The sequence below is a fragment of the Ignicoccus hospitalis KIN4/I genome (assembly GCF_000017945.1).
Lineage (GTDB): Archaea > Thermoproteota > Thermoprotei_A > Sulfolobales > Ignicoccaceae > Ignicoccus > Ignicoccus hospitalis.
In genome coordinates this window covers 1,176,003-1,232,509 of the sequence record NC_009776.1, presented here as the reverse complement: position 1 = coordinate 1,232,509, position 56,507 = coordinate 1,176,003, and the positions used below count along the sequence as shown (strand labels likewise).

The following is a 56,507-nucleotide window of genomic DNA, read 5'->3' as shown; positions in this document are numbered from 1 at the left end:
AATCCTTTTTATGTGACTCCCCATCCAGTAGGGCTGACCGCAAACCTTGCACCTCCAGAGCTCTCTGTCCCCGACTTTGCCCACGTACTCCAAGGGGCCGTTGCAGACGGAACACCTCAACGGCCTCTCCGGGAGCCTTAGGGGCAACCCTATCTCGAGCCTCAGCTGGGCGAGCTGCTCCTTTAGGTCTCCCGACGAGATGTAAACGCAGTTGGGCCCGGCCTTGGAGCAGAGGCCCTTATCTCTGGTGAGCAGTATACAGTCCCCGAGCCCTTCGAGTATCTTCTCGTCTTCCTCTACGCTATATTTTGTGGAATAGCCCATAATCCTGAGGTACCTAGCGAGCCTGCCCAACATCGCGTCGCACACAAAACACTTAGGGGTGGATGACCTTCGCCGCGAGCTTCGGCAAGGGGACGACGCCGTAGCCCTCCCCGCGCTCCACGAGCACGTAATCGACTTTAAGGGGGTCGAGGCTATCTAAGACTTCCTTGATAGTCACGTTCTCTTTAAATACTTCGTAGGGCTCCGTCAATAAGTCCTCGAACCTCACCCTTCCTATTTCTTCCGTCCTCTCCTCCCATATGCGCCTCGCTACGTCCCTCGCGTCCAAAACCCTGTCACCCACCATTACGACCGGTAAGTCCTTGTTCTCCATCTCCATTAACGCCTCCCCTACGCTGCCCACAGAAGGCAGGGGCTCCGCTAAGGAGCCTACGGGAACGTCAACGCTTCCCCTAAGCAAAACCTCTCTAACTCTGAGCACCCCCACTACCTTCTCTTCCTTGACTACTGGCACTTCGTCCACGGACGGGGGGAGGGAGCTCAAAACCTCTGCGACCTCCTTATCTCCCATCCCGTCCGCCACGGGGGCTACCTTCTCTTCTATTCTCTTAATGCCCTCTAGCAAGATCTTGTATATCGGCGCCTCCCTCTCCCTCCAGAGCGCTACCGTAGCCGCCAAGCGGGGAAGAGTTGCTACGCCCACGTACTTGTCGCCGTCTACTACTATGATGTTCAGCCTGTGAGTCGCCAAGAACTCCAGCAGCGCGGCGCGGAGCGTGCTGTTGGGGGAGTGCAACGCCTCGGGAGGGTGAGCGAAGTCCAACCACTTAGCCTCCTTATGTATCCTCGTAGCCTTGTCCGGCGTCCCGTCCGACCTCAGAAACCTAGGTCCCTCGGGAGTCCTGGGCCTCAAGGTCCTCTTCCGCTTCCCTCCTCTGAGCCAGAGGATAATAATACAGCGCCGAGCGTCTAAGTATCGGAGCGAGCGCCTTGAAGCAGTTGAAGATGGTGTTAATCGTAGGGGACGGCATGGGCGACCGTTTGGTGCCGTCCTTGGGTAACAAGACCCCGCTGGAGGTCGCCAGCACCCCCAACCTGGACGAAGCGGCGAGGAGGGGCCAAGCGGGCCTGATGGACGTGATAGCCCCCGGCGTCCCTCCCGGGAGCGACACCGCCCACTTGGCGCTCTTCGGGCTGGACCCCTTCGAGTGGTACGAGGGGAGGGGGCCCTTCGAGGCCTTGGGCGTGGGAGCAGAGGTCGGCCCGGGGGACGTGGCCCTCAGAGGAAACTTCGCCACGGTTGAGGAGAGGGGAGGCCGTCTCGTCGTAGTGGACCGGAGGGCCGGAAGGTACTTGCCGGAGGCGGAGGAACTCGTGAAAGCTTTGAACGAGGAGCTCAGCGAAGTAGAGGGCGTTAAGGTAAGGTTCTACCACGCCACGGAGCACCGAGTGGCCGTGGTCTTGAAAGGGGAGGGCCTCAGCGACGAGGTCAGCGACACGGACCCTCACGAGGTGGGCAAGCCCGTCCAGGAGGCGAGGCCCTTGAGGGACACCCCCGAGGCCAAGAAGACTGCAAGAGTGATTAATGAAATTACCTTTAGGAGCTACCAAATACTCAAGGACCACCCGGCCAACAAGAGGAGGGTCGAAAAGGGCCTTCCTCCGGCTAACATAGTGTTGCTCAGAGGGGCCGGAATGATGAGAAAGAAATTGCCCACCTTGCAAGAGAGGTACGGCATCAAAGCTGCAGCTGTAGGAGCGACCGCCCTCGTCCTAGGAGTAGCCCGGGCGGTGGGCATGGACGTGATAGTGCCTCCGGGAGCCACCGGCGGCGTTAACACGGACTACAAGAGCAAGGCTAGGACGGCCGTCGAGCTCCTCAAGGACTACGACATGGTCTTCGTCCACATAAAGGGCACGGACGCCGCCTCCCACGACGGGGATGTGGAGAACAAAATTAAAATGATAGAGGCGTTGGACTACGTCTTGGGCTACTTGTTGGATTACTACGACGGGGAGGCGGTGTTCGCCGTCACCCCCGACCACGCGACGCCCGTGACTGTGAAGGAACACACCGGAGACCCGGTGCCCGTACTGCTATACGCCCCCACTCTCATACCCGACGAGGCCGTTGAATATAACGAGCGTGCCGTTAGGAAGGGGATCTTGAGGATCCGCGGCCGCGACTTAATAAATTTGATGTTGAACTACTCCAACAGAGCCAAGAAGTTCGGTGCGTGAGTTGGAGGACGTCGTAAAAGCCCTCTCTATTTTGAAGAAGTACGTTGATCAGATAGAGAGTAAGGATCCCCAGTTGAAGGCAATAAAGAAGGTAGTACAAAGGCACGGGCTCGCGTCCTTAGGGGTCGTGGTGGGCAACGCGCTCGTCAGCTACAGGCTCAAGGGGACTGGGGAGGAGTACTGGACGGAGTTCGGGGAGTTCTTCAGCTCCCACGAACCAACCGTAGAGAACCTCATAAAGTTCATCAAAAAGAGTAGGTACAACGTCGCGTTGAAGGAGCAGAAGGTGAGGAGGGTAGAGAGGGTCAAGGAGTTCTTGGAGAGGGTTTCTGCAAACCCCTTGAGGTACAAGGACTTGGACGCGTTAAGGCAAGAGCTCGCGAGGGTCCTAGGAGCTAAGGGTACGGAGAAGACCGTGGTGTTCGCCTCTAAAATGGCCTACTACGCGTTCAAGGCCGCCGGCGTCGAGGCCGAGGGGGACGTGCCCGTACCCGTGGACAGTAGGGTGGCGACGGTGACTTGCGCCTCCGGACTCGTAGAGGGCACGGTCGAAGAGATAATGGGAGCAAAGCGGGACGAGGCGGTGAGGACGTGGGCCCGCGCAGCGAGGGAGGCCGGAATGAAGACCTTGAACCTGGACGCCGTGATATGGCTCCCCGCCCGAGGGCTGAGGAGGGCCTTGTGCAGAGGCGTGGAGGCCGGTAGGGAGCTGTTCGCCTCCAACTTGAAGGGGCTAGGGGTGGAGGAGGCGGAAGAAGTGAGCGCTCTCCTCATAAAGAAGGCGTGCTGTTAAGCATTTTAAACCCCGGTCATACGTACAACACGGATGAAATCTGGTGGGCCCGTAGCTCAGCCAGGCAGAGCGGCGGGCTCCAGACGAAATCTACGGGTCTGGAAGAGCCGCGAGGCGATGATCGCGGTCTGGAGCGGTGACCCGTGTAGGAGAGACCCGTAGGTCGGGGGTTCAAATCCCCCCGGGCCCACCACACCCGCGAGGGGTCTGCGGGGCTCCTACCCCCTCCTATCCTTCGCTTAGAGATAGTACACCTCATGCGTAAAATTTATAAATATCTAGGGTCGTGTAATCAACGAAACGAGTAAAAGGGGTGTGGGCTAGGTTGCCCGAACAGGAGGCTTTTAGGCTCCGTTGCCCCGTGTGCGGGAGCACCGACATAGTCTTCAACGAGGAGACCGGGGAGTACGTGTGCGCCCGTTGCGGTACCATAGTGCTGGACCGGTACGTGGACCAAGGCCCCGAGTGGAGGGCCTTCACCCCCGAGGAGAGGGAAAGGAGGGGTAGGACCGGCGCCCCCCTCTCTCCCACCCTCCACGACCACGGCTTGTCCACGGTTATAGATCATAGGGATCGGGACGCGTTAGGGAAGCGCCTAAGCCCTAGGAAGAGGCAAGAAGTCCAGAGGCTTAGGAAGTGGCAGCTCAGGGCGCGCATCCAGACGGGTATGGATAGGAACCTAACTATAGCTATGAACGAGCTCGACAGGATGGCAAACCTCTTGAACCTCCCGAAACAGATCAAGGAAGAGGCGGCGGTAATCTATAGGAAGGCCGTGGAGAAGGGCCTCGTTAGGGGGAGGAGCATAGAGTCCGTAGTAGCGGCTGTAATATATGCCGCTTGTAGGATCCACCACCAACCGCGCACCTTGGACGAGATAGCTAAGAAGTTGGAGGTGAATAGGAAAGAAGTGGCCAGGTGTTACAGGCTTATAACTAAAGAGCTCAAACTAAAGGTGCCCATCGCCGACGCAATGGACCACATACCCAGAATAGGCGAGGCCCTCAAGCTCAGGGGCGATATAATAGAATACGCCATGAAGATCATGGAAAAGATAAAGGGGCACCCGATAACCGCCGGAAAGGACCCCGCGGGCATAGCGGCGGCAGTGATATACATAGCTGTCATGCAGAAGGGCGAAAGGAGGACGCAGAAGGAGATAGCGAACGTTGCCGGAGTAACCGAGGTCACTGTGAGAAACAGGTACAAGGAGATAATGAAGGTCCTCAACGAGATGGACTTAGAGGAGATCGAGAAAGAGGTCTCAAAGAAGTAGCTAACTCTATGAGGGCCCTCGCGGCGTAGACCGCGCTGACCCCGGAGGGGTCGTAGGGCGGGGAGAGCTCCACCACGTCCGCGCCGGCTAAGGGCAAGTGTTGCAACTCTTTTACGTGCTCTAAGAAGTCCGAGAACGTCGCTCCCCCCGGCTCCGGGTTGGAGACTCCGGGGACCACCGAGGGGTCGAAGTAGTCCATGTCCAAGCTTACGTATATCGACTTGCACCCCCTCAAGTACCTTTTTAAAAATCCTCTCAAGTCTTTCCCGAACAACACTCCTCTCTTCCCTAGGAACCGGGCCTCCTCCTCGACGTACGCCCTGGCCCCGGCTACCGCCACCCTCGAGAGCTCGAGCTCCTCCAGCGCCCTCCTGAGCCAGCTCGCGTGGCTCCAAGGGTCTCCCGCGTACTCGTCCCTCGCGTCCAAGTGGGCGTCGAAGACCACTAGGCAGTCGGGCCTCAAGGCCTTTAGCGCGGCGTAAGTGAGGGTATGTTCGCCCCCTATTATCAAAGGAACTTTCTTAGTCGAGCTTACTTCAGCCTCGACGAGCTTTAAGGACTCCTTCACGTCGTTGACCACGGGGACGTCGCCCAAGTCGTAAAACCCGAGGAGGTCCGCGTCCGAGCCGCTGAGCTCACACCTAAACTCGATGTAGTTGGAGGCCTTGCGAACTTCTAACGGGGCCCACCGGGTGCCTTCCCTAAACGTGGGCCCGTGCTCCAGAGGTACCCCTAACACCGCGTAGGGCGAGCCCTCCTCTAGCCGCCCGCCGAAGACCAAGGGGGGTTGAGCCATTATACTCTCCCACGACGAAGGGGACGAAGGGACGGGAACTTTGAAGGTACTGCTCCGGAGGGTGGGCGACGTCTCCACGGAAGCGCTCGTGAGGGCGAAAGAGGCAATAATTAGGGAGACCGGCTTGCCCGTCCTAATAGACTACCACAAGCTTCAACCCAACCTCGAGGCTTACAATTGGAAGAGGAGGCAGTACTTGGCCTCGGAGCTGTTAAAGACCTTGGGGAGGGTTGACGGGTTCTTAACCTTATACCTCATAGACGCGGACGGCTACGAGGAGGGCCTCAACTTCGTCTTTGGGGTAGCGCTCCCGGCCCTCGGGGTGGGAGGGGTCTTCCTAGCGAGGTTGAGGAACGAGTTCTACGGCTGGCTCCCGGACGAGGAGAAGTTCTTGAAAAGAGTAGAAAAGGAAGTCCTACACGAGCTGGGCCACCTGCTGGGCCTCCCCCACTGCCCCAACCCTAGGTGCGTTATGAGCTTCTCTAACTCAATACTAGAGGTGGACGAGAAGGAGGCGGCGTTTTGTGAGGTGTGCAAAAAGAGGTTAATGAGCAGGCTTGCTGGGAGCGGGGGCTATTAGCTTGTCCACCAAGTACTCGGATATGTGCTTCACTTGCACGTCTTCTATGCCGTAGTCCTTGCCGTGCCAATTTATCCCTCTCTGTATGGTCTCTATGCACGCCGGACAAGCGGTTAGCACCAGCTTGGCGCCGCTCTTCGCTATGTCGTCCACCTTCCTACGGGTTGCTAGCTTCAAGCGCTCCTCGATCCTCCTCTCGAACTCCTCCTCGTCCGGCGGCAGCCTTATCTCTTGGCCCACTAGCTGGCCCATCATAACCCTCACTTCTCTAAGTATACAGCCTATGCCTCCCCCTCCTCCGCAGCAGTAGTTCATCTCCCTGTTGTGGGGCAGGTCCCTGTAACCCTTGCTCGCCGCCTTGAGCAGCTCCCTGGGCGGCTCGAACACCCTGGAGTGTCTGCCCATCTGGCAGGGGTCGTGCCACGTTATGGGCTCGTTAACTTGTTTGAATGCTATCTTCCCTTCTCTGAGCAGCATGGCCAAGAGCTCCGTGATGTGTATGACTTTCCACTCCGGCTTCTTCCCCAGTATCTTGACTATAGTGGGGTACATGGTGAACCTGAAGGTTGGGTAGGTGAAGCCGCCGTCCATCATTACTACATACTTGGGCTTTATCTTCTCTATGTATTCTACTATCCTCCTCATTACGGCGGCCGCGTTCTCGCTCCTACCGATGACCACCGAGATCGGGGACCTTATGCCCAGCGGCTCCCTCCACGTGGTCCAAGTGATGAGCCCGGCTTCCTTTAGCTTGTTCAATATTCCGATGGTGGCTATGAAGCCTTCCCTCATCATCATAGCGTCCGTCAACCAACTCAAGAAGAATACGTCGACGTTAGGCTTGTCGAACTCTATTTCCCCGTACTTCTCTTGCGCCTCCTTGAGGGCGTCTTCCCAGACCTTCTTTAGGCCCGGTATCTTCATGTGCATGTTCTGAACTTCTATGGCTTCGAACAAGTTCAGCAGGGTGGGGACGTAGCCGGCTTCTGTGAGTATGCTCTTCAGCAGTCCTATCATAGTTCCGCTGTGTATGCCTACGGTGCAAGTGTAGTAGCAGTGGCCGCAGTTGGTACAAGCGTATACGAGGTCCATTAGCCTCTTCATGTCTTCCTCAGTCTTAGGCTTGTCCGCGCCCACCAGCGGGCCTAACAGTCTCCCCAGTATGGTCATCTCTCTGCGGTAGATCTTCCTCAGCTCCTCTGCCTTGTTGACCGGGCTGTACTGCGGCCCCGCCACGAAGTAGGGACAAGCGGGCGAACACGTGCCGCAGTTCAAGCAGTCCTCGATGTAATGTATCATCACTGCGTCTACCTTTTTCATGGCCTTCTTTATCGCTTCGTCTATGCTCGTCTTTTGAGACATTAACATTTGCATCATGCGGGAGAAGTCCATACTCTCGCTCATATCGCCTCACCCCTCTTCACGTCTAAGTCATACCACTCGTGGAGCTTGCCGTACCAGTACCCAAAAACGAAGTGCCAGTACTTACTAAACGGTATGTACATCAAGAGCAGTTCCGCGAACAGCACGTGAAGGCCCAGCACGTTACGGTAGGTAACGACGTCGCTGGACGGCCAGTGCCTCGCGGCAGCGTAGCCGAAGAACACTATGAGGAACAGCAGCGCGTAGGCTACGAAGTCCCCTATCCTAGCCGGGGTGTGGTTGTGTTTGAGCACTATTTCGGTCAGCCTCAAGGCGCACTTGTAGCCTATCGCTATTAACACTAGCAGTGCCATCAAGTCTCCGTTGAGCACTACCGTCAGCGGGCCCCATATGGTGTTGACGAACGCGAAGGCCATGTTGCTGGACGGGGTGATGGGTGAAGTCACCGTTAGTACTGCAGTGGTCATGCTCAGCGGTACGTTGAAGGGCCATAGGTTGATGTACCCCGGCACGTAATACACCCAGAACGCTATGTGTTCGCCCATTAGGAACAGCAGCGGTATGACGCCGATTATGTGAAGGAACACCAGCCCGGTCACGAAGTCGTCCGGCCTGGTCTTCGCGCTGAAGAGTATCGGTCTTATGAAAGTCATGATTAGGCCCTTCACCAGCTCTGGGAAGCTGTTGTGGCCCTTCTGGGCCGGCCCTATCCTCGCGTTCAGTATCATTTTCACTATCCTGTAAGTGAACCCGGCGCTGAACACGAACACCGAGGGTATTAGTAGGTAGTACACGGCGAAGTTGAAGAGGTCGCTGGGCGATCCCCAGCCTCCGACCGTCATGGCTCCTCACCTTCCGGTCAAACTTGACCTTAAAACGGTCTACTTTCCACTAGGTAAACAAAAAGCTTATTGTATGGAACACGCGTTGGTGAGTAGCTTCTTAACGCTCTTTAGCACCTTCTTGTTCTTCACGAACTCTATGTGAGCGGCACAAGCTATGCACGGGTCGAAGCTCCTTATCGCCCTCACGTAGTCCAAGCCGGTCCACTTCTCCGGCTCCACCTCCTCACTCACTACGGTGTGGAGCGCCGCGGCCTCGAACGGGCTTAGGCAGTAGCCCTCTGGGCTCTTGGTGACCCAAGGCTCGTTGGCACAGTACCTAGCTAGCTCTCCCTTGGGGGCCCTCGGACCTACGTTCTGGGTAGTGGGCGCGTGGATCTGGTAGTTCGCTATTCTCCCGTTCTTCACCACTATCCAGTGCTCCACGTTCCCTCTGGGCACCTCTAGCTGGCCGAAGCCCAGCGAGAAGGCCGGCTCCTTCCAAGGCCTGGAGGCTTGGGTCATTCCCTTGCTGTTGATGTAGTACAGCCCCCTCAGTACGAACGCCCACGCGTCGGCTACGTCGACCGCCATGTCGAAGGCCCTCGCCCTGACCCTCTCTATGGTAGTGCTCTTGGGGGGTGCGTAGTAGGTGAAGGTCACCTCTTCCCAAGTGCCCTTAGGCAGGTCGGTCACGTTGCGGGAGGCCGGCAAGGTCACCTCTATCTTGCCGCCGCCGTGCTTGACGGGCGCCCCTTCCTCCTCGACCCAACCCTTCAAGTTGCTGTGGGCCATTACGTACATCTTGGCTATCGGGCCGACTTCGAACGGGTATAGCTTCCCTTTCCAGTACAGCCTTACGGTGGCCGCCCAGCTGTACTTGCCGCTCCAACTGCTGTCCGTGGGCCTCGGGATGGTGGTCTTGTTCCACGGGTGGTACCACACTAGGGTCTCGTCGCCTCCCACCAGCGGGTTGCCCGCCGGGTCGGTCTTAGTGAAGAGGGTGGTCTTGTCTTTCCATTCCTCGTAGAAGGAGCTGTCCACGAGCTCTACTACGTTCCTCTGGTGCTCCGTGATGTTCTCGGTTACCAACTCCCCTCCTATGTAGAGCCCTGGCGGCGCTGCCCTCTTCTTGGCCACTTCGTCTATCTTCTCATATATGGTCTTGTAATCGTCGCCGAGCTGGCTGTAAGCCTCGGGGTCGTCGAAGACGCCGGAGGAGTAGAGTATAGGCTTCGAGTACGTGTAACCCTCGTCCTCGTAGTTGCAGTTCTTGTTATAGAAGTCTGCCAAATCCATCCACACAGCTACCACGAACTTGGTCCAAGCGGTCAGTTGGGTCAGGCGGAAGGCGTAGCCCTCGAAGAGGTACTGAGCGGTGCTCAAGTCGGTGCTTATGCCGCCGGGTATCAAAGTGGCGGGGTGGGAGTGCCTTCCGTAAATGAGCACGCCGGCCTCTCTCGCTATCCTCTGATACTTCACGGTGAGCTGCCATATCCTCCCGGTTATCGGGTTCATATCCTTCATTATGTCGGCTATCGTCCTGTAGCCGTGGACCGCGGAGTACTCGGCCGGCGTGGTCTTGGCGGCCTCCCAGCAGCTGGGGGTGAGCTTGCTGACCGCGACCTCGCTGTAGTCCGGCCCTCCGAGCAAGTTAAGTATTATAGCGTGATCATATAGCAAGTCGGTCATCACGAAAGCCATGTTCCTGAGGACCACTCCTAAGGGAGTGGGCACGGCGCCCAGCGCCATGTCGGTCGCCATAGTGGCCGCGTTGGCGTGGCTGGCGCCGCAAACGCCGCAGACCCTAGAGGATATCGCGATGGCGTCCTCAGGCGGCCTCCCCCTCATGAACACTTCGAAGCCTCTGAACATGGTGGCGAACACCCAAGTGTTGGTGGTCTTCCTGCTGGTTACGTCAACCTCTGCCTTGAGGCCTAGGTGGCCTTCGATCCTCGTTATGGGGTCAATGAATATCTCGGCAGTGTTGCCCTTTATCCTCTTGACGTTAGGGGCTAGGAGGACCATCTTGGGGTCCTTCTTCTCCTCCTTCCTTACCGGACGGTTAACCTTCTCGGACATGCTCCCTCACCCCCTTACCCCTTTGCCTTTTTAGTAAGCGCGTATCCTACCACCGCACCTATCGCGGCCGCTCCGACCGCGGTGGCCAAGGCCTCGGGCGCGCTGGGAGCGGCCGGGGCCGGGAGTGGCTTGTAGAAGGGCTCGAAGGCGTCGCTGAAGCCCGGCATGGTACAGCCTATACACACGCCTCCGGTTCTCGTGGGGCCGCCCACGCCGTTAACCCAGCCGACCTTGTTCCAAGGACAGTTCGCTGCCGGGCCCTTGCACCCTACCGCGAACAGACACTTCGCGTCGTTGTCGCCCGGCAACCTCCTCAAGTCCCCGGCAGCGTAGTAGCCAGCCCTAGGACACTGCTCGTGCACCGTGCGACCGAACAAGTACTTCGGCCTCGCGTACTGGTCTAGCCACTCGGAAGCCCTAGGCAAGGGTACCACGTCCGGGTAGAGCGCGGCCAACACTAGGTGTACTAGCACCCTTAGTATGCCGTTGCCGTTGGTCGGACAACCGGGCACTGCTACGGCGGGCTTACAAGTGCTCCCGGGGCTTAGCTCGGGCTCACAATCTCTGAAGATGTAGTTGAAGTACGGGGTGAGGTTCGGCAGCTCCGCGTGGCGGCTTATCAAGCCCTTGTAGCCCTTGACCGGGTCGTCGAAGAAGCCTACAGCGCCGGTGGGGGCTAAGCTCCATTCGGGGTAGCTCCAGCCCGGAGGGGGCTCGAGGACCTTGTTGGAGGGTATGCCTCCGTAGGACGCGCACGTGCCAGCGGCGACTACGGCGACTGCCCTCTTAGCTAACCTATGTATCCACTCGGTACAAGTCACCACTCGCCCGTTCTCCTCGCCCACGAAGCAGTAGTAGCCGCAGCGGTTGGGGTCCTTGCAGAACTTCCTCGCGTGGTTCTCGTCGGGTATGGAACCCTCTATGACCAACACGAAGGGGTCGTAGGCGCCGCTCTCGGCGAGCTTGAGTATCTCTATAGCTCCCTCTCCCCACTCGGGCATTACGGTGTCGTGGAAGGCGAGCCCCACCGTGCCGGGTCCGGCTAGGTGGATAGCTCCGGTTAAGACCTCTACCAAGTCCGGGTCGGTGGCTTGGATCAAGGAGGTGGTGTCGCCCGTGCAGCTCTGGGCCTCGAACCAGACTATGTTAACCTTGCCCTTCCTAACGGCTTCCTTAAACATCTCCATAGCGTTTGCCCAGTCTATGTTGCTCAGTGCCCCCAACAGTAAGGTGCTGGCTCCCAACTTCTTGAGGAACTCCCTACGAGGTTTGGTGACGCTCATGCTCTCACCACACTCTTGAGGCTCTGCCCCACATTCTCGGCTGGTAAATAACCTATATACCCTTTCTTTTACCGGTCGGTAAATTACTTAGCCGAAACTACCTTTATTACCATTCCATCCTCGACTTCAGCGTCGGCCCCCAGCCTCCTCCCGGTCCTAGCGTCTATCGCGTAGAGGAAGCCCTTGGCCAAGTCGCTGTGTATCTGTGCTGCGAACTCCTTCACCTTCGTCCCCTTAGGGACTAGCCTCGCTTCTGGCAACACTCTGCCCTCGCTGTCGGTGAACTTGTTAGCGTCGTGAACGGGGTAGACCACGACCATCTCGAGCTGTCCGAAGACCGCTTCGTTGAGGGATTGTACTACTCCGGTGTTGCCCCACCTCTCAAGCACCTTCTTTTCTATCATCTTTAGCACTTTCTTCTGCTTCTCGGTCAGCTTCTTTTCATCTATTATTTGAAAGCTCGAGTCGCCCGGAACGTACTCTATCGCGCCGGCCTTGGCGGCCTTTCTGAGTATCAACTCCGCCGCGGCCGAGGTAGGGATCACTGGGGTCCTCGGGTACGCCTCCCTCAACATTTCAATGCCTCTCTCCGCGAAGTCGGAGTCTGACTTGTTAGCGACTATAACCTTCGGCCTGAGCTCTATCACCTTCCTCACGAAATTCTTTAAGTCCTCTTCGCTCCATTTAGCCAAGTTCTCATCGAGAGAGAGCTCGTTTATTGCCTTAATGATTTCTCTCTCCTTAACGCTAAACCCGCTCAGCCTCTCCTTCATTGCTTCTGCCGCTCTGATGCCCATAGTTGATACCTTCGTCACGAAGCTCTTCCAGTCCTTCTTCATTTGAGAGAACACCCAACCCGAGAACTCGTTTAAGAGAATTTGCACGTCCTCTGCCGGGTTGTGGGTACCCGGGGGCACGGGGTTGCCTTCTGCGTCCGTGCTGCCCGACGCGTCCACCACGATCAATAAGGCGTCGGCCTTCCTGACCTCGTCTAGGAACTTGGTCCCCAAGCCCCTCCCCTCCGCTGCCCCCGGCACCAGGCCGGCCACGTCGACCAGCTTCACCGGTATGAACCTCCACCCCTTCAAGCAGAAGCCGTCGACCGGGTCGCACTTCGGCAACCCGAGTTCTACGTGAGCACACCTCTTCCTAACGTGCGTCACGCCCACGTTCGGGTCTATGGTTACAAACGGCCTATTTTCTGTCTCTACCTCGACCAGCGTGGCCGCGCTGAAGAAGGTCGACTTCCCGACGTTGGTTTTACCTACCACTCCCAAAAGCGGCATCAAGATTTCTTATGCCCTCTCGCAGAATCCGGGAGGACAATTTATGATGAAGACCTTAGGGTCCGAACGGTGAGGAACCCACCCTTGGCTGAATAAACTTTTAAGGGTAAGCCGGGAGTGGGGGACGGAGCCTCGCGGGGGTGCCCGAGCCTGGCCAAAGGGGTCGGGCTGAGGACCCGATGGCGTAGGCCTGCGTGGGTTCAAATCCCACCCCCCGCACCAGCCTTTCCTCCAATCCCTTCATTTACTCTCCGGAAATCCCCCCTAGGGGAAACCCCTTGAGCGAGAGCCCGGACACCCGCGCCAAGATCCTCCAAGCCGCCAGAGAGGTGTTCGCCGAGCAAGGCTTCCAGAAGGGCTCCATTGAAAGCATCGCGAGAAGGGTGGGAGTTTCTAAGACCTTAGTTTTTTGGTACTTCAAAAACAAGGAGAATCTAGTGAGCGAAGTAATAAAGACCGTATCGCCCTCGAGAATAGTCGAAGAGTGTTTGAAGAGGAAGTTGAAAGGACACGAGATGATAGATTGCCTCGTTGACAAGTACTACGACTTCTTGAGGAATGATATAAACGTTAAGCTCACCTTCCACCTGCTCGACTTAGCCACGCTAGACCCCAAGTATAGGGAGATGTACGAGACCTTCTGTGAGGTAGACTTGAAAAGTATTGTAAAACTCATAACGTGTAACGAGGGGCTGGGCCCCCTCCTAGATGCCTTCGCGAGGGCCCTCCACGGGAGCTTGCTGTGCAACGTCTCCTCTGGGACGCCGAAGGAGTACACAAAGGAGGTTATAAAATCCTTGTTCTCCAAATACATGAAGTGCTAGCTCCCCCTCTTATAAAGTTTCGGCGCGCCCCATTCTCGGGAAACACGATGGTTTGGAGGAGGAGGGGCATCTTCGACCTCTTCGACTACTTGTTGAGAGACATCGAAAGGGAGCTGAGCATGTTCGAAGAAGAGTTGGAGAGGGTCATGGAAGAAGCTATGAGGAGCGGCAACGTTAGGGTAGAGCGCTTCGGACCTTATGTCTACGGGTTCTCGATAAGCATAGGCCCCGACGGCAGGCCCGTCATTAGGGAGTTCGGTAACGTGCGCAGGGGCCTCGCCGGAGCCGAGGTCAAGGAGGAGGAGTTCGAGCCCCTCGTGGACGTGATGGAAGAGGACGACAAGGTGACCGTGGTGGCCGAGCTGCCCGGGGCGGAGAAGGACAAGATAAAGGTGAAGGTGGGGGAGGACTACGTGGAGATAAGGGCTAGGAACGGTAAGAAGTACTACAAGAGGGTCGCCCTACCTACCAAGGTGAAGCCGGAAACCGCCAAAGCTAGGTTCAACAACGGCGTACTCGAGATAGTCATAGAGAAGAAGGAAAAGAAGAAGAAAGAGGGCGAAGTGGAGCTCTCCCCCGAGTGACGCGTTACTTATGGGGGCTCGAGCGGCGCCCCCTCGAGCTTAAACCCCTGAGGCTACCCTTACGCACTTTCTTGCTGTCATTTATTATACTGCTAAGCTTCGAGCTCTTCTTCGCCAGCTCGTACTTCTGGAGGAGCTCTCTCAAAGCCGGGACGACCTTCAATATCTTTTTACCCTTAGGGGTGCTCTCGAGCTTCTTCCTCTCCTCGGGCGTCAGCTTCCCCTCTACTATTTTCTTTACTAGTCCCGGGCTCCAAACTAGCGCCTCCACGTCGACGAAGTCCAGGTCCGGGATGAGCGTGGCGTGGCAATGTGGGCACTCGTAGTATTGGAGCACGCTCTCGAGGGTGGGAACTCCGCTGGATCCGTGTCGGACGTAAACGTTTATCGCGTGGCCGCAGTTAGAACACACGAAAACCACCGGCAAGCCGCTTCCCTAAAGGCTTTCTCGACGAAACCCCAAAGTTTCTGAAAGGCCTACTTGAACACATACCTCAACTTCTTTATTAACCACTGGGGCCTCTCTACTCCTAAAGCTCCCGCCCCGTAGAGGGGGCTCAGCTCGCCGTAGAGGGCTTCTTCGACTTTCGGGGCTTCCCACAACAAGTAGTCCTCCAGTTCCTCCAGCGCAGAGAAGAAAACCTTCTTATTCTTTGAAAACACGCCCCCTCCTAGGACCACTACCTCCGGATCGTAGAAAGCTATCACCGAGCTGACGAACGAGTTCAAAGCCCTCTTGAAAAGTTCGAAGGCCTTTGGGTTAGATCTGATAAGGTTGAACAGCTCGGCCGCGTTCCGGGCCTCGAAGCCTTCCCTCTTGAAATAGTTTACTATGTTACTTCCGCCCAACACCGCCTCGGCGTGGTCCGTCTTACCGCACCCACACCTCAACCCGAGGCCTAAGGACATGACGAAGTGCCCGACCTCGTGGGCGTTGCCCTCCCTCCCTAGTAAGAGCCTCCCGTCTACGACGGCGCCGGCCCCCACTCCGGTGCCAAAGGCTAAGTAGACTAAGTTCTCCACGTTCCTCGCCTTGAACTCCGCGTAAGCCCCCGCGACGCAGTCGTTGATCACCAAGACCGGAATCTTCAAGCGTTCCATTAAGGGCCTCCCGACCTCTTGATCTTTAATTTGAGAATGGGGATTAGAGACCACCTTTCCCTCGCTCATCTTTAGGGGTCCCATGGTAGCTATCACGATATTTTGGACTTCTTTATCCTTGAAGTAGCTCCAAAGAGGCTTCCAGAGGGGCTCCTCTTTAGGGGTCGGGAACTCCTCCAGCTCCTTTAAGGAGTCGTTTTCATACAAGGCTACCCTGGTCTTGGTGCCCCCGACGTCTGCAACGCCAACCGGCCTTTCGTCGAACGCCTCACTATTAAGGTAGTCCACAACGCCTCCCGCCCGCGCGGGTGCCGCCCGACTTGAAAAGGAAGTGGGAGAGGGAGCTCCAAGTATACTGGTGTCCGGAGCTCAACGTGCCGGTGTTCCGGAGACGGGACTGCGAGGGGAGCGTTAGGCTCAAGCTCTTCGACCCCAAGGACCTTCGCCCCGCGTGGGAAGGGGACAAGGAACACCTCTCGAAGGCCTTCGATGAGGAGGTCGGCAAGGGCGCTTTCGAAGCCCTAACGCAAGGCAGGATGGTCTTCTTGAATAAGACGTCCGCCCTTGACCACGCGTACGAAGTGGTGGTGGATGGCGACATACTGGCGAGGGTAATCTACGACCCCTTCGTCGAGAAGTGGAGGGTTAGGTTAGGCTACTTGGGAGCGTTGAGGGCACTCGAGAAGGGTTTTATAGACAAGGTGGTGGTAGAAGGGCCGAAGCCCGGCGAAGTGGTCGGAAGGGGCCACAAACAAGTCGCGCTGGTGGACGAGGAGGGAAGGGTCGTCGGCGTCGCCATACCCAAGCGCGGCAAGCTTCGGGTGGACAAGGTTTGGAAACACCCCCGTAAGGGCGCCTTGAGCGAGAGGCCCCAGACGCTTAGGGACGTCATAAAGGCCAACGAGGCCTACCTCCAAGAGCTCTTGGAGTGGAGCCGCCAAGTGGTATCTAAAGCGCCGGAAGGGGTTAGGATAGTCTCCCTCTCCGGAGGGAAGGACTCGGCCCTAGTTACTCAAATATTGAAGGAATTGGGGGTCGAGGCCAAGCTGCTGTTCAACGACACCGGCATAGAGTTGCCGGAAACCGTTAAGACGGCCGAAGAGGAAGCGAAACACTTTGGAATGGAGCTGATTGTGGCGTCTGCTGGGGACCTCTTCTGGAGGGCAGTCGAGTTGTTCTCACCCCCGGCGAGGGACTTTAGGTGGTGTTGTAAGGTATTAAAGCTGGGACCCATAGCAAGGACCTTAATCAAGTTTGGAAACGTCGTCAACTTTGTGGGCAACCGGTGGTGGGAGAGCTTAGAGAGGGCCAAGGCCACTCCAATTATGAAGATGAAGTACTTCCCTACCATAACCACAGTAAACCCCATCCTCCCGTGGCCCCAACTCTTGGAGTTCGCCTACTTGATAGACAAGGGGGTGCCTCTGAACCCCCTATACTTCAAGGGCTTTGACAGAGTCGGCTGTTTCATGTGCCCGGGAGCGACTGCGTGGGAGTTCAAGCTGGTCAAGGAAATTCATCCGGAACTGTGGGAGAAGTGGGAGAAAGTCCTCCGGAGGTGGGCGGAGAAGTTAGGTTACGGCGAGTGGTGGCTCAAGGGCGGCTGGAGGTGGTTGGCCCCCGAGGCCCCTAAGGTAGCCTTGGCCTCGAAAGCGGGGGAGAGGGTCGACTGGAGGGAGGAGTACTCTAGGAGGCAAACGAGGGTCAAGTACAGCTCTCACGAAGTCCGCAAAAACAAGGTCGTTGTCAACGTTAGTTACAACATCGAGAAGGCTCTAGAGCTGGCGAAGCTCTTGGGCGTAAAGAAGGAGGGCAACGTAGTTAGCGGACCCAGGGGGACGTACAAGTTCATGGAAAATAGGATAGAAGTGGTCAGCAAGGGCCCGAAGCCCTTGGAAGAGGCCTTCGAGGCCCTCCGAGTGGTGCACGCCTCAAACTCTTGCGCGGGGTGCAAGATCTGCGAGACGTGGTGCCCCACTGGGGCGATAAAGGTAATCGAAGAAAACGGGGAGTTCAGACCAGTCCTATGGAGGTCCGAGGCTTGCGACGGGTGTAGATTATGTATGTACCTCTGTCCTTCTGCCGACATAGTTGCTGACCACCTAATAGCTTCTCTTATGTATAACAACCCTAAGGCGTGGAAGAGGCCTCAGAGGCCCCACAAGGAGGTAGTCCAGAGGCTGGCGGAGGGCGCGTGGAGGGCTAAGGCCGGAAGGAGTCATAAGGACGAATCTGGAGGCTGTAATAGCAAGGACTATTAATATAGAAACAAAAAATCATTTGGTTAATTTTGTGAAGCGGGCATTGGGCCTCACTTCGCTAGCGCTTGCTGTACTTGGTTGAGCTGCTGCTGCAAGCTCTTTATCGCTAGCGCGTTCTCGTAGTAGCTTATCATCTTGTTGAGCGCCTCCATGACGGTGTCAACTATACCGTACCAGTGTGCGTAGTCGGGACCCATCATGTAAGCGCCGTTCCTCCACCTCCTGCCCTGGTGGTGCCAGATGTAGTACCACATGACCTCCATGAACTCGTCCAGCTTGTTCTTGGGGTCGTGTATGCCTTGCGCCCACGCCTTCTTCAGCAGCTGGAAGGCGAACTGCGCTACGGCGTTGTAGTCCCAGAGGTTCTGGTCGGCCGTCCTGAAGAAGTTCTCGGCCCAAGAGCTGCTGTGGCAGAGCTCACAGACCTTCATCATCTCCTCTCTGTGCTCCTTGAGCTCGCCGGTGTACTCTATGGTCATCAGCCTTGGGAACTTCAGCTCGCCGGGGGCCGGGCCGAGGTCCACCACCTTGTAGCCGGTCATAGCTACGTTCTCATAGCCTGCGCCGTTCAGTATGTTGCCGCCCTTGACTATCTTGTTCTGGGTGTTGTCAGGCCACTTGGGCTTCGGCTGGGCGAAGAAGTGCATCTGGTCCCACACTAGCCTCTTGGTGAGGTCGTGAGTGCCCTTCACCAATATCATGCTGCCGTCGGGGCTGGCTATGGTGCTCATGTGGCACGTGGCACAAGTGGGCACGTCAAAGTCCACGCCGACCCTCCAAGGCACGCGCTCCATGTTGAACTTCTCCTTGTGGAGCTCGTAGATGTTGCCGTGCTTGCTCTCCTCGTATATCTCTATGTGCGGGTGGTCGTAACCTATGTGGCACTGGCCACAAGTCCAAGGCTCCCTAGCTTGGGCCACGCTGAACTCGTGCCTCGGGTGGCAAGCGGTACAAGTGCCCAGGCTGCCGTCGGGATCAATCCTGCCAGCGCCGTTGCTGGGCCAGCCCCAGTACCTCATCCTCTCCACACCGGCGAAGCCCTTGACGTTCACGTTCTCCTTCTTGTAGGGTATTACTAAGCTGCCGTGGCACTCGTAGCACGCGTGGTACACGTAGGCGTTCTTGTAGCCTATGTAGTTCATTACGTTGCTAACCTTCTGGAAGTACTTGCTCTTGCCGACGGCGCACTGAATGCTCAGCTCGGCCTCAAAGCCCACTCTCTCGGTCACAGTGGTGTTGAGTCCGCCGCTGGCGGGGTAGAGGGGACTGACTATCCTCTTGAAGTCGTAGTCATAGGGGGTGCCGAACATCTCGATGAACTTGGCCCACTCCTCGGGTACCTTCTCGCCGTTCAAGTACATGTAGAGGTACTTGACGTACTCCTTCCACCACTCCCAGGTTAGCATGTCCTTGTCCCTAGTGGCAGTGTAGACCGGAGGAGTCATCTTGCCTATGAGACCATGCTCTTTGGCATACTTGACTATCTTGGAGTACCACGGGGAGAGGTTGGTGTTGAGAGCGCCGAAGCCGTGCCAAGTCCAGCTTATCTCCCTAGCCTCCTTGGGGTGGCACTGGCTACAGTCCTTAGCAGTTACGATGCTCACTATCTTGAATCCGAAGTGGTTGACCACGTCAACTCTGTCTTGCTCCTTGAACATGCCGTGACACTCGTAGCAGCCCACGTTGTAGGGGTAGTTCTGGAACTTCTCGGCTATTTGCTCGCCGGGGGAGCCGATGGCTTCGTAGAGCTTGAGCACGTTCTTGGGCACGTTCTCGGCGTGCTCGCTAGCCGCCCACTGCATGACTATGTCGGGAGTCGCTTGCATGTGGCACCCCACACAAGTCTTGGTCTGAGGGCTGGCCTTGGCCAACGCCTCCTGTAGCTTGGCCATGCTGCTGACATCGGCGAGGACGGGAGACGCTAGGACTACTAGTGTCAGCAGGGCGAGGACCGCTTTCCCTCTCATTGTACTCTCCTCCCTATGTCACGGCTCTCCTTGCGAGAATAAAAACTTGGGAAACTCCATAAGGGGGGTGAAAGTAAATCTTCACGCCTTACAGCCGGAGTATAGCCGCAACAAGTACTCCCGGGGTGAGGGGTTGCGCGTCACCGTGCGACCTATTATCTCGGCGTCCGCTCCGAGCTTAACCGCGCTGCAAGGCCTTGCCCCTTGAACCCCCACTCCGGGGCTGAGGACTTTTCGGGGCCACACCTTACGGATCTTAACTAACAATTCGGGCCTCGTCGCCGGGGCTACGATTCCGTCAGCGAGTTCGTAAGCTATTAGGACGTTCTCCCTCCACATCCTGTTCAGCAGCTCGTCGGCGCCCTTGTGGCTCATCGCCACTACTAAGTAAAGTTCTTTATCTTGCTTATTTAGCTCTTCCCTTAGCTCCCGAAGAGCTTTCTCCCTCCCTACAAAGGCGTGTGCTATAACTGCGTCGAACTCGAGCCTCCTTATTATATTTATCATAGTGAAACTTATGTCCGCGAGCTTTAGGTCGAGGACGACTGGGGCCATCTCTCTGAGCGTGCCGAGCTTTTCCTTACCTTCTAACAACAAGGGCCAGCCTACCTTAAACGCCACGACTAAGTCCTTCATTTCTTCTGCAATGCCCAGCGCCCAGTCCCACCCCTTATCCTTAGGGGGGTCCAAGGATATCACGACGGGCAAACGCGCCAATACTTTTCCCCCGAGCCTCGGAGAGGGGGACTTTTGAGGGTGAATGGAAGGAGACTAAAGAGCTTAAAGAAGTTAGAGGCCTTGGGTCTGAACGTCCCCCTCTACGCTATCGTTACTCGAGACGGCACGGAAAGGGTCAAACATTTCAAAAAACAGTGCGCGGTGAGGTTTGACTACTTGGAATGCTCACTCCCCCGCTTGCCTGGCGAAGTAATAGTAGTCGAGGGCCCGCCTCCGCTGATAGCTCACTCCTCGCCTTGCGTGGCCCCCTTGCTGCCGGAGCTCTTGAAGTGTAACTTCACGGCTCACGTAACCGACGTAACTATAAAGGATTCGGTAGGTGCCGGCGTTACGCTGAAGACCAAGGATAATAAAATAATAATAGAGGCCACGACCAAGGGTAGCGTGAGGGATATTACTAGGAAGGGGATTTTCGACGTAACTGCGAACTTCGTCGGAAACGTCCTAGTAGCGAAGGGGCCCGTAGAGGGCCTCTTAAGCTATTGTATGTTCGAGAGCGCCAAGGCGGCTAGGAGGTTGCCGCCCGGGGCGTTGGAGTGGAGCTGCCACAAGGGCCGCTACGGAATCAAGGGGGACCACGTAGTATTCTGGGAACATATTGAATTGCGATCCTCAGGTCAGCTTCACCCTAACCGCTACCCCCGGAGCGAAGACTGAGCCGACCCACCTGCCGTTCTTGTCTATGCCCTCCAGCAGCTTCCCGAACAAGTCATATACGTTAACGTTCATGACGGCCTCTATGTGCTCCCCGTCCTTCCACGCCGGAGACAGCACCACGCTCATGTCCCCGGTTTCCGGGGTCGCGGTGTGTAGCCCGGTGAGGCCCGCTACTACAACTTCGCCCTCCGCCCCGTCGCGCGCGTGGAGGGTCAAGTTCGTGTAGCTCGGGGAAGGCGGCTGGACGGGGCTCTGTCTATACCCTCTTCCGACGAAGCCCAGCTTGCTTCCCCAGTACAAGTCGCCCAGGAACGCCTTCACAACCCCTCCGTCCACGAGGACTTGGGGCTCGGACTTGACTGCCTCTTCGTCGCAGCCGTGGCTCTCCGGGCCGCCCGGCAAGGTGGGGTTGTCGCTCAGCGTGAATGCCTCGTTAAACGCTTGCTCCCCGAGCCTCCCGCTCAAGGGGCTCTTCCCGCGCACCACGTTGTGCGCGTAAAAGGCCTCCGCGAGGAAGTCCAAGAGCTCCGCCACAGCTCGGGGGTCGAAGTAAACTAGGTACTCGCCGGTCACCCTCTCCGGCCGCAACTTCAACGTCTTTGCTTCCTCGAAGACTTTCCCGGCGAAGTTTTCTATCTCGGGAGGCGCGCTCCTGGACACGTAAACGTCGCTGACGGCCTTAGTCAGATAGCCGTTGACCCTCTTGGACGCGGCTACGAACGCCTCGACGCGGGTCTCCCTCTCCTCGTACTCTCCGCCCTCAGTGTTTGCTATGACCCACTCGCCCACCTCAAGCCCCACCGACCCCATGACGTTCAAGCTTTCGTCGGCTATATCGAGCATCCTTTTAGACATATCAATAACAAAGTCTAAATCCTTAGACGCTAAGCTTTTACTAAAGGTTCCGGGAAGGGGAGAACACCTCGACGAGGGGAAGCCCGGCCACCACTCGACCCTCTTAGAGACCCTCGCAACCTTCTCGGCCCTCTCATAAGCTTCCTCGATTACCTTACGTAGGCCTTTGGTCTCGTCCAGCGTCGTCGAGTAGAACCCCACCTTTCCGTCCCTAACAACCCTAACCGCCACGTAGCTCTCCGTGCCCGCGCTGAGCCACTTCAGCTTGCTGTCGTCAATTTCGCTCCTCAAAACTTTGTACTTAGACACGTACACCTCGGCGTCCTTTAGGCCGCTTAGGTTCACTTCTTCCAGCAAGGGAGCTCCCCGATGCAGTCAAGAGGGGGTTTTACGGTAAGTTGTCAAAGAAACTGAAGGGCTTGGTAGACCTCTTGAAGAGCCTCGTGTACTCGCCGTCCTTCTCGATGTGATAACCCTTGCTCTCCGCCGCTTCTTCGTCCACCTCTCCAACGACCCTTATGCTCACTTCGTAGGCGTTTTCGGAGACACTCCACCTTACCACAGTTTCTTCCTTAGTTGCTACCACGTTATACTTCACTACAGTGTCTCCCATCAAGTTCTTTATAACTGCCCTCCTCACGGAGGTGTTATAACCCTTAGCCTTCAACTTCTCAGCAACCCTTTCCGCCTCGACCCTCATCCTCTCCTCGTCCAAAGACCTCCCTCCCCCTACTTCGCGAGGGAGCTCAAGAGCTTGAAGTGACGACGCAAGGCCTCTAGGTCCAACTTGTCCGGCGTGTCGAAGGGGGAACCGAAGTTCTCAGTGATCCCCCCTACGGTTAAGTACAGATCCTCGCTTCCCAAGCCTTTAGGTGAGACCCCTATCCCGTCAATCACGACCGCCGTATCGCACAAGGTTAGCAAGTCTTCCCACCGAGAGTATCTGGGGACCAGAATCAAGGTGTTAGTGGTGTCGAGCACGCTCAAGGTAGCTAGGGCTGTGGCGGAGTGAGCGAAGCCGTACCAAAGGGCGTCGTAGAAGGTTATTACGCACGTGGGGCGACCCCTCCTCACGTACGCCACCGCCCCCTCGGCCTCGCCCCAAGAGCAGGCTTCGAAGTCGCCCTCCCTCATGGATTTTATCACTAGCTCTTTGAAGTCCGTAGGGATCGCGAGGGCCGGCGAGGTCAAGACCCTTCTTACGCGGGGGAGCGTCTTGCCGTCAAACACGAGGGTCCCGGCGTTCTCGAACTCGACGTAGCCGGCCACCACGAAGTTTTCTGAAGAGCCCAAGCCGGCGGGCAGACAAGGGACTCTCCTCCCAAAGGCCCTTACCCTGCAGCCCCACTCCTTTACGATGAAGCCGGGCACCTCGACCTCTCTGAATGAGTAGTACTGGCTGAGGAAGTTCACCCTCTCCTCGGCCAGTTTTAGAGGGCTCGAGTGGTAGTGGGAGATCTCGGAAGCCCTTCGGACGACTTCTTCAAGCTTTCCAAGCACTCTCTCAAGTCCTCCAAGGCTTTGGGGTGGGCTACCGGGGGCTTGAAAGACTTAACCTCCTCGTCGTATCGCTTTAAGCAAGGCACGCAATTTATCCCGAGTTCGGCACAAGCTTCCATAACCGCCTTGAAGCTTTCGCTGTCTGGCTTCAAATAGACTAAGACCTTTTCGTAGTGGTCCTTGTGCTTCTCTAGGTACCTCTTCACCCTCTCTTTAGTCACCTTGGTGTAGAGTTCCTTTATCTCCTCTGTCTCTTCCCACTCGGGCCAGTCGTAGGCGTTGAAGGGGTACTCGTCCGCGAACTCCTCCGGGACCACGCCAGGCGAGCTCACCGCCACCATGTGTACTTTCCTTAGCACACCTACCTCTCTCAACACCCTCCTTATGCTCTTCCACGTCTTGCTCTTGTAGTAAGGCTTCTTGTAAGAACACGGAACGAATAAGAGGAACTTCTTCTTCTGAGGGGGCTTGTAGAAGTTCGTCAAGAACTGCTGCCAGACCTCGTAGTAGGGGTGTAATAAGGCCTCCTTCGTAGCCCCCACTATCCTTTTCCTCATCCACTTCGGGAACTTAGGCTTGAACGCGAAGTTGCTGCTGTCCACTTGCACTCGCGGGTCGTGGATCCATTCCTCAACCGCTTCGTAGAACTCCTCCGGCGGCAGGGGCTTCCACTTGCCTTCCACCCACATCTTGAAGAGGGGGCTGTCGCTGTGCGGGTAGGTGTTTATAATCACGACTTCGTCAGAGTACCTCAGCGCCAGCTCTACGGTCTTTTTCAATAACTCCCTCCAGTTTTCTACAGGGGGGTTTGCCAATACGTAGGTCCTAACCTTCGCGCCAACGCCTTTGAGCAGCGTCGCTTTGGAGATATACTTGGATACGCTCATAGCTGGGTACTTGCCCAACTTCTTTAACGCCTCGTCGTCGGCGACCTCCAAGCCCAGAGAGACCACGAGCGCGTACCTTCGCCTTAGGAAGGGTTGTAGACGCTCGTAAGTTATGAAGTCCGGCAAGCTCTCGACTTGCAGCTCCTCCAAGCAAGGGGTCTCGACCCTCTCTGCCAACCAGAGCCTCAGCCAAGGCGGGTATTGGGAGTCGTCGAACAGGCTACCCGAAGTATATATCTTTAACCTCTTTGGGTTGCTAGCTAGGGCTTTGTTTACCTTCTCCATAAACGACTCTGGGGTATCCTTCCCGACCTTCTTCCCCCACCCGCAGAACACGCAAGCGCCCCACGAACACTTGCCGAGCTCGCTCACGACCGCCTTCTCCTTAGTCGTCCAGCACACCGTCGGGCATCCGGAGGAAAGCGGATAAGTTAGGGTTAGTAAGGTTGGGGGCGCCGCTTGAAGCTGAAGCGCTCTTTGAGCGAGAGCGACGTGTTAATTGCCATGATAATTATAATAGTTGCGTTGTGGACCTTCGGCAAGGAGATGCCGCCACTAATCAAGGTGGGTATAACGACTACAATATTGTTCTTATTTATGAGCATAGCACTCGTAATAGGCTCCGAGGGCGAGCGAGAGTAAGCTTATAGGAGTCTTCGGGCGGGAGGTGCCGGAAGGGGCCGTCGTCTAGCTTGGTAGGATGCGGGGCTTGGGCCCCCGTGGTCCGGGGTTCAAATCCCCGCGGCCCCACCTAAAGCCCCAGGGAAGGGTCCGTGCACAAAGTCGCCAGCGTGGTGTTGGAGGGCTACAGGGAATGGACCGAAAGCTTGGGGGACGATCGCGAGTGGAAGATTCAGCTCAAACAGGCGGAAATCGACATGGTTGCGACGAGAGCCGCGAAGGACGTGGGCGCATTCTACATACCAACTAGAAAAGATGTGCTCTTCTTCGTGCTCAACGGGGTGGAGGACCCCGCGCCCATCTTCGAAGAGGTATCCAAAGTAAGCCCAGTACCCATTTCGGTCGTTGTCGGTTGCGGGAGAACTCCCTTGGCCGCTTTGAACTCTCGCGAGACGTGCAAGGTCACGAGCAACATAGCTGCTATACACATTGATATAAACTTTTTCAGAACTAGAGACAAGTACTTAGGCTTCGTGGAGTCGGTAGACTTATTGGACGACATACTCAAAATAGGGATAGGCTACGGTTCTATAGGTACGTACTTGGGAGGGGACAACATAGTGATGTTCTCGGACCCCTCGGCGGCGGGAGAGCTCGCGCGCTTGATCTCCTCGTTCTACGACGTGAAGGTGGGCGTTGGAATAGATAAGACCCCAAGAGGGGCCTTGGAGCTAGCCGCGAGGGCGTTAAGACTCCTCCGGGAGGACCGGACTTCTAAAGTCATAATATTAAAGTGATCCCTCCTCGCATTCGGGCGATGAGAGGCGCGCTGGAAGCTGAGAGGTGATGCAATTGGCTACATTTCGAGCCCTATTCCTTCCATATTAACGAGAAGAACGCAGGAACTAACGTGAATAGGGATAATGTCAGTATTATTGGAACAAGACCCAATGCGATGGCTATTTCTTTAAGAGCCCATATGTTCGACACTAAGAACGCTAGGTACGCCACGCTGAACGTGGTCGCGAAGCCCAATATTAGCTTGTACATCCTCGAGGAGTTATAGTTAAGCGCGTTCATCTTGGACGCACAGTCCCCGTCCTCAAGGATTTTGCAACTTTCAACAGCTTCTTTGAGACCGAAGAAGTAGAACACCGAGTAGTCGCTACCGACGCTGAGGACCACGGTCACTACCAACGGTATTACTACCCACAGCAAGGTCACGTTTAAGATCTTTGTTATCAGCAGCGCAGAAACGCCCATGGCCACTAGTAAAGCGGCTACGGAGTTTATGGAAGCCGCTACCACCATCTCAGTCCTCCTCAAGATTGTCACAAACGTCGCTATTGTGACTATTATCATTATAGGTATTACATAGTTAAACGTGATCTCGTTTACCGTGACTGCTATGTCGTAGTTCATAGCGCTCTGTCCTCCGACCAACACGCGGTCGAAGTTCTTGCCACGTATCCACGAGCTCAAGAAGGACCTCAACTCCTTCACGGCGTTTACCGCTTGGCCGGAGTCGGGCGGCGAGCTGGGGAGCAAGTAGAGTATACACCACCCGTCCCTCAAGTATTGGTTGCCCCCTACGAGCTCGAGTACCTCCGGGTCTTCGGAGACGAAGCGCCCCAACGGGCGAGTGTAGGCGAATACGTAGTCGAACTTCCCGCTCTCGAGGAAATATCTCGAAAGGGACTCGACCTCCTTAGCTACCTCGCTTAGGTCGTCGGCGCTCATGTGCAACATAACTACCGTTGGGCCCAAGACTCCGGGGCTCGAGTAGTTCTGCAACACTACAAGGGCTCTCGTCGCCGAGCTGTGTTGCGGCAAGAACAAGTAAAGGTCATATCCGGGCTGCACGCTGACTACGACGTAGATCGAGGATAGTATGAGAATTAGAGAGACTAAGAACGTGGTTTTGGGCATATCTATGGATAGGGCGGTCAAGATGGGGACCGAAGGCTTCGCCCTCTCAGGGCCTATCCCCAACACGTCTTTGAAAACTACGGTTATCAACGGCCCTACTACGGCGGTGAAGAGTATTGCTAAGGGAACGAATACGCCTAACGTGGACAGCCCCGGAAGGGTAAAGGCGGAGACGGCTCCGAACGCCACGAAGCCCAGCGAGGCCATAGTCGCAGCTATGAGGACTGGCTTCATAGACTTTATCAAGTCCCTCCTGTAGTTCGCGACCGTGTAGAGGGAATAGTCTATACCCATTCCTAGTATGGTTGCGGTTGCAATTACCATGTCGATGTTTGACGGCTTGACCCCGAGCTGTCCCACTAGCGCGACTACGATCTTATAGTATTGCAAAACTATGTATATTATAAATACTGGCAAGAGGGCTACCCTTAAGCTCCTAACGCTTAAGACTAGGGCCAGCAGCACCAATAGCGCACCTACCTTGTTCACCGTGTCGATGTCGGTCATCGTAGCAGTCTTTATTTCGTTTGAGATTATCGATGGGCTTATCACGTATGACTTGAAGTCCGCTAAGGTAACAGGCTCGGGGACGTCTTTGTTAAGTACAAATATCAAGTGTTTTTTGTCCCTGCCTACGAGGAGCTCCGTGGCAACGTACTTTAACATGAAGCTTTGAGTTATATTATCTAAAATGCTTCTGACGTTGCTCAAGGCTTCTTCGGGGGTGTCGCTCCATACTATCAACCTCAACACAGACGTTATGTTAGTTAAACTTTTGAGGAGCTCGAGCCGCGGGTCGTTCAGCGCCGCCGCCTCGCTCAATATAGTCCTAAGCACTATCTTCCGGATCTGTTCTTCGCTTAAGCCGGGCCCCAAAGCCACTATGCTGTAGATCAAGGAATCCACGGCAGACTTACTGAAGCCGTACCTTTCCATCACACTGGCTATGCGCTTAAAGACGCACAATGCGGACCTCTTCTCCGCCTCCACGAAGCTCTTCGAGTGAACCACGCCGGAGTAGATGCAGTTAGGGTAGAGAACTCCCTTGGCCTTCAAGTACCACCTAAGGACCTCCTCCGGCCTCGCCTTCCCGAAGAGGAGGGAGACCGTGAAGTTGGACGGGATAGAGTGCTCTTCTAACCTCTTTGCGAGAGATGCTATAGAGGCGTACCTCACCAAATCTTCGCCCATTCCGCGACCGGCGATTACGTCCTCTGCCTCCACGCCCTCCGCACCGCGCGCCCTTAGGACCTCACTCACGCCCTCCTTCTCGCACGCCGTCGCCAACACGGTAAAGGGGACGTCGGTCGTAATGGATCGAATTATCGCCTCCTTCAAACACTCATCCTCGATGCTCAAGAACTCTACGACCAGTTCGCCGACAGCCCTTTCGTCCCCCTCAACCGCCTTTAGCACTAAAGAGGCTGTCTTGAGGTCGAGGGCTAAAGTGCCCCTCAAGACCTCTGAAACCGCGCTGTAGACTTCTCCTTCAGTGGCGTTGGGCGACAACGCGGTAGCAAGCAAGGCGACGTTTCGCATCTCCCCCTCAGTGAGGTTGAAGTAATAGTAATAGCTCGACAAGCTGTTTGGGACCAAGGAGACGAAATAGCCCAAGACAGTTTTGACTAATTTTGTGTTTGGTTGCGTGCCGTTGCACAACGGCCCGTTCCAGCCGCTTACAGTATAGAGGAAGGCTTGCGAGAGGAGCCTCCTCACGGCCCCCTTGAGGCCCTCTCCCTCGCCTAACCTAACGGCCAAGTCCCGGACGTTCCCTTTGCCTTCGCAAAGCTCGCGCAAGCCCTTGAGGAGGTCATAATAAGCCTCCGTATAGTACTTCCTAATTATACTGAATGCCGATATTATTGCCTTCGACTCGTTTAAAAGCCTCTCTGCAGAATAGAGGGCCGTGGGCAGCTGGGCCACGCACCTCTCTTCCTCGGCCACAAAACTCCTCTCGAAGTCGTTAACCTCGGACGCTACGCTATTCCAAAACTCGCGGTACTGGGCGTAGGTCACGTTGACGTTCTTCAGTTCCTTGTACACCGTCCAAGCGTCGGAGGTGGCTTCGTAGACGTAAATCCCTATTCCGTCCAACTGTTCAGTCAAGTCCTTGAGGTATTTAACGTATTTAAAATTAGCGACTATGTACTTCGTCATGGATTGATCTAGGGTATTGTAGATTTTTTTCTTCAGGGTAAAATAGTCCAAGGTCGAGTAGGCACCATATACCCTCTTTAACGTAGCGTTTATCCTCACGCCGAAGTCCGAGGGCAGCCGGTCGTAGGTGACGTTCGGAAGCTCTATGAGGACGACCGAGCCTCCGAACTTAGCGCCCCTGCCAGAGCCTAACAGCCTCTGAACCTCGTAGGACTGCGAGGAGGTCGGCGTCATATTTATCAACGTAGGGCTGGGGGAGGGGAGCTGAGCGGAGATCGCTAGCAGAGCCAACAAGGCTAAGCCCGTCAGAGCCGTCCTTTTCAAACCCCTCCCCGGCTCTCGCCCACGGGCCCACTTACTCCTATAAATTCCTTGTGGCTTGCGAGACGCCGTATTTCTGAACCTCACGCTACCGAGCGGTGAGCGGAGGAGCGCTTTGTGCATCCAATACACGCGACGGCTGGCGAGGGACCTCAAGAGGTGGGTTCACGAGGACTCCCCCTTAGGCGACGTCACGACTGACGCAGTCTTCTGGTCGAAGGAAGACTCAGAGAAGATTATGGATATACAAGCCCGCAGTCGAGTGTATGTGGTCTGTCCCTCTTTGATAGAGGGAGCGCTGGGGGCGCTGGGCCTGGAGCCGGAATTCATTGCGCCCGCTGGCTGGACTCAGGGCGTCGTAGTCAGCGTGAGGGGCCTCACCAAAGAGCTCTTAATGTTCGAGCGGACGTTATTGAACTTCCTCATTCACGTCTTCTCGATATCGACTGAGGTGAGGAGGGTAAGGGAGCTCTTGGACTCCTCCGGCTTCAAGAACGTCAGGGTAGCCGTAACCCGGAAGACTGTTCCCGGAATGAGGCTCTGGGCCAAACTCTTCGCTAGGGCCGCGGGGGCCGACACGCACCGGCTGAGCTTGAGCGACATGATACTAATCAAGGACACACACATCAACGCCTACGGTGACTTGTTAGGGGCGGTGAGGGCCGCCAAGGAGAACGCCTCCTTCACCCACAAGATAGAGGTCGAGGTGTCCAGCGAGGAGGAGGCGTTTGAGGTCTTGCCGTATGTCGACGCGATAATGCTCGACAACGTGGGTCCGGAGGAGGCTAAAAGGATAGCTTGTAAATTGAAGGAGGCGAAGCCCTCAATTATAGTGGAGGTAAGCGGGGGAATAAACAGGGAAAACGTCCTTCAGTACGTCAACGAGTGTGTGGACGTGGTGAGTATGGGGTATTTGACGCTCTCGCCCCCTCTCGTCGACTTGGGTGCGGAGATCAGATGAGGCTGTGCGTGATAGGTTGCGGGAACGTGGGAAGACTCGTGGCGAAGAACCGCGGGGTTCTGGGCGTTAGTCTCAAGTTCTTCGATAGACACCCGGAGAGGTGCTTCGAGGTGTGTAAGGACGACTGTGAAGTTTCCACCAGCTTCGACGAATTCTTGGAGGGTTGCGACTTGGTCGTGGAGGCTGCCTCCCCGGAGGCGGTTAGGCAGTACGCCCCTCAAGTACTGAGGAAGGCCGACATGGTCGTCTTGAGCGTAGGCGCCCTAATGGATAAGGAGCTTTACGGCCGACTGTTGAGGATAGCGGAGAACTATGGTACTTCAATAGTCGTTCCCAGCGGGGCGGTTGCCGGAATAGACGCGATAAAGGCGTTAAAGAACGCCGGGATAGAGGAGGTTCAAGTTATAACTACTAAAAACCCTAAAGCGTTGGGCGTAAACGTCGAGGAGAAGACGGTCCTATTCGAGGGGCCGGCCAGCGAGGCTGTAAAGAGGTTCCCCACCAACGTGAACGTAGTCGCAACAGTCTCACTCGCCGCGGGGAAGGAAGCCACCGTGAAGGTGGTCGCCGACCCCTCAGTAGATAAGAACGTCCACGAGATAAGGGTAAAGTCAAAGGCTGGGGAGCTTTACGTCAAAGTAACAAACGTACCCAGCCCGGACAATCCCAAAACCAGCTTGTTGGCCGCACTATCCCTTATAGAGACCCTCAAGGAACTCGTCAAGAAACAGCGTATAAGAATAGGCACGTAACGACCTCAAAGGCCCCAACTTAATTTTCCTCCAATAGAGGGAGGACACGGACGAGAACATGAAGAGCTTCGGCGAACTCATATACACCCCCGACAGGGCCGAGGGAGAGGCCATATCCAAGGCTGAGACCCATACGCCCAAGATAGAGGCCCCAGAGAAGGTCAAGGCCGACCAACCCTTCCAAGTGAGGGTGTCCGTAGGGCCACACCCCAACGAGGCGGCCCACAGCATACGCTGGATAGAGCTGTACTTCTACGAGGAGGGCAGGCCGTTCAACCCGGTAATGCTGGGAAGGGTGGCCTTCGAGCCGGGCTACGCGGAGCCTGACGTGACCTTCACCTTGAAACTGAAGAAGTCTGGGGTACTCTACGCTATTTCCTACTGTAACCTCCACGGTCTCTGGGAGGCGCGCAAGGAGATAAAGGTAGAGTAACTTTAACTTTTTATTCCATCCCTAAGCCCTCGAAAGGAAATGAATGCGTTCTCCCTCCTACCGAAGGAGCTCAGAGAAGCTTTAAGGAAGAAGGGGATCCGCTCTCCAACTCCCATCCAAGAGAAGGCCATACCCATAATCCTTCAAGGTTACCACACCTTGATAACGGCCCCCACTGGGAGCGGCAAGACTGAAGCTGCCCTCTTGCCCGTGGCCGCGCGCATAATTCAGAAGGGTTCGTTCGGGGGTCTCAAAGCACTCTACATCACGCCGTTGAGGGCCTTGAACAGAGATATAGGCATAAGGGCCTTGGAACTGCTCAGAGAAGCCGGGCTGAACGTAGACGTCTGGCACGGCGACACGCCTTATAGTAGGAGGAAGAAGATAATAGAACATCCTCCGGAGGTCCTCGTCACTACTCCAGAGAGCTTAAACATAATTCTGGCTAACAAGGAAATGCTCAAGCATCTAAATAACGTAGAGTATGTAATCGTTGACGAGCTACACGAACTCATAGAGGAGAAGAGGGGGGCCGAGCTAACGGTCGCGCTCGAGAGGCTTTCCGAGAGGGCGCGGGTACAAAGGATAGGCGTGAGCGCTACAATATCGAACGTGAACTTGGCCAAGAAGTTCCTGGGCGGAGGGAGGTTCGTGATAGATGTGGCGGACGAGACCGTCAAGAAGCCCGAAATAAAGGTATACGTAGAGGATTCGTTTGAAAATATGGTTTCTAAGGTTAAAGAAATAATAAAGAAAATTGACGGGACAGTTTTGGTATTTACAAACACAAGGGATACGGCAGAAGTGTTGGGCAAGATCCTCAAGGAGGAGTTCGGAGAGGAGGTCGCGGTCCACCACGGCTCCCTCTCAAAGAAGGAGAGGGAGGGAGTGGAGCGCCGCGCCCGTAAGGGCGAGCTCAAAGTAATCGTGGCCACCTCCTCCCTGGAGCTCGGAATAGACATAGGTTCCGTGAAGCACGTAGTGCAGTTCGCCTCGCCGCGCAGGGTAACTAACCTCGTGCAGAGGGTCGGGAGGGCCGAGCACAAGCCTTACGAGAGCCCCAAGGGGAGCGTGGTTACGGGGCTTAAGCCGTACGAGGCCTTCGAGGCATTGGTAATAGCGAAGAGGGCCGAGAGGGGGAACCTCGAAGAGATAAGGGTCCACGAAAATCCCTTGGACGTGTTGGCCCACCAGATAGTCGGGACGCTAGTGGAAGGGCCGCGCCACAAGGAGCGATTGTTCGACCTCGTAAGGAGGGCCTACCCGTTCTGGGGGCTGAGCTACCAAGACTTCGAAGAAGTCTTCAACTTACTCGTAGAGAACAAGTTAGTCTCGTGCGACGGGAGCTTCTGCCGCGCCACGAAGAAGGGGGAAATCTACTACAGAACCACGGGAATGATAGTTGAAAGCAAGCAGTATAAGGTAATCGTATACGGGACTAACGAGGTCGTGGGGACCCTCGACGAAGAGTTCGTGGTGGACTTGGAGCCGGGCGACACCTTCGTCCTAGGCGGGAAGGTCTGGAAGTTCATCGGCATGGAAAACGAGAACGTTTACGTCGAGAGGTCCGAGGGCGAGGGCCCGCCCCCCAGCTGGGAGGGGGAGCTGATACCGGTGGACAGGAAGGTGGCGAGGGAGGTAGGCGCCCTGAAGAGGGCTTTCGACCTCCTCATAGATAACTACCCGACGGATCAGGAAGGTAAAGAGAGATTGAGGGAGTTCTTGAGAAGCGTCAAGGGACCCGTGGCTAACGACAAGGTTGTGGTAGCGGAGGTCGAGGGGAACGTAATAGTTTACAACGTACACGGAGGGAGTAAGGCGAACTTGGCCTTGGCTTACGCCCTCTCCGAGCTGGCGCGCTACGAGTTCGGGTCGGCTTCCTTCAACACGACGCCGTACCACGTAATCCTCTTCTTGCCTAAGCAAGCTGACGAGGCGACGGCAGAACGCCTATTTAAGTCGCTCAAGTACCAAGACCTAGAGGCCCTCGTGAGGGACGCGGTGAAGCAGTCCAAGCTGTACGCTTGGAGGCTCAGCAAGGTGCTGGTGAGGATGGGCCTTCTGAACAGAAAGAGTATCAGTTTGGACGAGCTCAAGAAGGTAGAAAAGACGCTAAGGAAGGTTTACTTAGACTTGCCCCCAGGGAAGGAGGCTATGAAAGAGATATTGGTGGAAAAGTTAGATATAGAGGGAGCTAAGGAAATTCTCGAGAAGAGCGAGCTCGTCGTGAGGAGGGGCTTTAGCGAGCAGTCCAAGTGGGCGCTAGAAGGGGCTTGGTACTCCAAGGACGTCTCCTCCTCCCCCCAGGCGGTCGTCAAGGAGGCCGTCAAGCTTAGGTTGGAGAACAGGGAAGTGACGATGGTCTGTTTGTTGTGTGGGAGGAAGTGGAGGGGAAAGGTTAAGAACGTCGATATAAGGTGCTCTTGCGGCTCGGCCACCGTGGTTCCGACATTTAACGAGAAAGAGCTCGAGGAGGTCGCGGAGATGATAGCGGCTGGGAAGGAGCCGGACAAGAAGCTGAAGAAGTTGGCCGAAGAAGCTAGGAATAGGGCCTTACTGCTCTCGACCTACGGCAGAGATGCTTTGATTGCCCTAGCGGGGAGGGGGATAGGCTCTAGGACTGCCGCAAGGCTCTTGAGCGACGTGAGGGCGGGCTTAAAGGATCTAATAGATGCTATCATAGAGGCCGAGAAGACGTACGTGAGGACGAGGAGGTATTGGTAGGCGATGAGGACTCGCATCCTTGCCCGAACTGGGTGAGGACCGAATCCCGGACCGAGCCGTTTCAGTTGACCTCTAAGCGCCCCTTTCCGAGCATCTCAACTAACGAGATGGCCGTATCGGCCCCCTTTACACACGAGCTCAACATGTCCAAGTAGGCCTTCAAGAGCTTTATCCTCTCGTCCTTCACGTCCTTTTCCAGTTCTTCGAGTACCTCCATCATAGCTTTGGCTATCTGAGAGCACACGTCCAAGCTCCGACCGCGCGGTCCTCCTCGCGAATCCCTTTATATCCACCCGCAGCCCCGCGGAGGGGTAGCTAGGAATGGGCAAGAGGCTGAGGGTACAAAGGCACGGCAGAGGGACGCCGCAGTGGAGGAACAGGGGTCACCTAAGGGTAGCCCCTGGCCGCTACCCCTCTCCGGAGGTGCTCAAGCTTGACGAAACATACGAAGGGTACGTAGTGGAGCTTAAGCACGACCCGGGCCGCTGGGTCCCCCTGGCTCATATAGTAATTCCCAACGTAGCCGACTTCTGGATCCCCGCCGCTGAGGGCATGTACACCGGCCAGAAGGTTCAGATAGGCCCCAACGCGGCCCCTGTGAACGGAAACATCTTGCCCCTTTATGCAATTCCCGAAGGAACTCAGATATTCAACGTGGAGATAAGGCCTGGAGACGGGGGGAAGCTCGCGAGGAGCGGAGGGGCCTACGCGATCCTCGTGGGCAAGAGCGGAAACAGCGCGATAATACAACTCCCGAGCGGCAAGGTGAAGCAAGTAAACGCCAAGGCTAGGGCTACCATAGGCATAGCGGCGGGAGCGGGAAGGGACGAGAAGCCACTGCTGAAGGCCGGAAACGCGTATTACAAGTGGAAGGCCAAGGCCAAGAAGTGGCCGGTAGTTAGGGGCGTGGCGATGAACGCGGTCAACCACCCGCACGGAGGCGGGAACCACCAGAGCCCCGGCTATCCGACCACCGTCGCGAGGAACGCCCCGCCGGGACAGAAGGTCGGCCACATCGCCGCCCGGTGCACTGGAAGGGGCTGCAAGCAAGCGAAGGCGAGGCTCGGCCTCAAGTGACGTACTTCACAAAATTTCGTTCATTAATCCACTCCTTTTTGGCCCTCCGGGGAAGGGAGTGGTTAAAGTCCTCGTGGTGGCCTTCGGGGGCCAGTACAACCACTTGATAAAGAGGAGTATCGAGAGGATAGGTCACGAGGCCGCGCTCCGTCCCTACAACCTCCCTCCCCCCGACGAGGGCGAGTTCGACTGCGTGGTCTTTGGAGGCGGTCCCCTAACCATGCCTAAGGACTTCGACAAAGTTAAGGGCTTGGAAGCCTACTTGCGTTGGAAGAAGCCGCTGCTGGGCATCTGCTTGGGCCACCAAGTCTTGGCCCTCTTGAACGGCGGCGAGGTGGGGCCCTCCCCTAAGCCGGAGTACGGCGACGTCACCATATTCGTAGACGACGAGGACGACATACTGAGGGGGCTGGCCCCCTCCTTTAGGGCTTGGGAGAGCCACAACGAAGAAGTGCTCCGAGAGCCTCCGAACAGTAAAGTAATAGCCCACAGCGAGAACACCCGGGTGCAAGCCCTCAAATATTACAACGGGCCCTATTACGGAGTCCAGTTCCACCCTGAAGTCCAGCACACGGAAAAGGGTTCCTTGGTCTTTCAGAACTTCGTCGAGCTGTGCAAGAGGTGACGTGTATAAATACAGTTTTTTACCCCCGATAGGGCGGGGCGCGAAAGTGTCTCAGACCAAGGGCGTGGAGATCAGTAGGGCCGAGCTCAAGCGGCTCTTGAAGGAATTGGAGCAGTGGAGCGCCCCCGCGACGACCCTCTTGAGCTTGTACATACCGCCCGGCAGGCCGGTAGGGGACGTAATGGAGCTCTTGAGGAAAGAGCTCAGCGTCGCTGACAACGTCAAGTTGAAGAAGACCAGGGAAGCGGTCAAGGCGGCTCTGACGGCAGCAATGGAGAGGTTAAAGATGTTCGACAAGGTTCCTCCTAACGGGCTAGTGATATTCTGCGGCGTAAACCCGAACACGGAGAAGCTGGAGTGCTTCACCTTCTCGCCGCCGGACAAGGTTCCGGTCTTCTTCTACAGGACGGACAAGAAGTTCCACACGGAGTTCCTCAAGGATATGGTCGAGGAACCCGAAGTTTACGGCTTAATACTGGTGGAGAGGGGAAGGATGATCGTGGGGGCACTCAAGGGCTCCAGGATAGAGGTCCTCGGAGAGGCCACAGGCTTCATACCCGGTAAACACCACCGAGGCGGCCAGTCCCAGAGGAGGTTCGACCGACTGATAGAACAAGCGGCCGAGGCGTTCTACAAACACGCCGGTGAGAGGGCCTCTCAGCTGCTGCTGCCTTATCTAGAACAAAAGAGGTTGAAGGGCGTCCTCATAGGTGGTCCCGCCTTCTCGAAGCAAGACTTCTTAGAGGCCGGGGGGCTGGACTACCGAATAAAACAGCTCACCATAGGCCTTTACGACGTAGCGGATGTGGACGAACACGGGCTTCACGAGCTCGTCCAAAGGGCGGCGGATGACATAAAGGGCCAGAAGTACGCCGAGGCAACTAAGGCCTTGGAGGAGTTCAAGCGACACTTGGCGAGGGACACGGGCTACGCAGTATACGGCGAGGCCGAGACCCTGGAGGCGTTGAACATGGGCATGTTGAAAACTTTATTGATATCCGAGGATCACCCGAGGCTGGAGGAGATAACGGAGCTCGCGAAGAGGTACGGTACAGAAGTGGTCGTAATAGAGGGCGTCCCGGAGGCCGAGTGGTTCAAGAAGACGTTCGGCATAGCCGGGATAAAGAGGTTCAAGTGAGTTTTCGGGGGCAGTCGTGGAGCCGCTAACCCTCTTCACGCTCTTCCACGTGTTCGTAATTGATGGAGACACTTTCGTTTATCACGGCGTGAAGTTCAGGCTTTACGGAGTCAACGCTCCGGAGAGGGGCATGCCTTGTTACGAAGAGGCCAGAGAGGCCTTGAAGGAGTTCTTTGAGAGGGGAGCTCAAGCGATAACCGTGGGCGAAGACCGCTTCGGCCGGCGCTTGGTCTTAGTTTGGAACTCCCGAGGTTCCGCGGCCTCTTGGCTGTTCTCCAAGGGGCTGGCGATCCCCTACCCCTACGCGGGCCCCTTGGTCGCTAAGGGTTACTTGGCGGACGCCTTAGCCAAGTGGAGGCCGGGCTGTCTGTTCAAGGTAGGGAGGACCTTGGTAGAACTCGTAACCTTTACCTACAACCCTCCCGGCCCCGATAAGGAGGAGATAGTGTTAAAGAACAAGTCCTTCAAAACGGTAACCGTCACATTGATGAACAAGAGGTGGTCCAGCGTCGTGGTCGAAGTCGGGCCGGGCGTGCAGACGGTAACGGTGACTAACTTCCTCGGCAACAAAGGGGACGCGTTAGTAGTCCACGTGAAGGGGACTCTACAAGCCCTGGTCGCTTACATACCTAAAGCGTTCACCAGTACCGTTTACCCGGGAGGAACTTGGAGCCCACCCCTCGACAGCTCCTCGCGTTGATGCTTAGGAGCAAGGGGTACGGCGTTACCGAGATAGCTAAGATGTTAAACACTTCCAAGCAGAACGTTACTTCCCTTATAAAGAGAGGTATGAAGAACGTAAAGAAGTACGAGGTGACGTACAAGCTATTGAAGGCGAGCGGGGCCAAGCGCGTGGTCTTCTTCGACGAGGGCGTTAAGCTGTACGACGTCGCCTCGCAATTAATTAAAATAGCCGACTCGTTGTCAATAAAGCTCAAGGGTAACATAAATGACATTATGTCTTACTTGAAATTCGAAGGGGACGTGATTAACGGGGCTTTGGCCAAGCCTCACGCAGTGGGGGTCCTCGAGGACGGACATCTAGTAGTGTTAAAGGACGAGGCTCTGGAGGAGTTCGGTAAACTGGTGACACTTTACGAAACTGTCGTTAATAAGGGAGATCTGAGCGAGAGGTAAACGGGAATTGGTTTGAACAAACGCGCGCTTACGATGACCGTAGCCCTCTTTATCTTCGGCCTCAGCGTCGTAGCGCTGGCCACTCACGTTATTAACAATAGCTCAAAGAAGACCTTGCTCGTCTTTCTGCCGGCGGCGGGGAAGAGGGTTTGGCAAGAGCTGATCCCGCTGTTTGAGAAGAGGTACGGGGTGGAGGTGGAGGCGGTCTACGGCTCTTCGGGGAGGTTGTTGCAACAAGCTTACGTGTCCGAGAGGGGGGACGTCCTGGGGAGCGCCACCCCGCCTTACATGAACAAGGCAGTGGAGTACGGCTTGGTGTACCCAGAGACGGTGTCGTACGTAGCTTGTATGAGGCCAGCAATCTTGGTTCCGAAAGACGTTAACGTATCGGGCCTTGATGATTTAATAAAGAGGGGCATCAGAATACTGATGTGTGACCCCGAAGGCTGTGCGGTGGGCAAGTTCTTCAAGTACGCTTTAGCTAAGGAGGGCTTGTGGGAGAAAATCTCAAAGAAGGTAGTTGGCTATACTGAGAACTTCTCCAAGCTGATTGCAGCACTGCTCGTAGGAAAGGCGGAGGCTGCCTTGGGCTGGGACGTAGCGGCTCGCTGGTACCCCGGCAAGCTTAAGGCCGTGCCGCTCGACCTCGCCGGCCCCTACGAGCCGTGTATAGAAGTTGCTGTACTTAAGAGTACTAAAAACTTGGGTTTGGCAAAGTTGTTTGTAAAGTTCATCACATCTAAGGAAGCCCTCGAGAAGTGCCGAGAGTACGGCTACTCGCCGCCGAGGTGAGAGGATGAAGGCGGTGGCGATAGCTTTGGCCCTCTTGGGGACTTTGATAATGTTGTCCCCCTTCGCGGTGGTGCCTCCAACTAAGGTCTTGGAGGAGATGGGGGACAGGGAGGTCTTGTTCGCCGTTTGGCTAAGCTTGGCAACCTCTTTGGTTTCCACCGCTTTAGTATTGAGCCTAGCGCTCCCTACGGCCTACTCCTTGTCGCGCGGCTTCGCGGGGAGCGGTTTGGTAGAGGCCTTGTTAAGCGCCCCCAACGCCCTGCCTCCGGTCGCAGTGGGCGCTCTCCTACTGATCTTCTTCTCCCGTACGCCCATAGGTCAGCTGGTGGACAGCGTAATCCCCATAGTGTTCAGTGTGCCAGGGATAATAATTGCACAAGCCTCTGTCACCTTCCCGCTCGCCTTAAAGCCGTTGAGGTCCGCCATGAGGGGCTTACACGAAGACGTCTTGCTTATGGCGAGGACGTTAGGTTGCACCAACTTTTGCTTATTTAAGAAAATTATATTGCCCTCTATTTCAAATACACTAAAATCTTCTTCGGTCTTGGTCTTTACGAGGTCTTTGGCAGAGTTCGGAGCGACAGTAACCTTGGCCGGCTCAATAAGATTTAAGACGGAAACGCTTCCAATAGCTATATACCTCAATATGAGTTCAGGAAACTTAGAAAAGATGATAGCTCTAATAACGTTGGCCTCCTTTCTCGGCTTCGCTTTACTGTCGCTCTCCAAGAGGTGGGAGAGTTGATCGTCGCAAGGGACGTTACGATAAGGTACGGAAGGGTCGTGTTGTTCAAAGACTTGAGCTTGCGTGCGGAGGGGGTAACGCTCCTCGTGGGGCCCAACGGCGTCGGGAAGAGCAGCTTGTTGAGGTGTATAGCCGGCGGAAACAACTGCTCCGGGTATATAGAGGTGGACGGCAAGGTGGTCCAAAACGGGACCAAAGGCCTCCCCCCGGAGAAGAGGGGCTTGGCCTACTTGCCCCAGTCCGGCCTCGCGGTGCCTAACTTGAGGGTCGAGGAGGCGTTGAGCATGATCAACAAGTACGACGAAGAGGTCCTCGAGGCGTTGGGGTTGAACAAGCTCCTCGACAAAAGGGTCGGGGAGCTCTCCGGGGGTCAGCTGAAGAGGCTCAGCTTGGCGCTGGTCCTCCTTAGCGGTAAGAGGGCGTGGCTTCTGGACGAGCCCCTCGCCGGCGTAGACAAAGAGGGCCGGTCGGAGATAGCCGAGCTCGTGGCGAGGTACTCCAAGTCCGTAGGAGCAACGGTCTTATGGGCTACTCACTTACAAGAGCCCAGGGAAGTGGCGGACCGCATAATAACGCTCGGCGATGAAGACGTGCTTTAGGTCGCCGAAAAACTAATGACGAGGGATCAACCGGCTGAGCCGCAAAACTTTTAATTCACTATCCGGAAGGCCCCCCGGAGGCTTCGGGGCCGTCGTCTAGCCCGGAAGGACGCCGCCCTTACGAGCCCTGAGCTGGGAGAGGCGGTAGTCCGGGGTTCAAATCCCCGCGGCCCCACCACACGAAATTTACAGCCCCGAACTTCCAAATCGGAAAACCAAAACTCCGCTTCCCCCTCCGGAACTTCAACCTCTACTAAAACTATCATGTGTCTCAACTCTCGTTTGCTACAACCTTCCGGAACTTAATATACGCCCTTGTTACTTTGGGCCCCCAAAGGGCTCGAGGTGGTGGCACGCTGCCCAGTGTTCGTGTTCTACCTCAACCGCCTTGGGTTCCTCCCTCTCGCAGACTTCCGACCTCAAGGGACAGCGCGGGTGGAAGCGACAGCCGGGAGGGGGGTTCACCAAGTCCGGCGGGCTACCGGGGATCCACTTCAGCTCCCCTCCTCTGAGGCGGGGCGTGGACTCCAACAAGAGTTTGGTGTAGGGGTGGGCGGGGTTCTTCAGAACTTTGTCTGCCCTGCCGTACTCGACTACCTTCCCGGCATACATTATCATGAGTTTGTCGCTCAACGCGCTCAAGACGCCCAAGTCGTGGCTTATCAGAATGATGCTGAGACCCTTCTTCGTTTGTAACTTCTTCATCAAGTTTATTATTTGGGCTTGAACGACCACGTCTAGCGCTGTGGTGGGCTCGTCGGCTATCACGTAGTCCGGGTCGAGGAGGAGCGAGAGCGCTATCGCCACCCTCTGCTTCTGACCTCCCGAGAGCTGGTGGGGATAGCGGTCCGCTACCTCCGGGGGCAGGGAGACCATTTTCAACAACCTTTCCGTCAAAGACCTGGCCACGTCGTCGCTCTCAAACATCCCGTGGGCCTTCAAGGTCTCCTTGAAGTGTTGATATACCGTATATACCGGCGTCAAACTGTTCATGGCCCCTTGGAAGACCATACTTATCCTCTTCCACCTCACCTCCTTTCTGAAGCTCTCGTAGTCCATGCTCAACAAGTCCACGCCGTCCAAGAGGACCTTGCCCCCGACCACCTTCCCGGGCCTCTCGATGAGCCTCATTATCGCCATGCCCGTGGTGCTCTTCCCGCAGCCGCTCTCCCCAGCTATTCCCAAACTCTCCCCCTTCTTCAACTCGAAACTGACGCCGTCCACGGCTTTGACCACTCCCCTGTGCGTGTAGTAATACACCTTGAGGTCCTCCACCTTTAGCACGGTTTACACCTCCTTCAGCTTCGGATTTAGTATCACATCCATCGCGTGACCTATCATTGCGAAGCTCAGCGCCACCAGAGCCACCATCAAGCCGGGCGGTAGTATCCACCACCAGTAGCCGCTCACGCTGGCCCCGTAAACTTGGGCGTCGTGGAGCATCCACCCCCACGTGGGCACGTTGGGGTCGCCCAAGCCCAAGAAGTCGAGCGAGACCTCCGTGAGGATCGCCCCTGGCACGCCCAAGGCCACTTGGGCGGCGGTGTAGGGCATTACTTGGGGCAAGACGTGTTTGAACATTATCCAGAAGGGCCCCGCGCCGGCGGCCTTGGCGGCCAGGACGTAGCCTTCGTTCTTAATGCTGAGGACCATTGATCTAACTACCTTAGCAACGCCCATCCACGAGAATACGGCGATCAATAATATTATTACGATCAAGCTGGGTTTGTATATTATGGCCAGAAGTATCAAGAGCGGCAAGGGCGGTATTGAATACCAAGTCTCTAAGAGCCTTTGCATGACCTTGTCCACCTTCCCGCCGACGTAAGCGCTCACCAAACCGTAAACGGTCCCCCAGAGGGCCGCGATCAAGCTCGTCAGCACTCCTATTAACAAGCCGTACGGAAGGCCTATCATAGTGAAGGTAAAAACGTCGCGCCCGAAGACGTCGGTCCCCATAAGCCCGTAAACATTGCCGTCCAGTATCAGCTTGCTCGTGACGTTGACTCTCCCCAAACCGATCACGTTGACAATGATCTTGTAGTTACCCTTTAGGACCTTCCCTTCTCTATCCGTGAACAAGAGCTGGGTGACCGGCACGTCCGACCTAGAGGCCCAACGGTAGACGTTGTTCTTTATCTCGTCATAGTTGTTGAACGAAATGGTGGACGGTAGGTCGCGGGCGCTCGCTTGTAGGAGCTTCACCTCCTCTCCGTCCGGCCTTACCACCTTAACTACTACTGCCGGAGGGGTCTCGTAACTTACCTTGAGTATGAGCTTTATGTCATTGGGAACGCCTCCGTAGCGGTAACTCAGCTCGTATTCCTCGGTAACGTTAGAGACCCTCCCGCCGTACATTACCTTAAGCGTTTCGTGAGTTGGCGCGGTTTCGAAGGTTGGGACCACCTTGTCTGGGTAGAACATCTGGCCGAACCAGCTCGGCGGTACCGCAGAGGGGTAAACGGACCAAAACGTCGTGTTCCTCCAGAGCCTCTCGTAGCCGCTGAAGGCCGTTAACGAGTAGAGGGCCAGCGCCAACAACACGACAAAGGTTAGCGTACCGAAGAGGCCGGAGCTCTGGGACAACAGCTCCTTCAAGAACTCGTTCAAAGCCCTTCACCACCTCACCCTAGGATCTAAGACTATGTACATCACATCTAATATTACCATAGCTATTACGAAAACTAACGTAAATATGTACGTCAAGCCGAGTATGACGGGAACGTCGAGGGTCTCTATCGCCTCCCAGTAGAGCAGCCCCATGCCGGGCCAGTTGAACACTATCTCGGTGATTATGGCTCCGCTCAAAGAGGCGACCAAGCTCAAGGCTATCATAGTTAGGATTGGGGGTATCGAAGGCCTCAACACGTGCCTTAAGAGGACCGTCCTCTCCGCGAGCCCTCTGGCCTTGGCGGCCAAGACGAAGTCCTCCTTTGTAGCCCCCACCAAGATGCTCCTAGTGACGTAAGCCCACCCGCCCACACTTACCAACACTATGGTTAACAGCGGGAGTGACATGTGGTAGAGCACGTCGGCCACGTAAGCGATCGGGTCGCTGGGAGGGGGCACGCTGGTCATGCCTCCGGAGGGGAAAACCCCCAACGCGTACGAGAATACTTCTATCATGATCATGCCGATCCACCACATGGGAAAGCTAGCTGAAATTAGAGCGGCCACAGTCACCAGCTTGTCCACGACGCTCCCCCTCTTGTAGGCCGCCACCAACCCTAACAGTATTCCAATGAGGGCTGAGATCACTGTGGCGGTCGTAAACAAGAGCACGGTCCTCGGGAGCCTTTCCATTATAATGTCTTTAACCAGCTGGGAGCCGGTATTAGAGCGGAGCACGTGGCTCCTCATGTCTAACGTTACTACGGTAGACAAGTAATAGAGCAAGTTAGCGTACCACGGCTTGTCGAGGCCCTCGGCCTTGATCCTCTCTTCCACTTGTTCCTTTATGAAATCCTTAACTTTCTCTCCCAGCTTCTGGACCAGTTGGGGCTGACTCATCACCCACCTCTTTACCTCGTCCTCTATCATCTGCTTCTTGATCTCCGCTATGAGACCTCCAAACATAGCCACAGTGATTATTAGGACTATTAACAAGACCAGAGCCGCATCTGCTAGGCGGCTCGCCACCTTCAAGGTCAACTGCTTGTTATACTTGAGGCCCAAGGCAAAGAGGAGCAACCAAAGGGGTACGGAGTACTGAGGCGCGAACACAGTTATGGCCATGCTTAAAATAAATATAATCAGCGGGAGCTTTTCCAACAATATCGTGTGGCCCCACGCCGCTCCTCGGGGGTTCACTATTTTTCGTTGTCCCTCCGCAGCGCGGCTCAAGGGGTATCGCTTTGACGTGCGCCATACTGGCGAAGACCGATATTGGCATGGAAAAGTACGTAGCTAACGTACTCAGGGTGCCGTGTAAGAAGGTAGTCCCGGCCCCTATGGGGTTCAAGGGCCTCATTCTAATAGAGGAGTGTGAGGACTTCGAGAAGGCCTTTCAAGTAGTTTCCAAAGTACCGGAAGTCATTAGGGTAATGAAGGCCGAAAGGTGCGTTAGGGCCGATCTGAACGAGCTGAAGAGAGTTGCGGAAGAGATGGCCAGTAGACTGAAAGGTAAGAGGTTTGCCGTAAGGACCGTGAGGAGGGGAAAACACCCATTCACTTCGGTTCAAGTGAACGCGGAGCTGGGGTCCGTCGTACTGTCCAAGGTAGACGCCGAAGTAGACCTTTCCGACCCAGAGGCGGTGCTTATGGTAGAGATAGTGGGAGATAGAGCCTTCGTTTCTATAGTCCCTCCCGAGTATTACGCGTTAAAGAAAAAGAAAGGAAAGGTAGACGTGTCAGAAGTCATTAGAAAGGTGGTAGTCGTCCAAGAGCCCTACTTAGGCCCTTTGGAGGGCGTCAAGGAGGTGTCCAAGAGAGTCGGGAGGGTGCTACAGAGCTTCGGCGTCGGGACGTACTACGCCGCCCTCACTGAGGAGGCCGACGGCGACCAGCTGGCGGAGTTCTTGAGAGGGGTTAGGGAGGGGGCCGAGTCCAGGAGGAGGCAGAGGGAGAAGAGCGAGGGTAAGGCTAATAGGTTGCAAATAAAGGTGTTTGACATGTACCATTTAGTAGCTTCGAGGGGGAAGAAGGACTTAGTTGTGGTATTCGAGCCAGAAGGCAAGAGCTTCGAAGAAGTAATGGAAGATCTAGGAAGGGCCTTGAGGAAGGCTAGGAGGGTCTACCTAGTCCTAGGGTCTAGGAAAGGAGTACCCATGGGCTTATACAAGTTTGCGGACTTCGTGGTCGACGTGGCCCCGGGGGCGGTCCTCTCCACGGAAACGGCCGTGGCCGCCGCCTTGGAGGCGGTCGTCATAGCTTTCTTGGCCTCACAAAGGTCCGACGTCGGGCCAGCCTTGCCTCTGTCCGGTTCCCGCGAGGCCGGTGAGGGCTTGGGGCCCCTTAAGGATCAAGAGGGCTAAGTTCTCCGCGTGTTCCTTTGCCCTCTGTACGGCTATTTCCTTCAGCTTCCGCGGGTCGTCGGTCTCGTCCTCGTGCACAGTTACATCTATTATGTGTTTTCCGTAGTTTATTTGGAGCATTTGGAGGGCGATGCTGTAGGCTAGGTAAGAGAACTTGTCCGTCATGGTGGGGCCCACCCACCCCAACGTTATTACTCCGTCGCAACCCTCGTCCAAAAGCCTCTTCGCGGCTACGGCCACGTCCTTTATCCCGGGGACGGTGTACCTCTTCACCTTCAAGGCCGGAACCTTCTTCCTTAACACCTCAATTGCGTACTTCGCCATGTCTACCCTGGAGAACGTGGTGTCGACCACGCCTATACAAACCAACTACTTCCCCGGAACCATTACAAGGCCCCCTTATTTTACCCCCACCCCACCTCGGGTGGGAAACACGGTGAAATGTCTTAAGAGAGAATGGCTACGGGAGATGAAGACCTACCACTTGCCCCAGAAGCCTAAGAGCATTAGGGCGAGGTTGCACTTAAACGAGAACCCCAACCCCCCTCCCCGGCGCGTAATAGAGGCAGCCTTGAAGGCCGCGGAGGCCGGCAACTTGTACCCGGACCCGGAGAGGCTGTGGAAACTAAGGGAGGTCGCCGCTAGGTATTACGGGGTTCCGGGGCCTGAGTGGGTGCTCCCCACCTTAGGCTCCGACAGCGCCCTCCGCTTAACCTTCGAGTGCTGCGCCCTCAAGGGCTCGGCGAGGCTACCCTACCCGAGCTTCCAAGCCTACCCTCCCCTCTTGGGGGCCGCGGGGGCGACCTTGCTGTATTCTAACTTACAGATCGAGGGCGATAAGTTCGTCCTTAACTTGGACGACTTCCTATCGACTAAAGCCGACATCGCAGTGATAGACACTCCCAACAACCCTACCGGCTCCTTGCTGTTGAGTCCCGAACAGCTGGACCGCTTGAGCGGGGCCTTCCCCTCCGTCCTGGTTGACGAGGCTTATGCCGAGTTCGCCCCCTTCAGCTTGACGCCATTCGTCACTGAGTATGACAACTTATTCGTGACTAGAACTCTAAGCAAGGCATTTGCTTTGGCCGGCTTCAGGATAGGTTTCCTAATATCGAGTCCGGAGAACGTTACGGAAGTGTCGAAGATGGTTTTGCCGTACGACATACCTTCCGTGACCGTTGAGGCGGCCCTAGCGGCGCTCAGCGACCCGTCGTACTCGAGGGACTACATAAATTATGTAAACGAAGAGAAGAAGAGGATGAAGGACAAGTTGGAGTCGTTGGGTTGGAAGGTCTTCGAGAGCTATACCAACTTCGTCTTGGTGAGGGCTTTCAAAGGGGTGGTGGACGAGTTTAGGAAGATGGGTATAATGGTGAGGAAGGTACCTCTCGGAGAGGATTGGTTTAGGGTAAGCGTTGGGAGCGAGGAGGAGATGAAGCTGTTCTACGAGGCTTCTGAGAGCTTGGCGAAAAAGTTTGGGAACCAAATTACTCCATCGGCTTAACGTGGATTAAGCACTTCTCCTGGTTAACCGAGTCGTCCACTTGGACGTGCCACTTCTTCCCCGTGATCTCCTCCAGTATTCCCTTTATCAAACCAGCCTCGAAACGACACTTCTTCAGCCCTTCTACAGCATGCCTCAACGACGGTGGATTGTTTATTATTACGTCGAAGTGGTTTTCGTGCTTGACGAGCTCCGCCTTCCCGAAGCCGCTCTTGCTCAAGTAGTCGTCTATAGATTCTATTATGTCTTCTATTCGGTCGCCGTGCATCTGGCGCTTGATCAGCTCCGCCAAGCTGTGGCCTATACTCCTCCCTATTTCCGCCAGCTGTACGTTGGCGGCCTCCCCCACGATCTTGTACAACCTAGAGCCTATTTTGGATACGGTGGTCGCCGGTAAGATCAAGTAGTCCGCCTCGTCCCCCTTTATCCTCAAGCTCCCGGACTCGTCTACGTATAGAGAGTACGTCTCGGAACCCACGTCTTGCCACCAGTTATATAAAAAGAGATGCGGAAAAATAAATAAAACAGTAAGGGGCGTGAATGCTCGGTTACGAATTTTGATTGCTTCTTAACTTTAGTTAACGTAACGCTAAATTTTTTAAACAAGTGAGGGAGTACTCAACTTATAAGAGTATGTCTTATTGGGGACCGTACACGGTCGCCCGAAGGTTGTCCGAGCGGCCCGTACCGTTGGAAGTGATCGCTGCTAGGGCCCTCGCGAGGGCCTCCAAGGGCTACAGCTTGAAGGGTTACTTGGAGAAGGCCTACAAGAAGTACAAGCTGCCCGACCCCGTGAGGCCCGCTCTCGTAGGCATGATATCTGACGTCGCCAGGAGGTGGATGCTCCTCTCGAGGGCCCTCGGGCTCAGCTACGAGAGGCCCAAGGCTTCCTTCGACTACTGGTTTAAGGTCGTTATCGCTTACCAAGCGCTGTTCCGGAAGGTAAAGCCGGGGAAGCTCTGGTGGGCTTTCAAGAGGTTTCCGAGGGACTTGTACGAGGAGCTCCTCAAGGCGGGGCCGGAGGACTACCTAGCGGGGCTCGGCGGGGAGGAGAGGGAAAGGGTTTACAGGAGCGTGGCGAAGTGGGCTTGGGAAGAGTTGAAAAAGTTTACGGATCCAAAGGAGTTCGTAGACGCGTTGGACCATCCGGAGGGCTTCTGGGTTAGGATAAGGGACCCCGGGGCGGTTCCGGAGCTCAAGCGCCTCTACGAGGTCGAGGAGGGCCCCTTCGACGACTCCCTTTACCTAAGGGGGCCTAAGAGGCTAGTCCTAAAGAGCGGGCTACACCCGAAGAAGGTCGTAATAATGGAGTTGGCCTCTATGAGTGTTGCTCACTTGGCCAAGGGCGTTAGGGCGCTCGACTTGACCGCAGCCCCGGGAGGGAAGTCCCTACACTTATCGGACAGAGGGTTCATCGTAATATCAAACGACCTCGACCCGAGGAGGTTTGCCTTCGACGTCGAGAAGGTAGTTTCTGATGCCCGACTTCCGGCCTTCCGTAAGGCCTTCGACACGGTGGTCCTAGACCCGGACTGCAGCGGGATAGGTCGCCTAGGCTCCCCCGAGACTAGGATATTACTACCTTTCATTAACAAGAACAAGATGAGTGAGTATCAGAGAGAACTAATCAAGGGGATGCTCTCCTTGGCCAAGAGGGGGACGAGGCTCATCTACACGACTTGTACGATAACGTACGAAGAGAACGAGGCCCACTCCGAACTCTTCGAGGAGGTCGCCGAGCCCGTGGAAGTGGAAGTAGGGGCCCCCAGGGGGAGGAGGGGGTGGAGGTGGTTCTTGCCCCAGCTACACAAGACAATAGGCTTCACCTTAGGAGTCTTCGAGGTAGGATAGCTCAGCCCTTGTGGAGCCAGCAAGCGACCTTCCTCTCGCCCTTTACGAAGTATCCCGGCTCCTCGTACTTGCACAGCCCCTCCAACTCCTTGTGCATATCTAAGGCGACGCAACGGGGCCAGAACCTACAGCCCCTCTCCGGGGGCCTGCTGACCTCTCCCTTTATTGGAACGACCAGCTCCCTCTCCCTGTTCTCCGGGTCGGGCTCGAGCACTGCTGCCAGCAATGCCTTGGTGTACGGGTGTAGGGGGTCCTCTATAACCTCGCGCGTGGGTCCCTCCTCTACCACCCTCCCCAAGTACATTATTCCTATGCGGTCGCACAAGTGAGGAGTGGTCGACAAGTCGTGCGTTATAACTATCATGCTAGTCCCCTCGCTCTCGTGGAGTTGCCTCATCAAGTTTATTATTTCGGCCCTTATGGATACGTCTAGCATCGAGACCGGCTCGTCGGCCACTATTACCTTTGGGTTGACGCTCAGAGCCCTCGCTATCACGACCCTCTGCCTCTGGCCCCCCGAGAGCTGGTGAGGGTAGCGGTCCGCTACGTCCTCCGGGAGCTTTACCTTTTTCAAGATCTCTATCGCCCTCTCCCTCGCTTCCTTCTTGTCCTTTACCAGCTTGTGAATTATTAGGGGCTCGGCGACGGCTTCCCACACTTTCATCCGGGGGTCCACGCTGGAGTAGGGGTCTTGCCACACCATCTGGATCTCTCTCTTTACTACCCTCTTCCCCTTGGGGCTCAAGTGCTTGTATGAAACCGTGTTTCCCTTTACCTTTTCTCCCATCATCTTTAAGATAGACGCCGTCTCGTCCCTTACTCTAATTAAGACGTCACCTTCCGTGGGCTCCTCCAGCCCGACCACAACTCTGGCGAAGGTGCTCTTCCCGCACCCGCTCTCGCCTACGATGCAGTAGACTTCGTCCTTCAGGCTTAGGTCGACCCCGTCCACGGCCTTCACGACCCTCTTCGGGGCGAAGAGGCCTCCGACTTGGTAGTACTTCTTTAGGTTTACCGTCTTCATGACAGTGTCTGGGGGGAGCGGGTCGAACGGCAACGAACGTTTACCTCTGGGCCCGCCCTTCGGGAGGGCCCCTAAATCCTGCCCAGCCCCGCGCTGCCGGCCCTCTTTATAGACAGCAAGGAGCCCAGCGGGTCGGGACTCTCCATCAAGCTCGTCCCCACCAACGCTCCCCGGTAGCCCCTGAGGGCCAACTCGTAAGCGTCCCTCGACCCCTTAACCCCGGACTCGGCTAGGGGGAAGGCCCTCTCTGCTATGTACCTTGTAGCTTTAAATATCCTCTTTATGTCGGTTTTTAACGTCTTAAAGTCTCTCGAGTTCACGCCCAACACATCAACCCACGCCTCTTCGGAAACGCTCGCGTCCTCGGGCTTGCTGACCTCTACCAACGTCTGGAGGCCCAGCGACTTCGCTTTGAGAGCCATGTACTTTAGGTCGTCCTCTCCTAAGACGTCAATCATCAACAACACCGCGTCCGCTCCGAAGGCGTAGGCGGCCTCGATCTGGAAGGGGTCGACCACGAAGTCTTTAAACAATATGGGCTTGTCCGTTAACGTCGCGGCCCTCGCCAAGTTGTAGTAGGAGCCCTTGAAGAAGCGGGGCTCGGTGAGCACTGAGAGGGCGTCAGCCGCCTTGACCCTCTCCAAATATTCCAACAGCCCCCACCTCGCCTTGACCCCGCTGGGGGAGGAGGGCTTGAACTCCGCTATGACAGCAAAAGCGCCCCTCTCCAAGCTCCCTCGGAAGTCCCTCACGGGCTTGAACCTCTTGGGCAGAGCCAACCGCTTGCGCTCCTCTTCCACTCTCTTAACTGTGATATCAATTATCTTCTCTAGCAAGCGCGGCCCCAGAGGTGCTGGCGCTTTGGGGGAAGATAAGGGGAGGAAGGAGTTCGCGTGGAAGGGGGCCTTCTGGGCCCTACTCTTCTTCGCCTTCCCCTTGTTCGGGAAGCTCTTGGACGTCTACTGCACCCTCAAGCTGGTCGGGGGCGAGGTTATTGGAATTCCCTTGCTGCTGACCTCGTTGCTCGTCTCTGCGGCCGCGGGCAGGGCGCTGAGGGCCAGAGGACACAGCGGCGAGAGGCCCTTCCTCACCCCTCCAGACGTCTTGGTCAAGGACGGCATATTCTCATGTATGAGACACCCCAACCAGTTCTCGATGAGCCTAATTCCGCTCTCGGTCGCGTTGATAGCGAACTCTCCGTGTGGCTTGCTGCTCTCCGGCTGGGCGGCCGCCCTGGGGTTGGCCTTTATCTTGAGGGTCGAAGAACCCTTAGTGCATAAGACCTTTTGTCCGGAGTACTGCGACTACGCCTCGTCGGTCCCGGCGATTAGCCTCAACCCCAAGTGCCTTAAGGAGGCAGTTAGGGAGCTCAGAAGCTCTCGCCGGCGACGTAAAGTATGAGGGTGTGGAACATGTGTTCGTCCTCGATTCTGACGACCTTCTTGGGCCTCCACTTGGCCATGGGGTACTCGTGGCTCACTACCCTCGCCCCGGGCTTGAGCTCCCTCTCTAACTTCCTTCGGAGCATTTCCATCAAGTCCGGGAGCAAGAACATGGTTACTACGGTGGCCTCGTGGACCGGCACTTCTAAGACGTCGCCGCGAACTATTTCTACCCTCCCCTCGAGCCCCCTCTTGGAGACCTCCTCCCTAGCTATCTGGACCAAGTCGTTCCTTATTTCAACGCCTACAGCCTTCTTGGCTCCGAACTCTTCCACCGCTAAGATCGGTATCCTGCCGTCCCCGCTTCCCAGGTCGTAAACCACGTCGTCCGGGCCCACCCCCGCGAGTTCGAGCATCTTCCGAGCTACGTGCATCGGAGTGGGGACGTAAGGGACCGAGAAGTTCAGCTCCGGGAAGGGGACGCTCCAGTAGATCAAGGTTCCCCTAGGAGGGGCGGTTAGTTAAGGAATTTTTAGTTCCGGGCAAAAAACTTATTAACGGACGATGGGTCCTCCCCACGGAGGAGCCGCCGTAGCTCAGCGGGAGAGCGCCCGGCTGAAGACCGGGTCGTCCGGGGTTCGAATCCCCGCGGCGGCACATCGACCCGGTCTTCGGGGCCGTCGTCTAGCCCGGAAGGACGCCGCCCTGACACGGCGGTAGTCCGGGGTTCAAATCCCCGCGGCCCCACCACCCCCCTAAAAGTACACAATTCCTTAAGACCGGGGAGTTGAGGCACTCCTTATTCTCTATCTAACTCGCCCGAAAACTGAAGCTCGCAGGGGCGTACGCTCGTCGTAAGGAAATCTTGAGGTCATCCGCCTTTCGAGTCCGCTGCACTCTAAGATCATCCGGCAGGCCTCTCCGCTCTTCAGAGGCTCTCCCAACAAGCGGGCAACCCCTTGAGGTTCGTGGCTCTGCGGGGGCTTGTTTCTTCCTTCTTCTTTCTATCCTCTCTTGAGACTCCATTGAGACTCCACTATAAGACACAAAATAATCAACGCAAGGACAAAACGGGATAAGCTTTCTATCCTCTTTTGAGACTCCACCGAGACCTTCCATATAAAGCTCCAAGGTCTTTCCCTTAAAAGAATTGCGTTCTACCCCAAACTTACAATTCCCCAAGCTTTTCCCTTTATTCAAGAAAAATTTCCTCTGCCTTTCCCTCCATGATCTTCAGCGTTCCCATAAAAGGATATAAGGGGTCTGAGAGAGTGAATAGTAATGGTGCGCTTTCGAACATAGAGTGTTCCCATGTGGGCAAAGATGAAAAAGGAAATGAGTAAATACAAAAGTTTGGTGATTTGTAATACTAAGATGTAGATATTAAAGAAGGGTAACCCGTTTAGCAAGGCCACGGGGAGCGAGGAGTGAAGTCCTCCCAGAAACGGGTCATAGGGTATAAAGGACTGGCTAACGACGTCCACGACTTCTAAAAAGGTCTTCGCGGAGAGTCAAAATCCGAATATATGTTACGCTACTCAACCTAACCAACAAGGTTGTTGAAACATTCCTTCGAAAAGTACCCGTTGGCTAGGAGGCGCCGCCCGGGAGGCTGTGTGAGCGACGACAAAGGAAGGCTTAGACAGCAATAAAGAACGCTCGAAACGCCGTGAGGCCCACTGGGAACCCCGGCCTCAGGCTTCTGACACCTTAATCCCCATCCACCTAGCGACTTCCAACAGAGCCTTCAACAGCCTCCCCCGGGGCTCGTTCACCACTTTTACTTCCTCTGAGGCCAAGATCTCTATTATGAGCGACGCCATCTTCCTAGCGTCTACCTCTTCTCCAACACCCACTTTTATTTCACATTCGCCTTCCTCGCAGACGCCCTTGCAGCCAGAGTGGCAGACCTCTACGACCCTCCACCACCTAAGCCCGGACCTCCCTTAGAGGGCCTTAACGGTTTTGAGGGCCTTGGAGGCTATCCTCTCTACGAGGCCCGGGCGCGGCTTGGCGAATAGGTAGAGGACGTTGGTTTCGGGAACCAACGAGACGTGGAGGACCTCCGGCATCAGCAGTTCCGAAAACGCCTCCCCCGCTCGGGGGTCGTTGACCAAATACGACTTCCCGTTTACGGATATCCGGTGTTTCAGTTTCTTTTCCAACTCGGGGGCGTTGTACTTGAGGGCCTTGGGGTCCACCGCGTGGAGCTCGTCGCGGACTTTCTTATTGAGTCTGAGGACTAAGTAAAACCTGTCGTGTTTCAACGTAAGTAGGGATATCGGGTAGTAGAGTAGGCTCTCCCTCGGCATTAAGGCTATAGAGGCCTCAGCCTTGTATACCTCCGGCAAGTTTAACAAAAACTCCGCCCTGAAGCCGCTATACAAGCCCAACAGGACGTAGTTCTTGTCGACGGGCTTTAGAGCCCTCTCCAGCTCTCGCACGTATTCTCTCATTAAGATTAAGTTCTGCTTCCGTCCTCTGAAGAACTGGTACGTGGTGGCTCCGGCCAACGCGAAGACGAGCAGCATCATGAACAGCAAAGCGCGCCTCCCCACACCTCGCGTCCTACCTTCTTCAAGGTCTCCAGCCCCTTGGGCGGGGGTACCAAGTACGGTACCCTTATTATTTTATAATCTTTGAACTCCTCGTTAATCCTTGATAGCCACCTCTTCTGTTCCTCCATAATAGACCTCACTATGCTGTCCTCGTGACGCTCGGACACTATTTTGTTGACCACCACGCCGCAGAGGGGTATTCCGAAATCGGCCAAGGTGTCCTTTATCCTCTTCGCCTCCAAGAATGGCATCTCCTCGGGGTTTAGGACCACTATGACCGAACTTCTCTCTGGGTCCTTCAAGAGCTCTTTCAATTTCTTATTCTTCTCCAACTCCTCCAACAGTATGTTTAGTACTTGATCTTCTTCGTCGTCACCTAAGATCTTTCTCCTCTTGATTATCTGCTTCCGGAGCTCTATTAGCCTCTCTAACCACCCTTCCATTATTTCCGGCAATAAGAGCACTCTGACCGAGAGGCCCGTGGGCGCGTGGTCTATTACTAAGTAGTCGAAGACCTCTAAGTTCATGAACTTAGCGAGCGCTTCTAATAGGGCTTGCTCCTCGACGCCTGGGGTGTACTCCAACACCCTCAAGACATTATCTAGGTTGTATACCTTTAGGTACTTGTAGTGGTCTTGCAATTCCTCGACGACCCTCTTCACGAACGATGAAATTATTCTGTCTACGTTCGGCTCCGCGGCGTACAGGTTGGGGGCCACCTCTTCGGGCTCTTCCCCCACCTTCGCGCCCAACACGTCGCCCAAGTTGTGGGCCGGGTCTAAGGAAACTATCAAGGTCTTCCCCCTCTCGCTTAAGAGTGACGCTTGGGTCGCCGCGGAGGTAGTCTTCCCGACGCCCCCCTTGCCCATAAAGTGGAACACCTTCTTTACCACGCTTATCACCCCTACTCAATGTCGAATCCCACTATACCCAGTTGGTCATCAAGCCTCTCAGCCCTATCAATCATTATTAGTAACTCCTTCTCCATGTAAGGCATTAACTTCAGACTCAGCGAAGGTGGCACTACGGGGTACCCTACCAGGAAGCCCAAGGCTATTAAGGCGAATATGTGCTCCAGCTCTTCAAGCTCCGCCTCTATGTACTCGGTAGCTTTGAGCTTGAGTAGGTCGTTTATCGTCTCTGCGATGAACTTCAGTAACCTCAAGCTATCACCGCGTCCCGAAGTGACCTCGCGCGGCGCCGAGCTTTATAGGAAGTTATTAACCGAACGTTCTACCTTTCATGGTAGAGGTAATAAATTCCTTGACTGCCTTTCCCAACAGAGGTGGGCCAGTATGATAACGACGACCCTGCTGGTCGTAATAGCTTTGATTATATACGCGGTTACCTACCAGCTCTACGGTAGGAGAATCCTCGAGAGGAAGGTGGTGAAGGCGAGCCCCGAGAGGGAGGTGCCGGCTAGAAAGTTCTTAGATAACGTGGACTACGTCCCGACCAACAAGTACGTCCTAATGGGCCACCACTTCGCCTCCATAGCTGGCGCCGGCCCGATAGTAGGCCCGGCAATGGCCATGGGATGGGGCTGGCTAATGCCGATACTGTGGATATGGTTCGGCAACGTGTTCGTGGGCGCGGTTCACGACTACTTGTCGCTCATGGCCAGCGTGCGCTACGACGGTAGGAGCATCCAGTGGATCTCCGGGAGGCTGATAAGTAAGAGCATGAGCAGAGCGTTCTCGGTATTCATTTACTTCGCGCTGCTGTTAGTGATAGCGGCGTTCGGCGCCGTAATAGGACACTTGTTCGTCAAAATACCCATGGTTGCCACGGCCTCTATGACGCAAATAGCGCTGGCCGTCTTGTTGGGATACTTAATGTATCAGAAGTCCCTTAAGCCCGTCCAGTCCGCAGCGGTTGCAGTAGTCCTAATACTCATTAGCATCCTAATAGCGGAGAACTTCCCAATAAAGCTGAGCTACAACGACTGGGTAGCGGTGCTGTTGGTGTACACCATAATAGCGGCCAGCCTGCCCGTGTGGGTTTTGCTGCAACCTAGAGACTTCATGAACTCCTTGTTACTCTACTTCGGCTTGGCGTTGGGAGTTGTAGGCTTGATAGCGTTGTTCGGCGAGCTCAAGGTACCTGCCTACACCAGCTTCGACGCCCCGGTGCTCGGCGTAAACTCGCCGTTCTGGCCGTTGGTGCCCCTAGTCATAGCTTGTGGCGCCCTCAGCGGCTTCCACAGCTTGGTGGCCAGCGGGACCACTTCCAAGCAGTTGGACAACGAGCTCAGCGGCTTGCTGGTGGGCTACGGCTCTATGTTCGCGGAGGGCTTGCTCTCCACTCTGGTAGTGGCCTCCATCGCCGCCATGTTGCCCTTGATGCTCCTCAACCCGCAAGCGTACGGGCTTAAGCTGAGCCTCTCCCCGGACGTGATACAAAAGGCCTTGGCCGACCCCGTGGAGTTCGGCAAGAACTACCCGGCGATAATGAAGGCGTTCGGAGGGCCGGCCGGGATATTCTCCAAGAGCTTCGGGGCGGCCGTAGGTACCGCGCTTCACCTACCGGTAACGACGCTCTCGCTCTTCGCCGGCCTCTGGATAACCTCCTTCGCGCTGACGACCCTCGACACCACCGTGAGGCTCGCGAGGTTCACTTGGAGCGAGCTAGTAGAGGAACTGAAGGTAGGGAAGAAGGTCCTTTCGAACGCTTGGGTGAGCTCGCTGGTGGCCGCGGTCCTAGGGTTCAGCTTGGCCCTGAGCGGCGCTTACCTAGTGCTCTGGCCGGCGTTCAGCGGAGTTAACCAGATGTTGGCTTCCATAGCTATGATGACAGTAGCCGCGTGGGTCATAAAGGACTTAAAGGCTCCTAAGCGCTACCAGCTCACCGTGCTCGCCCCGGCAGCCTTCTTATGGATCACCGTTACCCTAGCGCTAATACTGTACGTGGCCTACATAGCGCCGGCCACCATAGCGGCTAAGGGCAGCGTGACGCTCGCAGCAGTAGAAGCTATAACAATAATAGAACTAATATTCAACTTCTA

Annotated in this window: 57 protein-coding genes and 6 tRNA genes (2 of these 63 cut by a window edge); 33 read left to right on the top strand and 30 right to left on the bottom strand. The window is 55.9% G+C overall.

Translation table 11 applies throughout. The features are described 5' to 3' along the window. Together IGNI_RS07130 and IGNI_RS07125 are read right to left on the bottom strand one after the other, a co-directional pair. Positions 1–369: the 5' portion of a Mut7-C RNAse domain-containing protein gene (locus IGNI_RS07130; RefSeq protein WP_012123516.1), read on the bottom strand. 45 nt of this gene lie to the left of the window's left edge; 369 of the gene's 414 nt are visible here — the first part of the coding sequence; it begins with the start codon at positions 367–369; its stop codon lies off the left edge, out of view. Positions 370–376: 7 nt separating this feature from the next. Continuing rightward, entirely contained in the window at positions 377–1,198 is an 822-nt protein-coding gene (locus IGNI_RS07125) for a hypothetical protein (protein ID WP_012123515.1), read from the bottom strand. A 77-nt stretch (positions 1,199–1,275) separates the two neighbouring features. Between IGNI_RS07125 and IGNI_RS07120 the strand changes: the two genes are divergently transcribed. The 4 genes from IGNI_RS07120 to IGNI_RS07105 all read left to right on the top strand — a co-directional run bounded on the left by IGNI_RS07120 (position 1,276) and on the right by IGNI_RS07105 (position 4,595). Next, positions 1,276–2,526, top strand: coding sequence for a 2,3-bisphosphoglycerate-independent phosphoglycerate mutase (locus IGNI_RS07120; protein WP_012123514.1), 1,251 nt, complete (start codon positions 1,276–1,278; stop codon positions 2,524–2,526). Position 2,527: 1 nt separating this feature from the next. Next, the gene (locus tag IGNI_RS07115) at positions 2,528–3,319 is read left to right on the top strand and encodes an N-glycosylase/DNA lyase (protein WP_012123513.1); all 792 of its coding nucleotides are present in this window, start codon (positions 2,528–2,530) and stop codon (positions 3,317–3,319) included. A 45-nt stretch (positions 3,320–3,364) separates the two neighbouring features. Then, positions 3,365–3,512, top strand: a tRNA-Trp gene (locus IGNI_RS07110). A 132-nt stretch (positions 3,513–3,644) separates the two neighbouring features. Continuing rightward, positions 3,645–4,595 (top strand): transcription initiation factor IIB, encoded by a 951-nt coding sequence (locus tag IGNI_RS07105; protein ID WP_012123512.1) that lies wholly within the window; start codon positions 3,645–3,647, stop codon positions 4,593–4,595. Here the strand turns inward: IGNI_RS07105 and IGNI_RS07100 are convergent. Further along, positions 4,546–5,391: an arginase family protein gene (locus IGNI_RS07100; RefSeq protein ID WP_012123511.1), complete on the bottom strand. Its 846-nt coding sequence runs from the start codon at positions 5,389–5,391 to the stop codon at positions 4,546–4,548. The genes IGNI_RS07105 and IGNI_RS07100 overlap by 50 nt on opposite strands. Before the next feature lie 40 nt (positions 5,392–5,431). Here IGNI_RS07100 and IGNI_RS07095 point away from each other — a divergent pair, with 40 nt between their 5' ends. Beyond that, on the top strand, positions 5,432–5,971 hold the full coding sequence (locus IGNI_RS07095; RefSeq protein WP_012123510.1) for an archaemetzincin family Zn-dependent metalloprotease: 540 nt from the start codon (positions 5,432–5,434) through the stop codon (positions 5,969–5,971). Here IGNI_RS07095 and IGNI_RS07090 read toward each other — a convergent pair. The 5 genes from IGNI_RS07090 to IGNI_RS07070 form a co-directional block, all read right to left on the bottom strand. Next, complete coding sequence (locus tag IGNI_RS07090; protein ID WP_012123509.1) at positions 5,936–7,375, bottom strand: (Fe-S)-binding protein; 1,440 nt, start codon at positions 7,373–7,375, stop codon at positions 5,936–5,938. The two genes, IGNI_RS07095 and IGNI_RS07090, sit on opposite strands and share 36 nt — an antisense overlap. Beyond that, on the bottom strand, positions 7,372–8,196 hold the full coding sequence (locus IGNI_RS07085) for a hypothetical protein (RefSeq protein WP_012123508.1): 825 nt from the start codon (positions 8,194–8,196) through the stop codon (positions 7,372–7,374). Before IGNI_RS07085 ends, IGNI_RS07090 begins: the two co-directional genes overlap by 4 nt. Positions 8,197–8,262: 66 nt before the next feature. After that, entirely contained in the window at positions 8,263–10,257 is a 1,995-nt protein-coding gene (locus IGNI_RS07080; protein WP_012123507.1) for a nickel-dependent hydrogenase large subunit, read from the bottom strand. A 14-nt stretch (positions 10,258–10,271) separates the two neighbouring features. Further along, positions 10,272–11,540 (bottom strand): NADH-quinone oxidoreductase subunit B family protein, encoded by a 1,269-nt coding sequence (locus IGNI_RS07075; protein WP_012123506.1) that lies wholly within the window; start codon positions 11,538–11,540, stop codon positions 10,272–10,274. A gap of 83 nt (positions 11,541–11,623) precedes the next feature. Further along, positions 11,624–12,826, bottom strand: coding sequence for a redox-regulated ATPase YchF (locus IGNI_RS07070; RefSeq protein ID WP_052570581.1), 1,203 nt, complete (start codon positions 12,824–12,826; stop codon positions 11,624–11,626). Between the two features lie 134 nt (positions 12,827–12,960). Between IGNI_RS07070 and IGNI_RS07065 the strand changes: the two genes are divergently transcribed. The 3 genes from IGNI_RS07065 (at position 12,961) to hsp20 (ending at position 14,234) form a co-directional block, all read left to right on the top strand. After that, positions 12,961–13,048: transfer RNA gene (locus tag IGNI_RS07065), tRNA-Leu, on the top strand. Positions 13,049–13,104: 56 nt separating this feature from the next. Then, complete coding sequence (locus IGNI_RS07060) at positions 13,105–13,650, top strand: TetR/AcrR family transcriptional regulator (protein WP_012123504.1); 546 nt, start codon at positions 13,105–13,107, stop codon at positions 13,648–13,650. 47 nt (positions 13,651–13,697) lie between these two features. Further along, positions 13,698–14,234 (top strand): archaeal heat shock protein Hsp20, encoded by a 537-nt coding sequence (hsp20, locus tag IGNI_RS07055; protein WP_083756958.1) that lies wholly within the window; start codon positions 13,698–13,700, stop codon positions 14,232–14,234. A 4-nt stretch (positions 14,235–14,238) separates the two neighbouring features. Here hsp20 and IGNI_RS07050 read toward each other — a convergent pair whose 3' ends face one another. Together IGNI_RS07050 and IGNI_RS07045 are read right to left on the bottom strand one after the other, a co-directional pair. After that, positions 14,239–14,661 (bottom strand): hypothetical protein, encoded by a 423-nt coding sequence (locus tag IGNI_RS07050; RefSeq protein ID WP_012123502.1) that lies wholly within the window; start codon positions 14,659–14,661, stop codon positions 14,239–14,241. A 50-nt stretch (positions 14,662–14,711) separates the two neighbouring features. After that, the gene (locus IGNI_RS07045) at positions 14,712–15,623 is read right to left on the bottom strand and encodes an ROK family protein (RefSeq protein WP_012123501.1); all 912 of its coding nucleotides are present in this window, start codon (positions 15,621–15,623) and stop codon (positions 14,712–14,714) included. 32 nt (positions 15,624–15,655) lie between these two features. Between IGNI_RS07045 and IGNI_RS07040 the strand changes: the two genes are divergently transcribed. After that, positions 15,656–17,596, top strand: a complete 1,941-nt coding sequence (locus IGNI_RS07040; RefSeq protein WP_012123500.1) for a phosphoadenosine phosphosulfate reductase domain-containing protein — start codon at positions 15,656–15,658, stop codon at positions 17,594–17,596. 50 nt (positions 17,597–17,646) lie between these two features. Here IGNI_RS07040 and IGNI_RS07035 read toward each other — a convergent pair whose 3' ends face one another. Together IGNI_RS07035 and IGNI_RS07030 are read right to left on the bottom strand one after the other, a co-directional pair. Continuing rightward, positions 17,647–19,563 (bottom strand): multiheme c-type cytochrome, encoded by a 1,917-nt coding sequence (locus tag IGNI_RS07035; RefSeq protein ID WP_012123499.1) that lies wholly within the window; start codon positions 19,561–19,563, stop codon positions 17,647–17,649. Between the two features lie 81 nt (positions 19,564–19,644). Continuing rightward, complete coding sequence (locus tag IGNI_RS07030) at positions 19,645–20,280, bottom strand: orotidine 5'-phosphate decarboxylase / HUMPS family protein (protein ID WP_012123498.1); 636 nt, start codon at positions 20,278–20,280, stop codon at positions 19,645–19,647. A gap of 33 nt (positions 20,281–20,313) precedes the next feature. On the opposite strand from IGNI_RS07030, the gene IGNI_RS07025 reads away from it, so the two are divergent. Then, positions 20,314–20,958, top strand: a complete 645-nt coding sequence (locus IGNI_RS07025; RefSeq protein WP_012123497.1) for a hypothetical protein — start codon at positions 20,314–20,316, stop codon at positions 20,956–20,958. Here IGNI_RS07025 and IGNI_RS07020 read toward each other — a convergent pair. The 4 genes from IGNI_RS07020 to IGNI_RS07005 are packed head-to-tail and all read right to left on the bottom strand — an operon-like array spanning position 20,914 to position 24,602. Continuing rightward, a complete protein-coding gene (locus IGNI_RS07020; RefSeq protein WP_012123496.1) occupies positions 20,914–22,170 on the bottom strand; it encodes a TldD/PmbA family protein in 1,257 nt (418 codons plus the stop codon). The genes IGNI_RS07025 and IGNI_RS07020 overlap by 45 nt on opposite strands. A 31-nt stretch (positions 22,171–22,201) precedes the next feature. Beyond that, on the bottom strand, positions 22,202–22,528 hold the full coding sequence (locus IGNI_RS07015) for a hypothetical protein (protein WP_012123495.1): 327 nt from the start codon (positions 22,526–22,528) through the stop codon (positions 22,202–22,204). Between the two features lie 14 nt (positions 22,529–22,542). Continuing rightward, positions 22,543–23,226 (bottom strand): hypothetical protein, encoded by a 684-nt coding sequence (locus IGNI_RS07010; RefSeq protein WP_012123494.1) that lies wholly within the window; start codon positions 23,224–23,226, stop codon positions 22,543–22,545. A 17-nt stretch (positions 23,227–23,243) separates the two neighbouring features. Beyond that, complete coding sequence (locus IGNI_RS07005; RefSeq protein ID WP_012123493.1) at positions 23,244–24,602, bottom strand: DUF5591 domain-containing protein; 1,359 nt, start codon at positions 24,600–24,602, stop codon at positions 23,244–23,246. Positions 24,603–24,659: 57 nt separating this feature from the next. Between IGNI_RS07005 and IGNI_RS07000 the strand changes: the two genes are divergently transcribed. The 3 genes from IGNI_RS07000 to IGNI_RS06990 all read left to right on the top strand — a co-directional run bounded on the left by IGNI_RS07000 (position 24,660) and on the right by IGNI_RS06990 (position 25,618). After that, positions 24,660–24,842 carry a hypothetical protein gene (locus IGNI_RS07000; RefSeq protein ID WP_052570395.1) on the top strand — a complete coding sequence of 61 codons (183 nt, stop codon included), beginning with the start codon at positions 24,660–24,662 and terminating at the stop codon, positions 24,840–24,842. A gap of 34 nt (positions 24,843–24,876) precedes the next feature. Next, positions 24,877–24,950 (top strand) — tRNA-Pro (locus IGNI_RS06995). A gap of 23 nt (positions 24,951–24,973) precedes the next feature. Then, complete coding sequence (locus IGNI_RS06990; RefSeq protein ID WP_012123492.1) at positions 24,974–25,618, top strand: GTP cyclohydrolase IIa; 645 nt, start codon at positions 24,974–24,976, stop codon at positions 25,616–25,618. Positions 25,619–25,691: 73 nt separating this feature from the next. On the opposite strand, the gene IGNI_RS06985 is transcribed toward IGNI_RS06990, so the two are convergent. Further along, entirely contained in the window at positions 25,692–29,231 is a 3,540-nt protein-coding gene (locus IGNI_RS06985; RefSeq protein ID WP_012123491.1) for an MMPL family transporter, read from the bottom strand. Positions 29,232–29,343: 112 nt separating this feature from the next. Between IGNI_RS06985 and nadC the strand changes: the two genes are divergently transcribed. The 4 genes from nadC to IGNI_RS06965 are packed head-to-tail and all read left to right on the top strand — an operon-like array spanning position 29,344 to position 34,098. Continuing rightward, positions 29,344–30,189 carry a carboxylating nicotinate-nucleotide diphosphorylase gene (nadC, locus tag IGNI_RS06980; protein ID WP_012123490.1) on the top strand — a complete coding sequence of 282 codons (846 nt, stop codon included), beginning with the start codon at positions 29,344–29,346 and terminating at the stop codon, positions 30,187–30,189. Continuing rightward, a complete protein-coding gene (locus IGNI_RS06975) occupies positions 30,186–30,941 on the top strand; it encodes an aspartate dehydrogenase (protein WP_012123489.1) in 756 nt (251 codons plus the stop codon). The genes nadC and IGNI_RS06975 overlap by 4 nt, the downstream gene beginning before the upstream one ends. A 58-nt stretch (positions 30,942–30,999) precedes the next feature. Continuing rightward, positions 31,000–31,374, top strand: a complete 375-nt coding sequence (locus IGNI_RS06970) for a class II SORL domain-containing protein (RefSeq protein ID WP_012123488.1) — start codon at positions 31,000–31,002, stop codon at positions 31,372–31,374. A 39-nt stretch (positions 31,375–31,413) separates the two neighbouring features. Beyond that, positions 31,414–34,098 (top strand): DEAD/DEAH box helicase, encoded by a 2,685-nt coding sequence (locus tag IGNI_RS06965; RefSeq protein WP_012123487.1) that lies wholly within the window; start codon positions 31,414–31,416, stop codon positions 34,096–34,098. Between the two features lie 61 nt (positions 34,099–34,159). Here IGNI_RS06965 and IGNI_RS06960 read toward each other — a convergent pair whose 3' ends face one another. Then, positions 34,160–34,348 (bottom strand): hypothetical protein, encoded by a 189-nt coding sequence (locus tag IGNI_RS06960; protein ID WP_052570394.1) that lies wholly within the window; start codon positions 34,346–34,348, stop codon positions 34,160–34,162. Between the two features lie 71 nt (positions 34,349–34,419). On the opposite strand from IGNI_RS06960, the gene IGNI_RS06955 reads away from it, so the two are divergent. The 9 genes from IGNI_RS06955 to IGNI_RS06915 all read left to right on the top strand — a co-directional run bounded on the left by IGNI_RS06955 (position 34,420) and on the right by IGNI_RS06915 (position 40,389). Next, on the top strand, positions 34,420–35,175 hold the full coding sequence (locus tag IGNI_RS06955) for a 50S ribosomal protein L2 (RefSeq protein WP_012123486.1): 756 nt from the start codon (positions 34,420–34,422) through the stop codon (positions 35,173–35,175). A gap of 58 nt (positions 35,176–35,233) precedes the next feature. Continuing rightward, positions 35,234–35,800, top strand: a complete 567-nt coding sequence (locus IGNI_RS06950; RefSeq protein WP_012123485.1) for a GMP synthase subunit A — start codon at positions 35,234–35,236, stop codon at positions 35,798–35,800. Between the two features lie 46 nt (positions 35,801–35,846). Next, complete coding sequence (prf1, locus tag IGNI_RS06945; RefSeq protein WP_012123484.1) at positions 35,847–36,938, top strand: peptide chain release factor aRF-1; 1,092 nt, start codon at positions 35,847–35,849, stop codon at positions 36,936–36,938. 16 nt (positions 36,939–36,954) lie between these two features. Beyond that, complete coding sequence (locus IGNI_RS06940; protein ID WP_012123483.1) at positions 36,955–37,638, top strand: thermonuclease family protein; 684 nt, start codon at positions 36,955–36,957, stop codon at positions 37,636–37,638. Then, positions 37,605–38,075 carry a Tfx family DNA-binding protein gene (locus tag IGNI_RS06935; RefSeq protein ID WP_148202290.1) on the top strand — a complete coding sequence of 157 codons (471 nt, stop codon included), beginning with the start codon at positions 37,605–37,607 and terminating at the stop codon, positions 38,073–38,075. The genes IGNI_RS06940 and IGNI_RS06935 overlap by 34 nt, the downstream gene beginning before the upstream one ends. A gap of 12 nt (positions 38,076–38,087) precedes the next feature. Further along, a complete protein-coding gene (gene modA / locus IGNI_RS06930; RefSeq protein ID WP_012123481.1) occupies positions 38,088–38,867 on the top strand; it encodes a molybdate ABC transporter substrate-binding protein in 780 nt (259 codons plus the stop codon). 4 nt (positions 38,868–38,871) lie between these two features. Next, positions 38,872–39,612, top strand: a complete 741-nt coding sequence (locus tag IGNI_RS06925; RefSeq protein WP_012123480.1) for a molybdate ABC transporter permease subunit — start codon at positions 38,872–38,874, stop codon at positions 39,610–39,612. Further along, on the top strand, positions 39,609–40,211 hold the full coding sequence (locus tag IGNI_RS06920; protein ID WP_012123479.1) for an ABC transporter ATP-binding protein: 603 nt from the start codon (positions 39,609–39,611) through the stop codon (positions 40,209–40,211). Before IGNI_RS06925 ends, IGNI_RS06920 begins: the two co-directional genes overlap by 4 nt. Before the next feature lie 85 nt (positions 40,212–40,296). After that, positions 40,297–40,389: transfer RNA gene (locus IGNI_RS06915), tRNA-Val, on the top strand. 140 nt (positions 40,390–40,529) lie between these two features. On the opposite strand, the gene IGNI_RS06910 is transcribed toward IGNI_RS06915, so the two are convergent. Genes IGNI_RS06910 through IGNI_RS06900 form a run of 3 tightly spaced genes read right to left on the bottom strand, consistent with a single transcriptional unit; the run spans position 40,530 to position 44,054 of the window. Then, positions 40,530–41,495: an ABC transporter ATP-binding protein gene (locus IGNI_RS06910; protein ID WP_012123478.1), complete on the bottom strand. Its 966-nt coding sequence runs from the start codon at positions 41,493–41,495 to the stop codon at positions 40,530–40,532. A 3-nt stretch (positions 41,496–41,498) separates the two neighbouring features. Next, positions 41,499–42,821 carry an ABC transporter permease gene (locus IGNI_RS06905; protein WP_012123477.1) on the bottom strand — a complete coding sequence of 441 codons (1,323 nt, stop codon included), beginning with the start codon at positions 42,819–42,821 and terminating at the stop codon, positions 41,499–41,501. 6 nt (positions 42,822–42,827) lie between these two features. Beyond that, entirely contained in the window at positions 42,828–44,054 is a 1,227-nt protein-coding gene (locus tag IGNI_RS06900) for an ABC transporter permease (RefSeq protein ID WP_187145966.1), read from the bottom strand. Between the two features lie 11 nt (positions 44,055–44,065). Between IGNI_RS06900 and IGNI_RS06895 the strand changes: the two genes are divergently transcribed. After that, entirely contained in the window at positions 44,066–45,184 is a 1,119-nt protein-coding gene (locus IGNI_RS06895; RefSeq protein WP_012123475.1) for an SPOUT family RNA methylase, read from the top strand. On the opposite strand, the gene ribC is transcribed toward IGNI_RS06895, so the two are convergent. Continuing rightward, positions 45,092–45,553: a riboflavin synthase gene (gene ribC, locus IGNI_RS06890; protein ID WP_052570385.1), complete on the bottom strand. Its 462-nt coding sequence runs from the start codon at positions 45,551–45,553 to the stop codon at positions 45,092–45,094. The genes IGNI_RS06895 and ribC overlap by 93 nt on opposite strands. Positions 45,554–45,653: 100 nt before the next feature. Between ribC and IGNI_RS06885 the strand changes: the two genes are divergently transcribed. Beyond that, entirely contained in the window at positions 45,654–46,688 is a 1,035-nt protein-coding gene (locus IGNI_RS06885) for a pyridoxal phosphate-dependent aminotransferase (RefSeq protein WP_052570383.1), read from the top strand. On the opposite strand, the gene IGNI_RS06880 is transcribed toward IGNI_RS06885, so the two are convergent. Next, positions 46,672–47,166 carry a hypothetical protein gene (locus IGNI_RS06880; protein ID WP_012123472.1) on the bottom strand — a complete coding sequence of 165 codons (495 nt, stop codon included), beginning with the start codon at positions 47,164–47,166 and terminating at the stop codon, positions 46,672–46,674. The two genes, IGNI_RS06885 and IGNI_RS06880, sit on opposite strands and share 17 nt — an antisense overlap. A 191-nt stretch (positions 47,167–47,357) precedes the next feature. On the opposite strand from IGNI_RS06880, the gene IGNI_RS06875 reads away from it, so the two are divergent. Further along, a complete protein-coding gene (locus IGNI_RS06875) occupies positions 47,358–48,539 on the top strand; it encodes an RsmB/NOP family class I SAM-dependent RNA methyltransferase (protein WP_187145965.1) in 1,182 nt (393 codons plus the stop codon). A gap of 1 nt (position 48,540) precedes the next feature. On the opposite strand, the gene IGNI_RS06870 is transcribed toward IGNI_RS06875, so the two are convergent. Both IGNI_RS06870 and IGNI_RS06865 read right to left on the bottom strand, forming a co-directional pair. After that, entirely contained in the window at positions 48,541–49,596 is a 1,056-nt protein-coding gene (locus tag IGNI_RS06870; protein WP_012123470.1) for an oligopeptide/dipeptide ABC transporter ATP-binding protein, read from the bottom strand. Between the two features lie 38 nt (positions 49,597–49,634). Continuing rightward, a complete protein-coding gene (locus IGNI_RS06865) occupies positions 49,635–50,399 on the bottom strand; it encodes an indole-3-glycerol phosphate synthase TrpC (protein WP_012123469.1) in 765 nt (254 codons plus the stop codon). Between the two features lie 25 nt (positions 50,400–50,424). On the opposite strand from IGNI_RS06865, the gene IGNI_RS06860 reads away from it, so the two are divergent. Next, a complete protein-coding gene (locus IGNI_RS06860) occupies positions 50,425–50,964 on the top strand; it encodes a methyltransferase family protein (RefSeq protein WP_052570379.1) in 540 nt (179 codons plus the stop codon). On the opposite strand, the gene IGNI_RS06855 is transcribed toward IGNI_RS06860, so the two are convergent. Beyond that, complete coding sequence (locus tag IGNI_RS06855) at positions 50,933–51,379, bottom strand: SAM-dependent methyltransferase (protein WP_420805657.1); 447 nt, start codon at positions 51,377–51,379, stop codon at positions 50,933–50,935. The two genes, IGNI_RS06860 and IGNI_RS06855, sit on opposite strands and share 32 nt — an antisense overlap. Positions 51,380–51,530: 151 nt before the next feature. Here IGNI_RS06855 and IGNI_RS06850 point away from each other — a divergent pair. Continuing rightward, positions 51,531–51,602: transfer RNA gene (locus IGNI_RS06850), tRNA-Phe, on the top strand. A 16-nt stretch (positions 51,603–51,618) separates the two neighbouring features. Next, positions 51,619–51,695, top strand: a tRNA-Val gene (locus tag IGNI_RS06845). A 944-nt stretch (positions 51,696–52,639) separates the two neighbouring features. On the opposite strand, the gene IGNI_RS07840 is transcribed toward IGNI_RS06845, so the two are convergent. From IGNI_RS07840 to IGNI_RS06830, 4 genes are all read right to left on the bottom strand, one after another. Continuing rightward, complete coding sequence (locus IGNI_RS07840) at positions 52,640–52,801, bottom strand: hypothetical protein (RefSeq protein WP_187145964.1); 162 nt, start codon at positions 52,799–52,801, stop codon at positions 52,640–52,642. Positions 52,802–52,891: 90 nt separating this feature from the next. Beyond that, on the bottom strand, positions 52,892–53,488 hold the full coding sequence (locus tag IGNI_RS06840) for a hypothetical protein (RefSeq protein ID WP_012123467.1): 597 nt from the start codon (positions 53,486–53,488) through the stop codon (positions 52,892–52,894). Beyond that, entirely contained in the window at positions 53,476–54,396 is a 921-nt protein-coding gene (locus IGNI_RS06835) for an ArsA family ATPase (protein WP_148202288.1), read from the bottom strand. The genes IGNI_RS06840 and IGNI_RS06835 overlap by 13 nt, the downstream gene beginning before the upstream one ends. A gap of 11 nt (positions 54,397–54,407) precedes the next feature. Beyond that, a complete protein-coding gene (locus IGNI_RS06830; protein ID WP_012123465.1) occupies positions 54,408–54,668 on the bottom strand; it encodes a DUF7990 family protein in 261 nt (86 codons plus the stop codon). Between the two features lie 130 nt (positions 54,669–54,798). Between IGNI_RS06830 and IGNI_RS06825 the strand changes: the two genes are divergently transcribed. After that, a protein-coding gene (locus IGNI_RS06825) for a carbon starvation CstA family protein (protein ID WP_012123464.1) crosses the window boundary here: on the top strand, positions 54,799–56,507 show its 5' portion. The gene runs 76 nt beyond the window's last position; only the first 1,709 of its 1,785 coding nucleotides appear in the window; the start codon lies at positions 54,799–54,801; its stop codon lies off the right edge, out of view.

What these genes read in the sequence shown, in the direction of transcription:
- IGNI_RS07100 (WP_012123511.1), bottom strand. Translation starts at nt 5,391, where the DNA reads ATGGCTCAACCCCCCTTGGTCTTCGGCGGGCGGCTAGAGGAGGGCTCG.
- IGNI_RS07090 (WP_012123509.1), bottom strand. Translation starts at nt 7,375, where the DNA reads ATGAGCGAGAGTATGGACTTCTCCCGCATGATGCAAATGTTAATGTCT.
- IGNI_RS07085 (WP_012123508.1), bottom strand. Translation starts at nt 8,196, where the DNA reads ATGACGGTCGGAGGCTGGGGATCGCCCAGCGACCTCTTCAACTTCGCC.
- IGNI_RS07080 (WP_012123507.1), bottom strand. Translation starts at nt 10,257, where the DNA reads ATGTCCGAGAAGGTTAACCGTCCGGTAAGGAAGGAGGAGAAGAAGGAC.
- IGNI_RS07075 (WP_012123506.1), bottom strand. Translation starts at nt 11,540, where the DNA reads ATGAGCGTCACCAAACCTCGTAGGGAGTTCCTCAAGAAGTTGGGAGCC.
- IGNI_RS07070 (WP_052570581.1), bottom strand. Translation starts at nt 12,826, where the DNA reads ATGCCGCTTTTGGGAGTGGTAGGTAAAACCAACGTCGGGAAGTCGACC.
- hsp20 (WP_083756958.1), top strand. Translation starts at nt 13,698, where the DNA reads ATGGTTTGGAGGAGGAGGGGCATCTTCGACCTCTTCGACTACTTGTTG.
- IGNI_RS07035 (WP_012123499.1), bottom strand. Translation starts at nt 19,563, where the DNA reads ATGAGAGGGAAAGCGGTCCTCGCCCTGCTGACACTAGTAGTCCTAGCG.
- IGNI_RS06975 (WP_012123489.1), top strand. Translation starts at nt 30,186, where the DNA reads ATGAGGCTGTGCGTGATAGGTTGCGGGAACGTGGGAAGACTCGTGGCG.
- IGNI_RS06970 (WP_012123488.1), top strand. Translation starts at nt 31,000, where the DNA reads ATGAAGAGCTTCGGCGAACTCATATACACCCCCGACAGGGCCGAGGGA.
- IGNI_RS06965 (WP_012123487.1), top strand. Translation starts at nt 31,414, where the DNA reads ATGAATGCGTTCTCCCTCCTACCGAAGGAGCTCAGAGAAGCTTTAAGG.
- IGNI_RS06955 (WP_012123486.1), top strand. Translation starts at nt 34,420, where the DNA reads ATGGGCAAGAGGCTGAGGGTACAAAGGCACGGCAGAGGGACGCCGCAG.
- IGNI_RS06925 (WP_012123480.1), top strand. Translation starts at nt 38,872, where the DNA reads ATGAAGGCGGTGGCGATAGCTTTGGCCCTCTTGGGGACTTTGATAATG.
- IGNI_RS06885 (WP_052570383.1), top strand. Translation starts at nt 45,654, where the DNA reads ATGAAGACCTACCACTTGCCCCAGAAGCCTAAGAGCATTAGGGCGAGG.
- IGNI_RS06855 (WP_420805657.1), bottom strand. Translation starts at nt 51,379, where the DNA reads ATGCACGTAGCTCGGAAGATGCTCGAACTCGCGGGGGTGGGCCCGGAC.